Origin of the sequence: Aeromonas sp. SrichE-2G, from assembly GCF_017939565.1 — a bacterium.
Classification (GTDB): domain Bacteria; phylum Pseudomonadota; class Gammaproteobacteria; order Enterobacterales; family Aeromonadaceae; genus Aeromonas; species Aeromonas taiwanensis.
Map to the genome: position 1 here is coordinate 1,010,990 of NZ_JAGKRG010000004.1, position 56,823 is coordinate 1,067,812.

At 61.4% G+C, this 56,823-nt stretch carries 49 protein-coding genes (2 of these 49 only partly in view); 25 read left to right on the forward strand and 24 right to left on the reverse strand.

Annotation, left to right across the window (positions count from 1 at the left end):
- The 3 genes from J9885_RS06590 to dcuC all read right to left on the reverse strand — a co-directional run.
- Positions 1–36: the 5' end (the start) of a hypothetical protein gene (locus tag J9885_RS06590; RefSeq protein ID WP_210548509.1), read on the reverse strand. 1,608 nt of this gene lie to the left of the window's left edge; only the first 36 of its 1,644 coding nucleotides appear in the window; its start codon is at positions 34–36; its stop codon lies beyond the left edge, outside the window.
- Between the two features lie 214 nt (positions 37–250).
- Entirely contained in the window at positions 251–1,909 is a 1,659-nt protein-coding gene (locus tag J9885_RS06595) for a bifunctional metallophosphatase/5'-nucleotidase (protein ID WP_210548510.1), read from the reverse strand.
- Between the two features lie 126 nt (positions 1,910–2,035).
- Positions 2,036–3,388 (reverse strand): anaerobic C4-dicarboxylate transporter DcuC, encoded by a 1,353-nt coding sequence (gene dcuC, locus J9885_RS06600; protein WP_043761128.1) that lies wholly within the window; start codon positions 3,386–3,388, stop codon positions 2,036–2,038.
- Between the two features lie 319 nt (positions 3,389–3,707).
- Between dcuC and J9885_RS06605 the strand changes: the two genes are divergently transcribed.
- Positions 3,708–4,313: a DUF922 domain-containing protein gene (locus J9885_RS06605; RefSeq protein WP_043761126.1), complete on the forward strand. Its 606-nt coding sequence runs from the start codon at positions 3,708–3,710 to the stop codon at positions 4,311–4,313.
- A gap of 70 nt (positions 4,314–4,383) precedes the next feature.
- Here J9885_RS06605 and mnmC read toward each other — a convergent pair whose 3' ends face one another.
- Entirely contained in the window at positions 4,384–6,399 is a 2,016-nt protein-coding gene (gene mnmC, locus J9885_RS06610; RefSeq protein WP_210548511.1) for a bifunctional tRNA (5-methylaminomethyl-2-thiouridine)(34)-methyltransferase MnmD/FAD-dependent 5-carboxymethylaminomethyl-2-thiouridine(34) oxidoreductase MnmC, read from the reverse strand.
- A gap of 90 nt (positions 6,400–6,489) precedes the next feature.
- On the opposite strand from mnmC, the gene fabB reads away from it, so the two are divergent.
- The gene (fabB, locus tag J9885_RS06615; protein WP_043761092.1) at positions 6,490–7,701 is read left to right on the forward strand and encodes a beta-ketoacyl-ACP synthase I; all 1,212 of its coding nucleotides are present in this window, start codon (positions 6,490–6,492) and stop codon (positions 7,699–7,701) included.
- 64 nt (positions 7,702–7,765) lie between these two features.
- On the opposite strand, the gene J9885_RS06620 is transcribed toward fabB, so the two are convergent.
- The 3 genes from J9885_RS06620 to J9885_RS06630 form a co-directional block, all read right to left on the reverse strand.
- Positions 7,766–8,269, reverse strand: a complete 504-nt coding sequence (locus J9885_RS06620) for a GNAT family N-acetyltransferase (protein ID WP_210548512.1) — start codon at positions 8,267–8,269, stop codon at positions 7,766–7,768.
- Between the two features lie 53 nt (positions 8,270–8,322).
- Positions 8,323–8,646: a DUF4377 domain-containing protein gene (locus J9885_RS06625; protein WP_210548513.1), complete on the reverse strand. Its 324-nt coding sequence runs from the start codon at positions 8,644–8,646 to the stop codon at positions 8,323–8,325.
- Between the two features lie 95 nt (positions 8,647–8,741).
- A complete protein-coding gene (locus J9885_RS06630) occupies positions 8,742–10,028 on the reverse strand; it encodes a citrate synthase (protein ID WP_043761085.1) in 1,287 nt (428 codons plus the stop codon).
- 423 nt (positions 10,029–10,451) lie between these two features.
- Here J9885_RS06630 and sdhC point away from each other — a divergent pair, with 423 nt between their 5' ends.
- The 8 genes from sdhC to sucD all read left to right on the forward strand — a co-directional run bounded on the left by sdhC (position 10,452) and on the right by sucD (position 20,038).
- On the forward strand, positions 10,452–10,841 hold the full coding sequence (gene sdhC / locus J9885_RS06635; protein ID WP_043761083.1) for a succinate dehydrogenase cytochrome b556 subunit: 390 nt from the start codon (positions 10,452–10,454) through the stop codon (positions 10,839–10,841).
- Entirely contained in the window at positions 10,835–11,179 is a 345-nt protein-coding gene (gene sdhD / locus J9885_RS06640) for a succinate dehydrogenase, hydrophobic membrane anchor protein (protein ID WP_210548514.1), read from the forward strand. The genes sdhC and sdhD overlap by 7 nt, the downstream gene beginning before the upstream one ends.
- Before the next feature lies 1 nt (position 11,180).
- Positions 11,181–12,947, forward strand: a complete 1,767-nt coding sequence (gene sdhA / locus J9885_RS06645; protein ID WP_210548515.1) for a succinate dehydrogenase flavoprotein subunit — start codon at positions 11,181–11,183, stop codon at positions 12,945–12,947.
- A 17-nt stretch (positions 12,948–12,964) separates the two neighbouring features.
- Complete coding sequence (locus tag J9885_RS06650; RefSeq protein WP_043761077.1) at positions 12,965–13,681, forward strand: succinate dehydrogenase iron-sulfur subunit; 717 nt, start codon at positions 12,965–12,967, stop codon at positions 13,679–13,681.
- A 119-nt stretch (positions 13,682–13,800) separates the two neighbouring features.
- On the forward strand, positions 13,801–16,611 hold the full coding sequence (gene sucA, locus J9885_RS06655) for a 2-oxoglutarate dehydrogenase E1 component (RefSeq protein WP_210548516.1): 2,811 nt from the start codon (positions 13,801–13,803) through the stop codon (positions 16,609–16,611).
- 90 nt (positions 16,612–16,701) lie between these two features.
- Positions 16,702–17,895, forward strand: coding sequence for a 2-oxoglutarate dehydrogenase complex dihydrolipoyllysine-residue succinyltransferase (gene odhB, locus J9885_RS06660; protein WP_210548517.1), 1,194 nt, complete (start codon positions 16,702–16,704; stop codon positions 17,893–17,895).
- 104 nt (positions 17,896–17,999) lie between these two features.
- Positions 18,000–19,166: an ADP-forming succinate--CoA ligase subunit beta gene (gene sucC, locus J9885_RS06665; protein ID WP_043761071.1), complete on the forward strand. Its 1,167-nt coding sequence runs from the start codon at positions 18,000–18,002 to the stop codon at positions 19,164–19,166.
- Complete coding sequence (sucD, locus tag J9885_RS06670; protein ID WP_005300222.1) at positions 19,166–20,038, forward strand: succinate--CoA ligase subunit alpha; 873 nt, start codon at positions 19,166–19,168, stop codon at positions 20,036–20,038. The genes sucC and sucD overlap by 1 nt, the downstream gene beginning before the upstream one ends.
- A 76-nt stretch (positions 20,039–20,114) precedes the next feature.
- On the opposite strand, the gene J9885_RS06675 is transcribed toward sucD, so the two are convergent.
- Positions 20,115–21,062 (reverse strand): hypothetical protein, encoded by a 948-nt coding sequence (locus tag J9885_RS06675; protein WP_210548518.1) that lies wholly within the window; start codon positions 21,060–21,062, stop codon positions 20,115–20,117.
- Between the two features lie 342 nt (positions 21,063–21,404).
- On the opposite strand from J9885_RS06675, the gene J9885_RS06680 reads away from it, so the two are divergent.
- Positions 21,405–21,872, forward strand: coding sequence for a YcgN family cysteine cluster protein (locus J9885_RS06680; RefSeq protein ID WP_210548519.1), 468 nt, complete (start codon positions 21,405–21,407; stop codon positions 21,870–21,872).
- Positions 21,873–21,988: 116 nt separating this feature from the next.
- On the opposite strand, the gene J9885_RS06685 is transcribed toward J9885_RS06680, so the two are convergent.
- From J9885_RS06685 to phnR, 5 genes are all read right to left on the reverse strand, one after another.
- Positions 21,989–23,395 carry an FAD-dependent oxidoreductase gene (locus J9885_RS06685; protein WP_210548520.1) on the reverse strand — a complete coding sequence of 469 codons (1,407 nt, stop codon included), beginning with the start codon at positions 23,393–23,395 and terminating at the stop codon, positions 21,989–21,991.
- A gap of 18 nt (positions 23,396–23,413) precedes the next feature.
- On the reverse strand, positions 23,414–25,150 hold the full coding sequence (locus J9885_RS06690) for a putative 2-aminoethylphosphonate ABC transporter permease subunit (protein ID WP_210548521.1): 1,737 nt from the start codon (positions 25,148–25,150) through the stop codon (positions 23,414–23,416).
- On the reverse strand, positions 25,147–26,241 hold the full coding sequence (locus tag J9885_RS06695; protein WP_210548522.1) for a putative 2-aminoethylphosphonate ABC transporter ATP-binding protein: 1,095 nt from the start codon (positions 26,239–26,241) through the stop codon (positions 25,147–25,149). The genes J9885_RS06690 and J9885_RS06695 overlap by 4 nt, the downstream gene beginning before the upstream one ends.
- A gap of 271 nt (positions 26,242–26,512) precedes the next feature.
- Entirely contained in the window at positions 26,513–27,532 is a 1,020-nt protein-coding gene (locus J9885_RS06700; RefSeq protein ID WP_081843760.1) for a putative 2-aminoethylphosphonate ABC transporter substrate-binding protein, read from the reverse strand.
- 105 nt (positions 27,533–27,637) lie between these two features.
- Entirely contained in the window at positions 27,638–28,345 is a 708-nt protein-coding gene (gene phnR / locus J9885_RS06705; RefSeq protein ID WP_210548523.1) for a phosphonate utilization transcriptional regulator PhnR, read from the reverse strand.
- A 241-nt stretch (positions 28,346–28,586) separates the two neighbouring features.
- Between phnR and phnW the strand changes: the two genes are divergently transcribed.
- From phnW to phnX, 3 genes are read left to right on the forward strand one after another with little or no spacing between them, the layout of a single operon-like run.
- Complete coding sequence (phnW, locus tag J9885_RS06710) at positions 28,587–29,729, forward strand: 2-aminoethylphosphonate--pyruvate transaminase (RefSeq protein ID WP_210548524.1); 1,143 nt, start codon at positions 28,587–28,589, stop codon at positions 29,727–29,729.
- Complete coding sequence (locus J9885_RS06715; RefSeq protein WP_210548525.1) at positions 29,726–31,150, forward strand: aspartate aminotransferase family protein; 1,425 nt, start codon at positions 29,726–29,728, stop codon at positions 31,148–31,150. The genes phnW and J9885_RS06715 overlap by 4 nt, the downstream gene beginning before the upstream one ends.
- A complete protein-coding gene (gene phnX, locus J9885_RS06720; RefSeq protein WP_210548526.1) occupies positions 31,143–31,982 on the forward strand; it encodes a phosphonoacetaldehyde hydrolase in 840 nt (279 codons plus the stop codon). Before J9885_RS06715 ends, phnX begins: the two co-directional genes overlap by 8 nt.
- Before the next feature lie 121 nt (positions 31,983–32,103).
- Here phnX and pflB read toward each other — a convergent pair whose 3' ends face one another.
- The 3 genes from pflB to ycaO all read right to left on the reverse strand — a co-directional run bounded on the left by pflB (position 32,104) and on the right by ycaO (position 37,418).
- Positions 32,104–34,386 (reverse strand): formate C-acetyltransferase, encoded by a 2,283-nt coding sequence (gene pflB / locus J9885_RS06725; RefSeq protein WP_282598280.1) that lies wholly within the window; start codon positions 34,384–34,386, stop codon positions 32,104–32,106.
- Between the two features lie 41 nt (positions 34,387–34,427).
- Positions 34,428–35,276 (reverse strand): formate transporter FocA, encoded by an 849-nt coding sequence (gene focA / locus J9885_RS06730; RefSeq protein ID WP_134694987.1) that lies wholly within the window; start codon positions 35,274–35,276, stop codon positions 34,428–34,430.
- A 381-nt stretch (positions 35,277–35,657) separates the two neighbouring features.
- The gene (gene ycaO / locus J9885_RS06735) at positions 35,658–37,418 is read right to left on the reverse strand and encodes a 30S ribosomal protein S12 methylthiotransferase accessory factor YcaO (protein ID WP_210548528.1); all 1,761 of its coding nucleotides are present in this window, start codon (positions 37,416–37,418) and stop codon (positions 35,658–35,660) included.
- A gap of 355 nt (positions 37,419–37,773) precedes the next feature.
- Between ycaO and J9885_RS06740 the strand changes: the two genes are divergently transcribed.
- The gene (locus J9885_RS06740) at positions 37,774–38,463 is read left to right on the forward strand and encodes a B3/4 domain-containing protein (protein WP_210548529.1); all 690 of its coding nucleotides are present in this window, start codon (positions 37,774–37,776) and stop codon (positions 38,461–38,463) included.
- Positions 38,464–38,601: 138 nt separating this feature from the next.
- On the opposite strand, the gene sugE is transcribed toward J9885_RS06740, so the two are convergent.
- Positions 38,602–38,916 (reverse strand): quaternary ammonium compound efflux SMR transporter SugE, encoded by a 315-nt coding sequence (gene sugE / locus J9885_RS06745; RefSeq protein ID WP_210548530.1) that lies wholly within the window; start codon positions 38,914–38,916, stop codon positions 38,602–38,604.
- 335 nt (positions 38,917–39,251) lie between these two features.
- Between sugE and asd the strand changes: the two genes are divergently transcribed.
- A complete protein-coding gene (gene asd / locus J9885_RS06750) occupies positions 39,252–40,364 on the forward strand; it encodes an aspartate-semialdehyde dehydrogenase (RefSeq protein WP_043761043.1) in 1,113 nt (370 codons plus the stop codon).
- Positions 40,365–40,481: 117 nt separating this feature from the next.
- Here asd and cspD read toward each other — a convergent pair whose 3' ends face one another.
- Entirely contained in the window at positions 40,482–40,700 is a 219-nt protein-coding gene (cspD, locus tag J9885_RS06755; RefSeq protein ID WP_010674510.1) for a cold shock-like protein CspD, read from the reverse strand.
- Positions 40,701–40,928: 228 nt separating this feature from the next.
- On the opposite strand from cspD, the gene clpS reads away from it, so the two are divergent.
- Both clpS and clpA read left to right on the forward strand, forming a co-directional pair.
- Positions 40,929–41,246, forward strand: coding sequence for an ATP-dependent Clp protease adapter ClpS (gene clpS, locus J9885_RS06760; RefSeq protein ID WP_005325410.1), 318 nt, complete (start codon positions 40,929–40,931; stop codon positions 41,244–41,246).
- Between the two features lie 60 nt (positions 41,247–41,306).
- Positions 41,307–43,562, forward strand: coding sequence for an ATP-dependent Clp protease ATP-binding subunit ClpA (clpA, locus tag J9885_RS06765; protein ID WP_043761039.1), 2,256 nt, complete (start codon positions 41,307–41,309; stop codon positions 43,560–43,562).
- Positions 43,563–43,632: 70 nt separating this feature from the next.
- Here clpA and infA read toward each other — a convergent pair whose 3' ends face one another.
- From infA to aat, 3 genes are all read right to left on the reverse strand, one after another.
- On the reverse strand, positions 43,633–43,851 hold the full coding sequence (infA, locus tag J9885_RS06770) for a translation initiation factor IF-1 (RefSeq protein ID WP_005300033.1): 219 nt from the start codon (positions 43,849–43,851) through the stop codon (positions 43,633–43,635).
- A gap of 68 nt (positions 43,852–43,919) precedes the next feature.
- The gene (locus J9885_RS06775) at positions 43,920–44,636 is read right to left on the reverse strand and encodes an arginyltransferase (protein WP_043761037.1); all 717 of its coding nucleotides are present in this window, start codon (positions 44,634–44,636) and stop codon (positions 43,920–43,922) included.
- A complete protein-coding gene (aat, locus tag J9885_RS06780) occupies positions 44,633–45,340 on the reverse strand; it encodes a leucyl/phenylalanyl-tRNA--protein transferase (RefSeq protein WP_210548531.1) in 708 nt (235 codons plus the stop codon). Before aat ends, J9885_RS06775 begins: the two co-directional genes overlap by 4 nt.
- A 17-nt stretch (positions 45,341–45,357) precedes the next feature.
- On the opposite strand from aat, the gene J9885_RS06785 reads away from it, so the two are divergent.
- A complete protein-coding gene (locus J9885_RS06785; protein WP_210548532.1) occupies positions 45,358–45,828 on the forward strand; it encodes a glycine zipper 2TM domain-containing protein in 471 nt (156 codons plus the stop codon).
- A 98-nt stretch (positions 45,829–45,926) separates the two neighbouring features.
- Here J9885_RS06785 and J9885_RS06790 read toward each other — a convergent pair whose 3' ends face one another.
- The 3 genes from J9885_RS06790 to ald form a co-directional block, all read right to left on the reverse strand.
- Positions 45,927–47,168 carry a diguanylate cyclase gene (locus tag J9885_RS06790; RefSeq protein ID WP_043761033.1) on the reverse strand — a complete coding sequence of 414 codons (1,242 nt, stop codon included), beginning with the start codon at positions 47,166–47,168 and terminating at the stop codon, positions 45,927–45,929.
- A gap of 56 nt (positions 47,169–47,224) precedes the next feature.
- Complete coding sequence (gene trxB / locus J9885_RS06795) at positions 47,225–48,175, reverse strand: thioredoxin-disulfide reductase (protein ID WP_210548533.1); 951 nt, start codon at positions 48,173–48,175, stop codon at positions 47,225–47,227.
- A 184-nt stretch (positions 48,176–48,359) separates the two neighbouring features.
- Positions 48,360–49,475, reverse strand: a complete 1,116-nt coding sequence (ald, locus tag J9885_RS06800; protein WP_210548534.1) for an alanine dehydrogenase — start codon at positions 49,473–49,475, stop codon at positions 48,360–48,362.
- Between the two features lie 150 nt (positions 49,476–49,625).
- Between ald and lrp the strand changes: the two genes are divergently transcribed.
- The 6 genes from lrp to J9885_RS06830 all read left to right on the forward strand — a co-directional run.
- Positions 49,626–50,117 (forward strand): leucine-responsive transcriptional regulator Lrp, encoded by a 492-nt coding sequence (lrp, locus tag J9885_RS06805; RefSeq protein ID WP_005300047.1) that lies wholly within the window; start codon positions 49,626–49,628, stop codon positions 50,115–50,117.
- Positions 50,118–50,307: 190 nt separating this feature from the next.
- A complete protein-coding gene (locus tag J9885_RS06810; protein WP_210548535.1) occupies positions 50,308–52,812 on the forward strand; it encodes a DNA translocase FtsK 4TM domain-containing protein in 2,505 nt (834 codons plus the stop codon).
- Positions 52,813–52,883: 71 nt separating this feature from the next.
- The gene (gene lolA / locus J9885_RS06815) at positions 52,884–53,492 is read left to right on the forward strand and encodes an outer membrane lipoprotein chaperone LolA (RefSeq protein WP_210548536.1); all 609 of its coding nucleotides are present in this window, start codon (positions 52,884–52,886) and stop codon (positions 53,490–53,492) included.
- A 70-nt stretch (positions 53,493–53,562) separates the two neighbouring features.
- Positions 53,563–54,906 (forward strand): replication-associated recombination protein A, encoded by a 1,344-nt coding sequence (locus J9885_RS06820; protein WP_282598281.1) that lies wholly within the window; start codon positions 53,563–53,565, stop codon positions 54,904–54,906.
- Between the two features lie 341 nt (positions 54,907–55,247).
- The gene (gene serS / locus J9885_RS06825; protein WP_043761019.1) at positions 55,248–56,543 is read left to right on the forward strand and encodes a serine--tRNA ligase; all 1,296 of its coding nucleotides are present in this window, start codon (positions 55,248–55,250) and stop codon (positions 56,541–56,543) included.
- Positions 56,544–56,731: 188 nt separating this feature from the next.
- Positions 56,732–56,823, forward strand: the beginning of a protein-coding gene (locus tag J9885_RS06830) for a CvpA family protein (RefSeq protein WP_043761016.1). It continues 400 nt past the right edge of the window; 92 of the gene's 492 nt are visible here — the first part of the coding sequence; its start codon is at positions 56,732–56,734; the stop codon falls past the right edge of the window.

The window sequence follows — 56,823 nt, forward strand, 5'->3', positions numbered from 1 at the left end:
GTGGCGCTGCGGGGTAAAACGGATGGCGTGATTCATGGGTGACCTGTTCCTGCGGGAAAGACTGAAAAAGCGGGCTTATCTTGCCGACCCTGGCCCCATGATGCAATGGGGCAAGGGAAGGGGCTTGAAATAATTCGTAAAAGTAACGTTTTCAGACGCCTGGCACGCTGAAACAGCGGGGCCGGTTGCCGAGTCCCGGCCCGTGTTCTGACAAGAGAATGCCCGGTGCCGGTGCGGCCCCGGCCCCCCCTCAGTGGGCGGGCTGCCCCTGGTACTCCACCAGCGGCGGCTGGGGGGCGAGCTCGGGCAGGTGGCGGGCCCAGCGGATGAAGGCATCCGCCAGGGTGATGCCGAGCTCCTGGTTGTGCTGGGTCAGGGTGCGGGCCAGGGCCGTGTAGCCCTCCTTGCCGGAGGCAGTATAGGCGCTGGAGACGCCACGATAGATGGCCTCTGGCTCGACCGCTTGCCAGTGATCCGGGCTGGCCTCCCACTCCAGGCGGGTGATCCGGCTGCCCTTGGGCAGATCGGCGCGATAGCAGAAGCGCACCCCGGCTGTGTAGGGGAAGCTGCCGCTGCCATTGCCGACCACGCCGTTGTTGGTGGCGTTGTCGATGGCGCCCTCCAGCGCCTCGGCGAGCTCGTGGCCGTGCACCCGGTAGAGGGTGAGGGGGATGGCAAAGGGCAGCAGGCGCCCGGCGATGTCCGCTTCGCTCAGCGGCCCGGGTTCGAGGGAGCAGCGCACGCCGCCGGCGTTGTGCAGGGCGAAGTCCACCTGACCGACCTGTTCGCGGGCGGCGGCCAGCATGGCGCCGGCCACCAGGGGGGCGACCTGGCTGCCGGCGGGCAGGCTGGCATCGGGTAGTCGCTGGTGGTGCAGGGGGCCGCCAAGCTGGGTCACCACGCGCCGGGTCATGGTCTCGAGTTCGGGCCGGTAGCGCCTGGCCAGGTGCTGCTCCAGCTCGGGGGCCGGCTCGCAGAAGTGCAGGCCTGCAGGCGGCTGGGAGGCAAAAGGCCAGGGCTGCCAGGGCAGCCACTCCAGCTGGCCACGGCTGCGGGTGACCCGGCCGAGGGCGTCAAACTCCAGCTCGCACACCCCGAGACAGAGGGCACTGTGGGCGGCGTGCAGGATGGCGACGCCGTTCACCATCAGTGGGTACTCCCCCTCGCTCTCGAGTCCGAGGGGCGCCAGATCCCCCAGCAGGCTGTGGGTATGGCCGCCGACGATGAGGCTGATCTCGGGGAAGCGTGCGGCCAGCCGCTTGTCCTGCTCGAGCCCCAGGTGGCTGAGCAGGATGATGTGGTGGATCCCCGCAGCCTTGATCTCGGCGAGGGCGGCACCGAGGGTCTCCTCGATGCCGTGGAAACGGGTGTGGGGATCGGGGCTCGCGATGGCGGCCATCTGTGGCAGCGTGATGCCGAGCAGGGCGAAGGGGACGCCGTCGATGACGCGCCTGTGCCAGGGGCGGCTCGCGTCAAACAGCTGCGGCAGGCCCTGCAGCCGCAGCGGGGTATCGGCGGGCTCCAGGTGGCTGTCGATGTTGGCGGCCAGCACGGGAAAATCGAGCTGGCGCAGGAACTCCACCAGGGGACCGTTGCCCAGATCGAACTCGTGGTTGCCGATCACCATGGCATCGGGCTTGAGCAGACCGAGCAGATCGGCGTTGGCCCGCCCCTTGAAGCGGTTGAAGTAGAGGGACCCCTGGAAGGTGTCGCCGCCGTGCAAGAACAGACAGGTCTGGCCCGCCGCCCCGGCCTGCTGGCGCAGGGTGGTGAGCCGGCTCAGGATGCGCCCATAGCCGCCGCACTGGGTACGCCACTCGGATTCGCCGACGGGGGAGAAGCGCATGGGGGCGCCATCGAAATGGGAGTGGCAATCGCTGAAGTGGGCAAGTTGAACCGTGATACTCATTTCGGTCCTCCTTAGAGAAAAAGAGCACCGAGTCTACTGCATGGGGAGGGGGGGATGCCAGCCCGGTGAAGAGCGGGCTGGCTGGGGAGAAAGGATGGACGGGCACCCGGTCGGGTGCCCGTTGCCTCAGGCGGGCACCATGATCTGGGTGGCGAGGATCACCACCAGCAGGCCCACGGCGACCGGCAGTGAGGTGCGCTTGACCACCTCGAACGGGGAGAGGTTGCCCATGCCCGCACAGGCGACCACCACCCCGGAGACCGGCGAGATGGTCCGGCCCAGGTTCGAGGCCTGCAGCATGGGGATCACCAGGTAGGCGGGGTTGACGCCAAGGCTGGTGGCCAGGTGGGGGATGAGCTCCACAAAGGCGTAGAAGGGGGCGTTGCCCGAGCCCGTGGTGAAGGCTGCCAGGGTGGTGATGACCACCAGCATCAACATGATGACGATGCCGCCGGTGCCAAAGCTCTGGGCCAGATCCAGGAGGTTGGCGATGAAGCCGAGGCCCATCAGGCCCTGGGCGAATACCCCGGCCCCCACCAGCAGCATGACCACGCCGGCGAAGGCGTCGGCCATGCTGCGCCAGCACACCTGCAGTCCGTCCAGCAGCTCGCGGCCGTTGCGTTTGCGTACCAGCTCCAGCAGGGCTGCCAGCACCAGGCAGATGACGATGATGGTGACGATGTCGAGTTTGGGGCCCAGCTTGCCGTCAAACAGCAGCACGCCGATGATGGGGGTGAAGGGCAGGATGGCGTAGAAGCCGGGGGCATCGGTGACGAGATCGCTCGGGGCGACGGCAGCGTTGTGTTCACCTGATTTCCGATCCAGATAGCGCTGCCAGAAGAAGTGGGTCACCGCCATGGCGGCGATGGCAGTCAGCGAGATGGGCAGGGTCAGCTTGAAGGCAAACTCGATGAGTTCCATGTTGGCGGCCTGGGCGGCCATCACCACGTCCCCCGAGGTGGGGGAGAGGATGATGGCGGCCGGGGAGGCGCACACTGCGGCCGCGGCGCCACGGGAGATCCCCATATTGACCATCAGCGGGAACAGGGTCGCCATCAGCAGTACCCCGAGGCCGGTGGCGGAGCTGACCGCGAGCGACATGGCGCAGGCCACCAGGTAGGCGGCCACCAGCAGGATGTAGGGGGACTTGATGATGCCAAGGGGTTTGCTGGCGAGCTTCACCAGTATGGTGTTGGCTCCGATGTGGCTCATGTAGCCGGCGAAGCCGCACAGCACCATGATCAGCATGCCGAGGCCGCCGCCCCGATCCACCAGCAGGAAGCGCACGTATTCGAACACGTCGGTGGCAACGTGGCCGGTGGAGGTGACGCTGGCGGGCAGCACGGCCTTGCCCATCAGGGCGGTGATCGCCAGCAGCAGCAGACCGCCGCTGAGCAATACCCCGGTGGCCGAATAGCCCTTGAAGATGTAGCGACCCACGGCCAGGGTGACTAGGGTGCCAATAAGGAGTTCCATCATAAACAGGTTCCTGAGTGTGTAGTGACGATGGGCCTGCACGGGATAACCGGGGATTGCACTGGTTAGGTCGACATGCACCAACAAAAACGCCAGGATTATTACCTCATAAGGAGTATTTAACCACGACATCGATGGCTGCCTGTGATCTCGCCTGCAAATCCCGATGCGGCCCGTGTGATATTTCGCACGCTTGCCGCGCCCGGATACCGACAGCAGGTGACAGCGCCCGGGATCGCGGTTACTCTCCATTCTGACTATTAATTCATTGATTATTAATTGAAATTAAGCTGGGACTCACAAGGGGCAAGGCCACAAGCAGATGGGACTCTTTAGCAAGACAGGGGTGGTGGCGGCCCTCATGTATGCCGCCTCAATCGGGGCAGCGCCATCTCACTATAGCGGTATTCGGGTGGTGCCCGACATCAAGGTCGACTTTCAGTTTTATCGGGTCTCCGGGGCCGATGTGGCCGCCGTGATGCGCCAGATCACCGCTCTGTCCCCCGCCCAGGCGGACGGACACATCGGCAGGGCCAGCTACCAGCTCTCCTGGCAACTGCAGACCAGGCCGACACCGGCGCGTTGCGAGCTGGATCAGGCCGACGTGACGGTCCGCATCAAGGTCCGGGTGCCGAACTGGATGGACAAGGCCAGAGCGCCCGAGAAGGAGCGGCAGAAGTGGGACAAGCTGGTGGCGGCCATGTTCGACTACGAGAGCCGTCACAAGGATATCCTGCTGGAGAGCGTCAGCCAGCTCGGTATCCGGCTCGCCCAGATGCCGGTGACCACGAGCTGCGAGGCCTTGCAGCATCAGGGCTGGCAGGAGGGGCAGGCAGCCCTGGAGGCGACCCGGGAGCGCTTTGCCACCCTGGCAAAACAGACCGAGCAGGGGCGCAAGCTGGGAGTCATCTGGCCAATGCGTAGCTGATCCCCCCCTGGCTGACAACAAAAACGGGCTGCCCCTGTGGGCAGCCCGTTTTTGTTTGGGTCTGGCGAACCTAGTCGCGCAGGGGCTTGCCCTTGAGCAGCCTGCGCACCCAGTAGCGAGCCGGGTGGAGCGCCTCCAGCAGGTCGCTGGACAGGGGCAGCGGCTCCCCGCAGATCTCGCTGGCGATCAGCTCCCCGCACAGCGGCGCCGAGCATAGACCCCGGGAGCCGAGGGCGCCCAGCACATAGAGGCCGGGGTAGAGGGGCAGGGCGCTCTGCTGATCTGCGGGGGCGTTGACGTCGTGATCCGCCAGCGCCGCCAACCGGGCGATTGGCCCCGTCACCGGCAGGTGATCACGGCTCGCGCAGCGCACCCCGACGCGGGCCTGAGCGCCACTTACATCCACCTCGGCGGGCCAGGCCTGTGCTGGCAGGCAGGCTTGCAGCCGAGCCCGGTTCTGGGCCTGCTCCTCGGCATTGAATACCAGGCTGGTCTGGTTGCGGCCATAGCTGGCGCCGATGCAGTGCGCGCCATCGTGGGCCGGGGTGAGGTAGCCGTCGTAACAGAGCACGGTTTTCAGCTGGCTCAAACTGGTTGTGGTCGGCACATGGCTCACCTGGCCGCGCACCGGGTAGAGCGGCAGCTCGGCGAAGGGGAGGAGGGCGGGTAATCTGTGCCCGGCGGCCACCACCAGATTGGGGGCCTGCCAGTGGCGGCCGTCCTGACTCTCCACATGCCAGCCGTCGTCCTGCTCGGCAATGTGGGTCACAGAAGCATTGAACTCCACTTCCAGTCGCCCGCTGGCCTGGGCTTCCTTGATGGCGGCGCGGGTGAGATCCGCCGGACAGAGCCAGCCTCCCAGCGGATAGCTGACGCCCCCCACGCCGCAAGGCAGGCCGACCACCTGCTCGGCCTCGTCGGCACTCAGGGGGCGCATCAGGTCCGAGGGGAAGGGGCCCAGGCTCATCTTGGCGAGCTTGGCGGCGGACTTGTCGTCATACCCGAGCTGGGTGACGCCGCACAGCGAGAAGGCGACGGGATGGCGCTCGGCCAGGGCCAGCAGCCGGCTTCTGGCAAAGCCGAAGGCCAGCGCATAGAAGCGCGAGAGCGCGTCGTGTTCGCCGTTGAGCAGCGGATAGAGCGCCCCCTGGCGGTTGCCGGAGGCGCCGCCAGCCGGCTCGTCATCCTGGCACAAGAGGGTGACCTTGCGGCCCCGCTCCACCAGGGAGAGCGCCGTCATGGCCGAGGCGATGCCACCGCCGATGATGAGCACCTCACCCTCCCGCCCGGCGGGGCGGGCATACCAGGGGGCTATGGTCTGCTGCGGCAGCTTGTCTGCGCGCTCGCCTGCCAGCATCTCCCGCTTGCTGCCGTGGCCCTTCACCTTCTTCATGGCAAAGCCCGCGGCAATCAGCCCACGGCGCACGAAACCGGCGCAGGTAAAGGTGGAGAGGGTCGCACTGGGGCGGGCGAGGCGGGCGAGGCCGTCAAACAGATCCTGGGTCCACATCTCGGGATTCTTGGCCGGCGAGAAGCCATCCAGATACCAGGCGTCCACCAGACCGTCGGCCTGATGGGGCACTTGGGGCAGCATCTCCTTGATATCGCCAAACCAGAGGTCGAGGTGGATGCGACCGCCAGAAAACAGCAGGCGGTGGCAGCCGGAGACCGGCAGCGGCCATTGGTCGATGAGAGGCTGGCTCAAGGACGCGAGCTCGGGCCAGGCCGCGAGCGCCTTGCGCAGATCGGCCTGGGTGAGGGGGTATTTTTCGAAACTGATGAAGTGCAGCCGGGAGCCGTTGCCAGTGTGGGGCGCCTGTTCCAGAAAGGCGGCCATTGTCGCCAGAAAGTTAAGACCCGTGCCGAAACCTGTCTCACCTATCACGAAACTGTCACTATCGTGGTGTGAAAATCGCGCTGGCAGCCGATTTTGCTGCAAAAAGACGTAGCGGGTTTCACTTAGACCGTTATCATTGGAAAAGTACACATCCCCGAACTCACTGGAGACTGGAGTTCCCGCTTCATTCCAGTCCAATCGGGCATGATGTAAGGATGTTTGACTCACGTTTTCCTCGGCTCGCGTCACAAAATCGCGGGCATTCTACGTGAAAGCAGACCAGTTTGGCAGCCGAAAGCGGGTAGACTCGGTGCCAGTTTTTCCAGACGAGATGAATTAATGAGAAGAGCAGTGATCACCGGTATCGGCGTCATCTCCAGTATCGGCAACAACAAGGAAGAGGTGCTGGCCTCCCTGAAAGCAGGCAAATCCGGCATCACCTATTCCGAGCAGTTTGAACAGTACAACCTGCGCAGCCGTGTCTGGGGTAACATCAAACTCGATCCGTCTGAACTGATCGACCGTAAAGTCATGCGTTTCATGGGTGACGCTGCGGCCTATGCCTACCTCTCCATGCAGCAGGCCATCGAAGACGCCGGCCTGCCGGAAGATCAGGTCTCCAACGAGCGTACCGGCATCGTGACCGGTTCCGGCGGCGCCTCCGGCAAGAACACCTCCGAGTCCGCGGACATCGCCCGTGAGAAAGGGGTCAAGCGCGTGGGTCCCTACATGGTGCCGCGCACCATGTCCTCCACCACCTCCGCCTGCCTGGCCACCCCGTTCAAGATCAAGGGTGTCAACTACACCATCAGCTCCGCCTGCGCCACCTCTGCCCACTGCATCGGTCACGCACTGGAACTGATCCAGCTTGGCAAGCAGGACATCGTCTTCGCCGGCGGCGGCGAGGAGCTGGACTGGTCCTCCACCATCCAGTTTGACGCCATGGGCGCCCTGTCCACCAAGTACAACGACAACCCGGAAAAAGCCTCCCGCACCTATGACGCCGATCGCGACGGTTTCGTCATCTCCGGTGGCGGCGGCATCCTGGTGGTCGAGGAGCTGGAACATGCCCTGGCCCGTGGTGCCCACATCTATGCCGAGATCACCGGTTACGGTGCGACCTCCGATGGCTATGACATGGTGGCTCCGAGCGGTGAAGGCGCCGTGCGTTGCATGAAGATGGCGATGCAGGGTGTCGGCAAGGTGGACTACATCAACACCCACGGCACCTCCACCCCGGTCGGTGATACCAAGGAGCTGGAAGCCATCCAGACCCTGTTCGGTGCGGATGCGCCCAAGCTGTCTGCCACCAAGGCGATGACCGGTCACGCCCTGGGCGCAGCCGGCGTGCACGAGGCCGTCTACTCCCTGCTGATGATGGAACACGGCTTCATCGCCCCCAGCATCAACATCGAGAACCTGGACGAGAAGGCGGTGGGCCTGCCCATCGTGCGCGAGTACGAAGAGGCTGACCTCAATACCGTCATGTCCAACAGCTTCGGCTTCGGCGGCACCAACGCCTCCCTGGTGTTCAGCAAGTTCAAGGCCTGATGCCCTCGGGATAGACAAGCGAAATAAAAAAGGCGCCGCAAGGCGCCTTTTTTATTGGACTATGTCATTGAGCCTGAACGGGTTTGGCAAGAGGCAGGCGCATATAGACGGCGCCATCCCCATACTCCGCCAGCGACTTGCGGGTCTCCGCCACGAGGAATCCCTGCTTGCGCCAGAAGGCGGGGGCATCCTGCACCGCCACCAGACCGGCATGGCGATACCCCTCGCGACTCGCGAAATCCAGCGCCTTGGCCAGGAGCCGCCGACCCAGCCCGAGGCCCCGGGCCTCGCCAGAGACCGCGAGATCGTGCAGATAGAACTCGTCACGCCCGGCCAGTGCCTGCATGGGTACCGAGAGGGGTGGTGGCTGGTGGGCGCGCCAGGGGTGGCAGAGCAGATAGCCCAGCACCCGGCCCCGGCGTTCGGCCACCCAGCAGGAAGCCGGGGCCAGCTCGGACTTGTTCTGCATCACCTCGAGGGGCTCGGGCTCCAGCTGGTGATAACACTCGCGCTGGATGGCCATGATGGCGGGCCAGTCGGGGGCCCGGATGGTTCGGATCGTGATCATCGTGTTCAGGGGACTGGCCCCGGGTCAATCTGTGACAAAAACTGGCGCCATGCTCAGCGAGCGGCCTCTTTGCTGATCACCTTGAGCAGCTGGTAGCGCAGGGAGGGTGCATCCGCCGGCACATTGGTGAGCCGCTCCTTGCTGACTTCCAGCTGGTAGCGGAAACCGGGTTCGAAGGTGAAGCCTTCAATCTGCTGATAGAAGAGGCTCCAGCTCTCGCCTGGCTGGCTGCGCACCTGCATGCACTGCATGGGGCCAACGCCGACGCAGTGTACCAGCTGGCTGTTGACGTAGAGGGTCTCGCCCGCCGTGGGGGCCGGGGCGCTCTGGCAGGCGCTGAGCAGGAGGGCGGTGCTGAGGAGCAGGGGAGATTTCATGATGGGTGTCCTTGGCGTAAAGGGGCGCGATTAAACCCGCAAATGAAAAGGCGGTCAATGACCGCCTTTGTAACAAACCATGTCGACCCTTTCAATCAACGCTGGTCGAGGGGCGTGAATTCACGCTGCGCCTGACCGGTATAGAGCTGACGCGGGCGACCGATCTTCTGGTCAGGATCCGAGTGCATTTCGTTCCAGTGGGCGATCCAGCCGATGGTGCGGGAGATGGCAAAGATCACGGTGAACATGGACATGGGGATGCCGATGGCCTTCATGATGATGCCGGAGTAGAAGTCCACGTTCGGGTAGAGCTTCTTCTCGATGAAGTAGGGGTCGGACAGCGCGATGCGCTCCAGCTCCATGGCCACGTCCAGCAGCGGATCCTTGATCTGCAGCTCGGTCAGTACCTCGTGGCAGGTTTCGCGCATCACGGTGGCACGGGGATCGTGGTTCTTGTAGACCCGGTGACCGAAGCCCATCAGACGGAACGGATCGTTCTTGTCCTTGGCCTTGGCAATGTACTCGGGGATGCGATCAACGGAGCCGATCTCCTCGAGCATCTTGAGGCAGGCTTCGTTGGCACCGCCGTGGGCCGGACCCCACAGGGAGGCGATCCCCGCGGCGATACAGGCAAACGGGTTGGCACCGGAGGAGCCCGCCAGACGCACGGTGGAGGTGGAGGCATTCTGCTCGTGATCCGCATGCAGGGTGAAGATGCGGTCCATGGCGCGCTCGACGATGGGGTTGACCTTGTACTCTTCGGTCGGCACGCCAAACATCATGTGCAGGAAGTTGCCGGCATAGGAGAGGGCGTTGCGCGGCTGCATGAATGGCTGGCCGATGGAGTACTTGTAACACATGGCGGCCAGGGTCGGCATCTTGGAGAGCAGACGGAAGGCGCAGATCTCGCGGTGCTCCTCGTTGTTGATGTCGAGGGCATCGTGGTAGAAGGCAGACAGGGCGCTGACCACGCCGCACATGACGGCCATGGGGTGGGCGTCACGACGGAAGCCGCGGAAGAAGAAGGCGATCTGCTCGTGCACCATGGTGTGACGAGTCACCAGACGCTCGAACTCCGCGTATTGGGTCTTGGTCGGGGCTTCGCCGTACAACAGGATGTAACAGACTTCGAGGTAGCTGGCCTGGGTGGCCAACTGGGCGATGGGGTAACCGCGGTGCAGCAAGACACCCTGGTCGCCATCGATGTAGGTAATGGATGATTTGCAAGAACCGGTGGCCATAAAACCGGGGTCGAAGGTGAAATATCCTTGCGTGCCCAGCTTTCTGACATCGATCACGTCGGGTCCAACGGTACCGGAGAGGATCGGTAGTTCAACCGGCTCTTTTCCGGGCAGGTGTAGGGTGGCTATCTTATCAGCCATAGCACGTCTCCTTTGCTCTTTTATAATTTGGTTCCAGTCCTACTTTATTACGACTTTCATAACGCTGGCAAAGGTTCTTACCCGTACCACGGCGGCTGGAGCGCCCTATTTGAACCAGAGATTCACAGCTTTGTCAATTTTGCTGGATGATCATTAATGACTTGTTAAAGCTGTTGTGGGATCTGGTTTACGGTTTTGGGTTTTCTGTGTAGCTATTTGATTGTCATTGGTTAAGGCCGCCGATATACTGCGCCACGTGGGTGATGGTCGTCGGTGTTTGAAACGCTTTCGCAAAGCCAGATGTGACATCAAAAATGCTATTTTTGGCTTTCCCGAGTTGTTTTGGTAACAAAAACCTAACAAATGCCACTCCTAGCCCTCAAAGCGTGTGAAAACAATAACTAACGTGCTCAATGGAGCTGAGTGGGCAAAGCCGTGAAAAACAAACAGAGACCTGTAAACCTCGACCTACAGACGATCAGCTTTCCTGTCACCGCCATCGCTTCCATCTTGCATCGTGTCTCAGGGGTCATCACCTTTGTGGCATTGGCCATCTTGCTGTGGATGCTTGGTACTTCACTCGCCTCTCCCGAAGGATTTGAAACCGTGGTGTCCATCATGGACAACTTCCTGGTCAAATTCGTGCTGTGGGGGATCCTGACCGCGCTGGCTTACCACATTGTTGGCGGGCTGCGTCACCTGGTCATGGACATGGGCTATTGGGAAGAGCTGGAATCCGGTAATCAGAGCGCCCGCGTGGCCTTCGTGATCACTGCGGTTCTGGCGGTTTTGGCGGGGGTGCTGGTATGGTAACCAATTCTGCAACTTTCGGGCGCAGCGGCGTTCACGATTACATCCTGATCCGCGCCACCGCCCTCATCATGACGTGCTACGTCCTCTATCTTGTGGGCTTTGTCGCCTTCAATGACATCACCTACGAGGTGTGGACCGGCTTCTTCTCCAAAACCTTCACCAAGGTCTTTACCCTGCTGACGCTCGTGTGCGTCCTGATCCACGCCTGGATCGGTCTGTGGCAGGTGCTGACCGACTATATCAAGCCGGTCGGGCTGCGCGGTGCGCTGCAGTTCCTGCTGATCGTGGTGCTGTTTGTCTATGTGATGACTGGTTTCGTCGTGCTGTGGGGTGTGTAAGGTGACTATTCCAACTCGTGAATTTGATGCGGTCGTGATCGGTGCCGGTGGTGCCGGCATGCGCGCCGCGCTGCAGATTGCCCAGTCCGGCAAGAGCTGCGCCCTGTTATCCAAGGTTTTCCCGACTCGTTCCCATACCGTTTCCGCCCAGGGCGGGATCACGGTCGCCCTGGGCAATGCCCACGACGACAACTGGCAGTGGCACATGTATGACACCGTCAAGGGCTCCGATTACATCGGTGATCAGGAAGCCATCGAGTACATGTGCAAGACCGGCCCCGAGGCCATCTATGAACTGGAGAACATGGGCTTGCCCTTCTCCCGTTTTGAGAACGGTACCGTGTATCAGCGTCCGTTTGGCGGCCAGTCCAAGAACTTCGGTGGCGAGCAGGCTGCCCGTACCGCGGCGGCTGCCGACCGTACCGGCCACGCCCTGCTGCACACCCTGTACCAACAGAACGTCAAGAACCAGACCACCGTCTTCTCCGAGTGGTATGCGCTGGATCTGGTGAAGAACCAGGACGGCCACATCGTCGGTTGTACCGCCATCGACATGGAGAGCGGCGAGGTCGTCTACTTCAAGGCCAAGGCCACCGTGCTCGCCACCGGCGGCGCCGGTCGCATCTACCAGTCCACCACCAACGCCCACATCAACACCGGTGACGGCGTCGGCATGGCGCTGCGCGCCGGGGTCGGCGTGCAGGACATGGAGTTCTGGCAGTTCCACCCGACCGGCATCGCCGGGGCAGGGGTGCTGGTGACCGAGGGTTGCCGCGGTGAAGGCGGCTACCTGCTGAACAAGGACGGCGAGCGCTTCATGGAGCGTTATGCGCCGAATGCCAAGGACCTGGCCGGTCGCGACGTGGTGGCTCGCTCCATCATGATCGAGATCCGCGAAGGCCGTGGCTGTGACGGTCCCTGGGGCCCGCACATCAAGCTCAAGCTGGATCACCTGGGCAAAGAGGTCCTGGAATCCCGCCTGCCGGGCATCTGCGAGCTCTCTCGCACCTTCGCCCACGTGGATCCGGTCAAGGAACCCATTCCCATCATCCCGACCTGCCACTACATGATGGGCGGCGTGCCGACCAGCGTGAACGGCCAGTGTCTGACTCAGGACAAGGATGGCAACGACGTGCCGGTGGTCGGCCTGTTCGCGGTGGGCGAGATCGCCTGCGTCTCCGTGCACGGCGCCAACCGTCTGGGCGGCAACTCCCTGCTGGATCTGGTGGTGTTCGGTCGTGCCGCCGGCATGCACCTGGTGGAGACCCTTGGCTCGATGGAGCACGGCGTGGAAGCCACCGAAGCCGACATCGCCAAGGCGCTCGAGCGCTTCAACCGCTGGGAAAACAACCGTGACGGGGAAGACCCGGCCCAGATCCGCAAGGACCTGCAGCGCTGCATGCAGAACAACTTCTCCGTGTTCCGGGAAGGGGATGCCATGGCAGAAGGGCTGGCCGAGCTGAAACTCATCCGCGAGCGCCTCAAGAACGCCCGTCTGGATGACACCTCCAAGGAGTTCAACACCCAGCGCATCGAGTGCCTGGAGCTGGACAACCTGATGGAGACCGCCTATGCCACCGCGGTGGCGGCAAACTTCCGTACCGAGAGTCGTGGCGCCCACAGCCGCTTCGACTTCCCGGAGCGTGACGATGAGAGCTGGCTGTGCCACAGCCTCTATCATCCGGACACCGAGTCCATGACCCGTCGCGCTGTCAACATGTCACCCAAGACCCGTGAGGCGTTCCCGCCCAAGGTCCGGACTTACTGATTGCGGAGCCAAGCACAATGAACGTCACATTCTCTGTCTACAGATACAATCCGGACGTTGATAACGTCCCGTATATGAAGGATTATCGTCTTGATATTCCTGAAGGTTCCGACATGATGGTGCTCGATGCACTGATCCAGCTCAAGGAGCTGGATCCCACGCTCGCCTTCCGCCGCTCCTGCCGCGAAGGGGTCTGTGGATCCGACGGTCTCAACATGAATGGCAAGAACGGTCTGGCCTGCATCACCCCGCTCTCCGATCTGCTGAAGAAGGGCAGCAAGGTCGTCATTCGACCCTTGCCCGGTCTGCCGGTGATCCGGGATCTGGTGATCGACATGACCCAGTTCTACACCCAGTGGGAGAAGGTCAAACCCTTCCTCATCAACGAGGAAAAACTGCCGCCCGTGCGTGAGCACCTGCAATCCCCCGAAGAGCGCGCCAAGCTGGATGGCCTGTACGAGTGCATACTCTGTGCCTGCTGCTCCACCTCTTGCCCCTCCTTCTGGTGGAACCCGGACAAGTTCATCGGCCCTGCCGGCCTGCTCGCCGCCTACCGCTGGCTGGCGGACAGCCGCGACACCGCGGCTGCCGAACGCCTGGGTAACCTGGACGACGCCTTCAGCGTGTTCCGTTGCCACGGCATCATGAACTGCGTGAACGTCTGTCCCAAGGGCTTGAACCCGACCAAGGCCATCGGCCAGATCAAGTCGATGCTGCTCAACCGGGCTGTTTAGTATCAGGGCCAGGACGCCTCGCGCCGGGCCCGACCTCTGGATAGCCATCCCGTCTCTGGTGGGATGGCTATGACCCTACAAGCTGCACTGCAGCGAACAAGATGTACAAAGGGATAGAAATGCATAACGGCGTGATGAAGGCCTGGTTGGAGTCATCTCACCTGGCTGGTGCGAATGCAAGCTACATTGAGGATTTGTACGAATCCTTCCTGGAAAACCCCGAGTCCGTGGCCGACGAATGGCGCAATCTGTTCCAGTCGCTGCCCCAGGTCAATGGACATGCAGTAGAACAACCCCACTCCCAGGTTCGCGACTATTTCCGCCGCCTGGCCAAGGACCCCTCCCGTTACAGCGCCCCCGTTTCCGATCCCCAGGTGGATGCCAAGCAGGTTCGCGTACTGCAACTGATCAACGCCTTCCGCTTCCGTGGCCACCAGAATGCCAACCTCGACCCTCTGGGCCTGTGGCTGCGTGAACCGGTCGCCGAACTCGACCCCGCGTTTCACAATCTACAGGGAGCCGACATGGAAGCCACCTTCAACGTGGGCTCCTATGCCATCGGTCGCGAGACCATGGTGCTCTCCGATCTCTACACCTCCCTGAAGAAGACCTACTGCAGCAGCATAGGTGCCGACTACATGCACCTCACCTCCACCGAGGAGAAGCGCTGGCTGCAAGACAGGCTCGAATCCATCGAAGGAAAGGGGACCTACAGCCTCGAAGAGAAGACCCGCTTCCTCGAGAGCCTGACCGCCGCCGAAGGGCTGGAAAAATACCTGGGTGCCAAGTTCCCGGGGGCCAAGCGTTTCTCCCTGGAAGGGGGCGATGCCATGGTGCCCATGCTCAAAGAATTGATCCGCCGCGCCGGTGAGCAGGGCTGCAAGGAGGCCGTCATCGGGATGGCCCACCGCGGTCGCCTGAACGTGCTCATCAACGTGCTGGGCAAACGCGCCCAGGACCTGTTCGACGAGTTTGCCGGCAAGCACGGCGAGTCCTGGGGCACGGGTGACGTGAAGTACCACATGGGCTTCTCCTCCGACTTCGCCACCCCGGGCGGCAACGTCCACCTGGCGCTCGCCTTCAACCCGTCTCACCTCGAGATCGTCAACCCCGTGGTCATCGGCTCCGTGCGTGCCCGTATGGACCGTCGTGGCGACAAGGACGGCTCCAGCGTCCTGCCCATCACCATCCACGGTGACTCCGCCATCGCGGGGCAGGGGGTCGTTGCCGAGACCTTCAACATGTCCCAGACCCGTGCCTATGGCGTGGGCGGGACGGTGCGTATCGTCATCAACAACCAGGTCGGTTTCACCACCTCCTACATCCGTGACCTGCGCTCCACCGAATATTGCACCGACATCGCCAAGGCGGTGCAGGCGCCCGTGCTGCACGTCAACGGGGACGACCCGGAAGCCGTGGTGCTGGTAACCCAGATTGCCCTGGATTACCGCAACACCTTCAAGCGCGACGTGGTGATCGAACTGGTCTGCTACCGTCGTCACGGCCACAACGAGGCCGACGAGCCGAGCGCCACCCAGCCGCTGATGTACCAAAAGATCAAGCAGCACCCGACCCCGCGCAAGATCTACGCCGATCAGCTGATCGCCGAAGGTACCATCACGCCGGAGCTGGCCACCACGCTAGTCAACGACTACCGCGACACCCTGGATCGGGGCGAGCGCGTGAGCAAGGAGTGGCGCCCGATGGAGCTGCACTCCGTGGACTGGACCCCGTATCTGGGCCACGACTGGGCCATGCCCTATGACAGCACAGTGCCGATGGATCACCTGAAGGCCCTGGGCGAGCGGGTGAGCCAGTACCCGGCTACCCACGTGCTGCAGCGCCAGGTCGAGAAGATCTACGAAGACCGCCGCCTGATGGCCGCCGGCGAGAAGCTGGTGGACTGGGGCTTTGCCGAGACCCTGGCCTACGCCACCCTGGTGGACAAGGGTTCCCGCATCCGCTTCACCGGGGAAGACTCCGGCCGTGGCACCTTCTTCCACCGCCACGCCGTGCTGCACAACCAGAGCGATGCCAGCACCTACACCCCGCTGTGCAACCTGCACGACGAGCAAGGTCCGTTTGAAGTCTACGACTCCGTGCTGACCGAGAACGCGGTACTGGCGTTTGAATACGGCTACGCCACCGCAGAGCCTGCCGGTCTCACCATCTGGGAAGCCCAGTTCGGCGACTTCGCCAACTGCGCCCAGGTCGTGGTCGACCAGTTCCTCTCCTCCGGCGAGCAGAAGTGGGGCCGGATGTGCGGCCTGACCATGCTGCTGCCTCACGGTTACGAGGGGCAGGGTCCGGAGCACTCCTCCGCCCGTCTGGAGCGTTATCTGCAGATGTGCGCCCAGCACAACATGCAGGTGTGCGTGCCTTCCACTCCGGCCCAGGTGTTCCACATGCTGCGCCGTCAGGTGGTGCGCCCGATGCGCCGTCCGCTCATCGTGATGACGCCCAAGTCCCTGCTGCGCCACCCGCTGGCGGTGAGCAAGCTCGAAGAGCTGGCGGAAGGCACCTTCCAGAACGCCATCGGCGAGATCGATGCACTGGATCCGAAGGGCGTCAAGCGCGTGGTCTTCTGCTCCGGCAAGGTCTACTACGACCTGCTCGATGCCCGCCGCAAGGCGGAGCAGCAGGACGTGGCCCTGGTGCGGATCGAGCAGCTCTATCCCTTCCCGGAAGAGGAAGTGCGCGCCATCCTGGCCGATTACAGCCATGTCACCGACTTCGTCTGGTGTCAGGAAGAGCCGCAGAACCAGGGCGCCTGGTACAGCACCCGTCACCACTATGACAGCGTGCTGCCGAGCCATGCCCGCCTGCGTTATGCCGGCCGTCCGGCCTCGGCCTCACCCGCCGTCGGTTACATGTCCGTCCACACCAAGCAGCAAAAAGCCCTGGTGGAAGACGCGCTTACCCTGGAATAAACGAGTTGTGGATGAGAGGGGCGCCGGATGGCGGGCCCTCTCTGACCTGGAACCAGCCCGCTGGCCAAGAAGTAACAAGGAACTGATTACATGACTATCGAGATCAAGGTACCGGACCTGCCGGAATCCGTGGCGGACGCCACCATCGCGACCTGGCACAAGAAACCGGGTGATCTGGTTGCCCGTGACGAAGTACTGGTTGACATCGAAACCGATAAAGTCGTGCTGGAAGTGCCGGCGCCGGAAGCCGGCGTGCTTGGCGACATCCTGCAAAGCGAAGGGGCCACCGTGCTCTCCCGTCAGCTGATCGCCATGCTCAAGCCGGCTCCGGTGGCCGGTGAAGCGACCAGCGAGAAGCCGGCAGAGGTCGTTGCCGATGACGCGACCGAGGGCCTGAGCCCCTCCGTGCGCCGCCTGGTGGCCGAGCACGACATCGACGTCGCCAAGCTGACCGGCACCGGCAAGGGTGGTCGCGTCACCAAGGAAGACGTGGATGCCTTCATCAAGAACCTGGGCAAGGCCCCCGTGGCTGCGCCGGCTGCCGCCGCCCCTGTGGCTGCCGTGCCCGTGGCGACCCTGGCCGGTCGCACCGACAAGCGCGTGCCCATGACCCGTCTGCGCAAGCGCATCGCCGAGCGTCTGCTGGAGGCCAAGAACACCACCGCCATGCTGACTACCTTCAACGAGATCAACATGGCGCCCATCATGAAGCTGCGCAAGCAGTACGGCGAGATCTTCGAGAAGAAGCACGGCATCAAGCTCGGCTTCATGTCCTTCTACGTGAAGGCCGTTGTCGAATCCCTCAAGCGCTACCCGGAAGTGAACGCGGCGCTGGATGGTGACGACATCGTCTACCACAACTACTTCGACGTCAGCATCGCCGTCTCCACCCCCCGTGGTCTGGTGACCCCGGTCCTGCGCGACTGCGACAGCATGAGCCTGGCGGACATCGAGAAGGCCATCAAGGATCTGGCCGGCAAGGGCCGTGACGGCAAGCTGACCGTGGACGAACTGACCGGCGGCAACTTCACCATCACCAACGGTGGCGTGTTCGGCTCCCTGATGTCCACCCCCATCATCAACCCGCCCCAGAGCGCCATTCTGGGCATGCACAAGATCCAGGACCGCCCCATGGCCGTCGACGGCAAGGTCGAGATCCTGCCGATGATGTACCTGGCGCTCTCCTACGATCACCGCATCATCGACGGCCGCGAGTCCGTGGGCTTCCTGGTTTCCGTCAAGGAGCTGCTGGAAGACCCGACCCGTCTGCTGCTGGATGTCTGAGCAACTGACTGAAAGATAACGAGGGGCCGCCCAGGCCCCCATTCACAGGGGATTGAGAAACACGAGCCCCGGACGGAAATACCTACAACACGGATAGAGCATCTATGAATCTGCATGAATATCAGGCAAAACAGCTGTTTGCCGAGTATGGCCTGCCGGTCTCCGAAGGTTATGCCTGCGCCACTCCGCAGGAAGCGGCCGAAGCGGCCGACAAGATTGGCGGCAACACCTGGGTCGTCAAGTGCCAGGTCCACGCCGGTGGCCGTGGCAAGGCGGGCGGCGTCAAGCTGGCCAAGAGCAAGGACGAGATCCGCGCCTTTGCCCAGCAGTGGCTCGGCAAGAACCTGGTAACCTACCAGACTGACGCCAACGGTCAGCCTGTCACCAAGATCCTGGTGGAATCCTGCACCGACATCGCCAAGGAGCTCTACCTGGGCGCCGTCGTGGACCGAGGCAGCCGTCGCGTGGTCTTCATGGCCTCTACCGAAGGTGGCGTGGAGATCGAGAAAGTCGCCCACGAGACCCCGGAACTCATTCACAAGGCCGCTATCGATCCCCTGGTGGGTCCGCAGCCCTACCAGGCGCGCGAGCTGGCCTTCAAGCTGGGTCTGGTCGGCGATCAGATCAAGCAGTTCACCAAGATCTTCATGGGTCTGGGCCAGATGTTCCTGGACTGCGACTTCGCCCTGCTGGAGATCAACCCCCTGGTCATCACCGACAAGGGCAACCTGCACTGCCTGGACGGCAAGATCAACATCGACGCCAACGCCCTGTATCGCCAGCCGAAGCTGCGCGAGATGCACGACCCGTCCCAGGATGACCCCCGTGAAGCGCACGCCGCCCAGTGGGAGCTGAACTATGTGGCGCTGGATGGCAACATCGGCTGCATGGTCAACGGCGCCGGTCTGGCCATGGGTACCATGGACATCGTTAACCTGCACGGCGGCTCACCGGCCAACTTCCTGGACGTCGGCGGCGGCGCTACCAAGGAGCGCGTGACCGAGGCCTTCAAGATCATCCTGTCCGACAGCAAGGTACAAGCCGTGCTGGTCAACATCTTCGGTGGCATCGTGCGCTGCGACATGATCGCGGAAGGCATCATAGGTGCCGTGAAGGAAGTCGGGGTGAAAGTGCCCGTGGTGGTGCGTCTGGAAGGCAACAATGCCGAACTGGGTGCCCGTAAACTGGCCGACAGCGGCCTCAATATCATCGCCGCAACGAGTCTGACTGACGCAGCTCAGCAAGTGGTAAAAGCAGCGGAGGCCAAATAATGAGCGTTCTGATCAACAAAGACACCAAGGTGATCTGCCAGGGCTTTACCGGCGGTCAGGGTACCTTCCACTCCGAACAGGCGATTGCCTACGGTACCCAGATGGTCGGCGGCGTCTCCCCGGGCAAGGGTGGCACCACCCACCTGGGCCTGCCGGTGTTCAACACCGTCCGTGACGCCGTAGAAGCCACCGGCGCCACCGCCTCCGTCATCTATGTCCCGGCCCCGTTCTGCAAGGACGCCATCCTGGAAGCCATCGATGCCGGCATCAAGCTCATCGTCACCATCACCGAAGGCATCCCGACCCTGGACATGCTGGACGTCAAGGTGAAGCTGCAGGAAACCGGCGTGCGTATGATCGGCCCGAACTGCCCGGGCGTCATCACCCCGGGTGAGTGCAAGATCGGCATCATGCCAGGCCACATCCATAAGCCGGGCAAGGTGGGCATCGTCTCCCGCTCCGGCACCCTGACCTATGAAGCGGTCAAGCAGACCACGGACGAGGGCTTCGGCCAGTCCACCTGCGTCGGTATCGGTGGCGACCCCATCCCGGGCTCCAACTTCATCGACATCCTGGAGATGTTCCAGAACGACCCGCAGACCGAAGCCATCGTGATGATCGGCGAGATCGGCGGCAACGCCGAGGAAGACGCGGCGGCCTACATCAAGGCCCACGTCACCAAGCCGGTGGTCTCCTATATCGCTGGCGTCACCGCTCCGGCTGGCAAGCGCATGGGTCATGCGGGCGCCATCATCGCCGGTGGTAAAGGCACCGCGGCCGAGAAATTTGCCGCTCTGGAAGATGCCGGCGTGAAAACCGTGCGCTCCCTGGCCGATATCGGCAAGGCCCTGCGTGAAGTGACCGGCTGGTAAGTTAGCCTGTTATCTCAGATAACAAAATGCCGCCCTTGGGCGGCATTTTTATTAAGCTGGTTATCTTTTTTCTTATTTATAGTTTATTCCGATAATGCTCAGTAATAGAAGAAACTGGTTCAGGTAAAACTCTTTGGGCCCAGTATTCATCGCTGGTAAGGTCAAGAATCGATCTTGCTACACCATTTAATCTCCACTTTGGTATGTTTTCTCCGGGATACTCATCTTGTTCCATACTGGTGATAATGGGTAGGCATCTATTAATTCGTTGTTCGAAGTCTGCTAGACTCCCTGAGTATTTTCTGACTTCTGACAAAATTGAGCTCATGTCATTTTCAGCAATCTCCCGATTGGGAAAATATCTATTCATAAGCGCTAAAAAGCTATCAATATTAAGACTTGTTGTCTCGTCAACAATAACTTGGCTTTGGTATTCAAGCTTCATGTTTTTTATGTCATCAAATTGCTCATCAGCTAATTCTATTAAAGCGCTAAGGCGATTCAATTTTCTTTTTAACTCTTTCGGAACATCATCATTCTTCTTGTAGAGTAATTTATGACTTATGGCAGCCCATGAGTGCATCAAGATTGTCCTAACTTGAATCTCGACCTTAAGTTCTTCTAGACCACGATAATTTGGAGCTTGCAACCACTCTTCTTTTAGTCGAATCACATAGTGATTAGAGGCATAGCCAAACTGGTTATCACTTAACTCATTAGATTTATTTGAGTAAGAAAGAACAATAAACTGTTCTTTTATTATTTCATCAATTGAAGACAAATCTTCATTGTAATAACAAATCACTCTTACACCAGCGATGTCTTCAACCTGTTCAAATGGGTCGCTATATGACTTTCTTTCTACTTTATCTATAAATGATTGTTCGTCTTTTACTCTATTCTCGACATCGAAGGATGATATTTTTTTCTCATCAAGAAACTGAATTAAAGCTTGCTTCACATTGTTCGCAAGTCTTTCATATCTTGGTTTTACTTCTCTAAATAATTGTACCAACTCTGGCATTTTTACGATCCCCATGAAGCACATGGATTAGCATAGGTTCACAGATTATATTATTTCAGTATGGTTTTTTTGTCAAAAAAGCATTGTTTATAATTTCAATTTTTTATAAGGTGATGTCGCCTTGAACCATATATCTTCTCTGTGGCACTTATCTCTAAGCCGCTTTCTAGGTGCATGGCACCGTTATGGCTAATAGCGTATGATAACTAACTAGGCCTGAGGCGAGGTCTTGGGAAATATACAAATCTGCCAACATTTACCAGAACAGTCTCCAACCTTGAAAAATCGGGCCATAGGGCGTATAACCACGCGCTTGTCAGTGTATTGAGTGAGCCTATCTTCATGCAGCAAAACGCGCAGCAAACAGAACCCGTGCAGAACGCCCCCTTTTGGCAGGCGAAGAGCCTGCAGCAGATGACCACGGCCGAGTGGGAGTCCCTGTGCGACGGCTGCGGCAAGTGCTGCCTGAACAAGCTGATCGACGAGGACACCGAGGAGCTGGTGTTCACCAACGTGGCCTGCAACCTGCTCAATACCAAGACCTGCCAGTGTTCCGACTACGGCAACCGCTTTAAGAAAGAGCCGGACTGCCTGCAGATCACCCACGACAAGATTGCCGAGTTCAACTGGCTGCCCTCCACTTGCGCCTACCGCCTGCTGGCGGAAGGGCAGAGCCTGCCGGCCTGGCATCCCCTTATTACCGGCAGCCGCAGCGCCATGCACCAGGCGGGCCAGTCGGTGCGCGGCAAGGTGATCCACGAGGTACATGCCGGCGATTGGGCCGACCATATCATCACCTGGGCCAGCTAACGTCAGACCCGTCTATCGGGCCAGCCGCGAGCCGTATCAACTGCGAAGGGGCAGGGGAGTCATCACTCTCCTGCCCCTTCGGCTTTCTGGCTTTATCCTAAGCGCTGCGAAGGCGCCTATTTGTCTGCCTTGCCCGCCGCATCCGCCAACCGGGCCAGCTGTTTGTCATACCAGGCCACCGGGCGGTTCTCATCCTCTGCCCGCTCCTTGCGCCGGATGGCGGTGCGCACCGCCATGGCACCCAGCCAGCGAAACGGCTCAGGCGGAAAGTAGCCGCGCGGTCCGCTGACCAGGGCGCAGTCGCGCCACGGCTTGTCCTCCTCCCGCACTTCATCGCGCACCAACGCTGCCAGGATCTGGCCGCCCATCCAGCTCTGCGCCACCCCGTTGCCGGAGTAGCCGAGGCCGTAGACCACGTTGGGCTGCGCTTGCCAGTGGCCGAAGAAGGGGAGGCCATCCACCGAGCGGTCGGAGGCGCCGCACCAGCTGGCGGCGATGGGCACATCCTTGAGTGCCGGAAAGAAGCTGCGCAGGGTGCGGGTGAGGGGGGCAAGATAGCGGCTCGGTTCGTCGAACGCGGCCAGATGGCGGTTGGCAAAGGCGAAGGTGTTGCCCCCCTTGCCCAGCATCAGCCGCCCTTGCGGAGTGGATCGGTAGTAGTGCACAAAGGTGCGGCCATCCACCACGGGGCGGCCGTGCTCAAGCTGCTGGGCGGCCAGCGCCTGTGGCGCAGGGTCGGTGATCACCATATCGGAAGAAACCAGCACGATACTGCGTCGAAACTCGCGAAAGTGCTGCACCATGGCGCTGTTGAGGGCCAGCACCACCTTGCGGGCACGCACCTCGCCCTGCGGCGTCTGCACCCGCGCAGGCTGGCCCCCTTCGAGGCGCTGCATCGGCGAGCCCTCATAAACCTCGATCCCCAGTTCCCGCGCCACCCGCAGCAGGCCGCGCACCAACAACGCCGGTTGCACCGAACCGGCGTGGGGGCTGTAGAGCCCCTCCAGATGAACGTGGGAGCCGCTCTGTCTTGCCAGTTCACCCTCCGCAATTGCCTGCCACTGGTTAAGACCGGCTCGTTTGAGTTCCTGCAATACCGGATCCATCAGGCCGCGCTGGGCCTCGCTGGTGGCGGTGTAGCAGGTGCCCTCGACCCTCAGCTGCGCCTCTATCTTGTGCTTTTCGCAGAAACGGGCGATCTCGTGCACCGCCTGCTCGGAGCTTCGCACCAGCCAGGCGGCCTGCTTTTCGCCAAAGAGGCGCTTTAACGTCAGATATTTGGCCGACCAGGTGAGCAGGCAGCCGCCGTTGCGCCCGGAGGCGCCGCTGCCGCAGCGATCTTTCTCCAGCACCGTGATGCGCAAGTGTGGTTCGGCCTGTTTAAGGGCGATGGCACTCCAGAGCCCGGTAAAGCCGCCGCCGACGATGCAGATATCGACCTCGTGGTGGCCGACTAGGGGCGTGGGCGGCGCGGGTTTTTCGGCGGCGAGCGCTTCGGCCAGCCAGAAGGGGAGAGTGGACATGATGACTCCTCGATAAGGTTATGGGTGGCGCCAGCGCTGGGTGCGATCCAGCAGGGCGCGGCTCAAAAAGAGCTGGAGCAGCTTGACGGTGGCGGCGGCCAGCAGGATCAGGGTGGCCATGGCGGCAGCCGCGGCGGTATCGCCGGAATCCTCCATATTGAGCACGGCGATGGAGGCGAGCACGCTGTCGCTCGAGTAGAGGAAGATCACCGCCGAGGTGGTGGTCATGGCGTTGACGAACAGATAGATGAAGATCTCCAAGAGAGCTGGCAGGGAGGCGGGCAGGGTGACGCGCCAGAACGCCTTCCAGAGCGGAATGCGCAATGAGATGGCCACCAGCTCCAGCTCCTTGGGCAGTTGTTTCAGGCTGGTCAGCGCCGTCATATGGCCCACTGTGTAGTAGTGGATGACGCAGGAGAGCACCATCAGCGGCAGAGTGCCATAGAGAGTGCCAAAGAGCGGATTGCCGTTGAAAAAGAAGATGTAACCCAGCCCCAGCACCATGCCGGGGACCGCCAGGGACAGCATGGCGAGCAGGTGCAGCAGCTGGCGAAGCCATGCAAAGTGGCGCCCCTTCTCCTGCGCCCAGGCCAGCACCATCACCAGCACGGTGCCGATAAGCGCGGTATAGAGGCCAAGTTGCAAGGTGTTGGTAAAGGGCTGCCAGCCGTAGACGCTGTTGCTGTCAAAGGCGTAGTGATCCAGTGTCAGCCCAAGGTTATAGGGCCAGAACTGCACCAGGGAGCCGTAGACCGCCATCCCTACCAGCGCCAGAAACAGCAGGGCCCAGAGTGTGCACCAGCCGAGGGCCAGCAGATCCCGCAGCCGGTGGGGTTTGGGGCGATAGGGCACCGCCTTGGTGCTGCTCTGCTCCTGCATCTTGCTGCGCACCCTGTGCTCCAGCGCAAAGCTGAGCAGCGCCGGCAGCAGCAGGGTGACGCTGGCGACGGCCCCGAGGGAAAAGTTCTGCATCCCGATCACCTGCCGGTAGATATCGGTGGCCAGCACGCTGTACTGGCCGCCAATCACCTTGGCCACCCCGAAGTCGCAGATGGTGAGGGTAAAGACGGCGATGGCGGCGCTGAGCAGACCATAGCGGGCGGTGGGCAGGGTGACGGTGACAAAGGTGCGCCAGCCGCTGCTGCCCAGCACCCGGGAGGCTTCATAGAGGCGGGCATCGCTCTGACCGAGCGCCGTGATAAGGATCATCAGGGCGTGGGGGAAGCACCAGAAGCCCAGACCAATGACGATGCCGATGGGGCCGTAGATGCTCTCGCCGCCGAGCAGCCCCTTGGCAACTCCCTGATTGCCGAACCAGTAGACCAGACTGATGGCGGGCAGCAGGGAGGGCATCAGGAGCGGAATAAGGCCGATGAGGCGAAACAGGGGCTTGCCCGGCATGCAGGTACGGGTGAGGGCGTAGGCGTAGCCGAAGGCGATGGTCACCACCAGCGCGGTGATCAGCACCCCGAGCCAGAGAGTGTTGCCGATGGTGCGCCCCAGATGAGGGGAGTCGAAGTAGGCTTTGACGTTGGCAAGGCCCACCCAGAGGCCGTTCTCATCCTGCAGGCTCTTTTGCAGCATGGTGAGCAGCGGCAGCAAGAGGCCCCCCACCAGCAGGGCGATGCCGAGCACCAGCAGGATCAGTTGCAGCAGCTGATCCCGGCTCCAGCCGAAACAGAGGCGCTGCCAGCGGGCGTCTTGCCGGGTTGTCGTTGGCGGCAACAGGGAGGAGGTCGCAAGGGGGGCAGTCATGGGCGCTCTCCTTCAAACAGCTGCATCGCTGCGGCGGGCCAGTGCAGCGAGCAGCGCATGCCGCTGCGCCAGCCACCCTGCTCGTGTTTGGGCAGCTCGTGGGTGGGGCGCTCCACCAGAATTTGCTGCGGGCCCAGATAGGTGTCGGCGATGCAGATAAGGCGCTGGGCGGCGCCGAGAAACTCCACCTGATCGATGGTTGCTTCAACGCCATGTTGCCCAAGACAGGGCTCGCTCGGCGTACCCAGAGTGATCGCCTCGGGGCGGATCGCCACCTGCAATTTGCTGCCAGGGTTGGCCTGGTTGGCGAGCGGCAGGGGGTGTTCATTGAGGCGCACCTGGGTGGGGCTCAGCACCAGGGTCTCGAGGAAGTTCATGGTGCCGACAAAGCTTGCCACGAAGCGGCTCGAAGGCCTGTGGTAGATCTCCTGCGGGGTGCCCACCTGGACGATGCGACCGCCCTCCATCACCACGATGCGGTCGGCCATGGTCAGCGCCTCTTCCTGATCGTGGGTCACCATGATGGTGGTGATGCCAAGGCGCTGCTGCAGGGCGCGGATCTCGCTGCGAAGGTGGGTGCGCACCAGCGCATCCAGCGCGCTGAGGGGTTCGTCCAGCAACAACAGACCGGGGGAGAGGGCGAGCGCGCGGGCCAGCGCCACCCGCTGCTGCTGGCCGCCGGAGATCTGGCTCGGGTACTTGTGGGACTGGGCCGTGAGACCCACCAGAGCGAGCCAGTGATCGACCCGCTCCTTGATGAGATCCCGCGCCAGCCTCTGATTCTGGAGGCCGAAGGCGATGTTCTGGGCCACCGTCAGGTTGGGGAAGAGGGCGTAGGACTGGAACACGATGCCAAAATCGCGCTGCTGGGGCGGCAGTTGGGAGATATTGCGCCCCCCTTGCCAGATCTCGCCGCTGTCCGGCAGATCCAGCCCGGCGATGGCTCTGAGCAGGGTGGTCTTGCCGCAGCCGGAGGGGCCGAGAAAACAGATAAACTCTCCCGGCTCAATGGTCAGGGAGATCCCCTTGAGGGCCTGAAAAGCGCCGAACTGCTTGTTGAGGTGTTGGATGTCCAGATAGGGCTGGGTCATGGTGCGACTCGCTACTGATTTGGTATATACCAGTTTGCGGGTGAAGTGTGACGGTCAGGTGATCGGGGGATGACGGCTTGATGACAGTCAGATGACATCGGGTCGCCAGCAGCTAGCTTGGTCGCTTGTGGATGAGTTAGGTGCCACCCATTGAGGACGATACAAACAAGTGAGGCGATGCCAAAAAGAGAAGGCCAACCTGGGTTGGCCTTCGGCAGTTTGTTTATCGCCCTGGGTGCATTGGCATTGCTCAAACCAGCCCCCAGCGGGATTACTGCTTGGCTTCGGTCTTGCCGTCGAAGCTGGCGCTCCACTGGGCCAGGATGGCGTTGCGCTCGCGGGCAGCCCAGCCAAAGTCGTTGTCGATCATCTGGCTGTTGATGTCCACCGGATAGCCGGCTCTGGGCTTGGCCATCTCCGGGATGGCGACCACGGCGAACGACTTGTTGTAGAGAGCGTTGGCCTGTTCGGTGGCGGCAAAGTCGAGCAGCTGTTTGGCGGCCTCCAGCTTGGGGGTGCCCTTGATGATGGCGGCGGCTTCCATGTCCCAGCCCGAACCCTCTTTCGGGAACACCACCTCGATGGGGGCACCCTTGGCCTTGAGGCTGGTGGCCGGGAAGTCAAAGGAGATACCGATCACCGTCTCGCCGCTGGCGGCCAGCTTGCAGGGGGCCGAACCCGAGTGGGTGTAGCGGTCGATGTTCTGGTGCAGACCGTTCATAAATTGCCAGCCCTGCTGCTCGCCCATGGTCTGCAGCCAGCCGGCGACGCTCAGGTAGCCGGTGCCGGAGGAGCTGGGGTTGGGCATGATCACCTTGCCCTTGTAGACGGGCTTGGTGAGATCGGCCCAGCTAGTCGGCGCCGGGATCCCCTGTTTCTCCGCCTCTACCTTGTTGAAGCAAATGGCGCTGAAGAAAGCGTCCAGACCGATCCAGTGGGGCTCGGCCTTGCTGTCGCGAAAGCGGCTGTCGAGCCTCTCCAGCCCTTTGGGAGCGTAACCGGTCAACATCTGCTGCTGATCGAGCTGCATCAGGCTGGTGGCGGCCAGACCCCACACCACGTCCGCTTTGGGCTGGGCTTTTTCCGCCAGCAAGCGGGCGGTGACCACGCCGGTGGAGTCGCGCACCCACTTGATGTTGATGTCCGGATGCTGGCGCTCGAACGCGGTTTTCAGCTCGCCGAGCTGCTCCGGTTCGAAGGCGGTGTAGACGGTGAGATCGGTGGCGGCCAGTGCCGGGGCTGTCATGGCGGTCAGCACGGCGGCGGCCAGCAGATGGGTTCCCTGTTTCATCCTCTTCTCCATGTCGGTTGGATTGGTATAAACCAGATTGGTCGAGAGAGAGGCTAGGGGAGCTTTATTACGATCCTGTGACGGCCCCGTGACGTTTTGCCTACGTCACTCCTGGGTATCCACCTCGATCTCCAGGCTGTCGTGGCGCCAGTACTCCAGATCGAAGTCGAGTACCCGGCCGTGTTGATCGAAGTTGAGTCGCTCCAGGCGCAGGGCGGGCAGACCCGCGGTGGCCCCCAGTGCCTTGGCCACCTCGTCCGGCAGGGCGGTGGGGAAGAAGCGCACCTGCATGCGGGCGTAGTGCAGATCGTAATGGGCCTGATAGATCTCGGTCAGGCTGCCGTTGAGATCCAGCTCCAGCAGGCCAGGTACGCGCTCTGGCAGGCAATGGTTCTCGCAATAGCAGATGGCGCGCCCGTTGGCGTAGCGCAGCCGCTTGAGCAGAAACAGGCTGTCGAATGGCTTGAGCTGCAGCCGTACCATCAGCGCCGGCGGCACCGCCTGGCGGCTTTTTTCCAGGAGCTCGGTGCGTGGCTCACCCCCTTGCTCGCGCACTATCTGGTGAAAGTTGGAGGTGCGTCTGGGATTGAGGCGAAAGCGCGGCGGCGTGACGAACCAGCCGCGGCGATCCTCCCGATAGATAAGGCCGTTGGCCTCCAGCTGTACCAGCGCCTCGCGGATGGTGACCCGGGTGGTGCCGTAGAGTTCCCCCAGCAGCCGCTCGGAGGGGAGCTTGTCGTTGGGGGCCAGGCCCCCCGCCAGGATCTGGTTGGCGAGGGCATCCTTGATCTGCAGGTATTGGGGTTTGCTCATGAAAGTCCCTGGTTGTGCAATGGGTTGGGCACAGGTCTGGTCGTCGATCCGGTCGCTAAACAGAGGTGTCAAAGTACATTGGTAAAGACCAGTGTTGCCCCTGTGGTTCTGGCTTCCTAGATTATCGCGATCACGGCGCCGAAAATGAATTTTTTGTTGCACGTAAGGGCACCCCTTTGACCTTGGCGGGGCTGTTACCCACAATGCGCTCATTCTGGTATATACCAAAGGGAGCGAAGTCATGACCCATATTCCTGCGGCCCCTGCCGCCGTCGATTACCTGCTGCTGACCCCGGGCCCCCTCTCGACCACAGCCACGGTGCGCGCTGCCATGCTGCAAGACAGCTGCACCTGGGATGCGGACTACAACCAGGGCGTGGTGGAGCCCATCCGTCGCGAGCTGGTGCGCTTGGCCACTGGCCCTGAATATGAGAGCGACTACAGCGCCGTGCTGCTGCAGGGGAGCGGCAGCTATGTGGTGGAGAGCGTGCTGGGCTCGGCGATAGGCGTCGATGAGTGCCTGCTGATCATCAACAATGGTGCCTACGGCGCCCGCATGGGGGAGATGGCCCGCTGTCTTGGCCTGCGCCACCATGAGCTCGACTGCGGCGAGACCACCCGCCCGGAACCCGCCGCCATCGAGGCGATGCTGGCGCGCCACCCCGAGATCACCCACTTGGTCATGGTGCACTGCGAGACCACCACCGGCATGCTCAACCCCCTTGAGGAGGTGGCTGCGCTCTGCCAGCGCCGCGGCATCCGCCTGATCGTCGATGCCATGAGCAGCTTTGGTGGCATCCCCATCGACATGGGGCGCCTTGGCATCGAGTTTCTCATCAGCTCCGCCAACAAGTGCATTCAGGGGGTGCCGGGCTTTGGCTTCGTCATCGCCCGCCGCGCCGCGCTCACGGCCTGCGCCGGTCGTGCCCGCTCGGTCTCCCTCGACCTGCACGCCCAGTGGCAGACCATGGAGCAGCAGGGGGGCAAGTGGCGCTTTACCTCGCCCACCCATACCGTGCTCGCCTTTGCCCAGGCTCTGCGCGAGCTGGAAGAGGAGGGCGGGATCGACGCCCGCCATCAGCGTTACAGCGAGAATCAGCGCACCCTGGTGGATGGCATGACCGCCCTCGGTTTTGCGCCGCTGCTGCCAGAGGAGTGGCAATCCCCCATCATCACCGCCTTCTACTCCCCGGCCCACCCGGATTACCGCTTCGCCGATTTCTACCAGCGGCTCAAGGCGCAGGGCTTTGTCATCTATCCGGGCAAGGTCTCCCAGGCCGACTGCTTCCGTATCGGCAATATCGGCGACGTAACCCCTGAGCGGGTGCGCTGCTTGCTCGCCGCCATGGCCCGCGCCTGCTACTGGCAGGGGGAAGCACGATGACGAGCCAGGCGCTTCACGGTCGCGATCTGCGTGACGACAGTCTGCATGGCAGCGGCCGGGCCGACAGTGAAGGGGACATCAATTTGGGGGAGGGGCGCGCACGCTGGTGGGCAGGCCAGAGCGATGCGGTGCAGGGGGGATTGGCACAAGATAGTCGCTACTTTCTCCATCAGGCCCTCTCCACCCCTTGTCTGGACTTGCTTGAGGGAGCGCAGGGGAGCTGGCTGACCAGCGTATCGGGCAAGCGTTACCTCGATTTTCACGGCAACAGTGTCCATCAGCTGGGTCACGGCCACCCCAAGGTGGTGGCCGCGGTGCAGCAACAACTCGCCGATCTGCCGTTTGCGCCCCGCCGCTACACCCATCGGGTCGCCATCGACTGCGCCCGCACCTTGGCCGAGCTGGCCCCAGGCGATCTCAACCGGGTGCTGTTCGCCCCCGGCGGCAGCGAGGTGGTGGGGATTGCCTTGAAACTCGCCCGCTTTATCACCGGCAACAGCAAGGTGGTGTCCCTGTGGGATGCCTTTCACGGCGCTTCCCTTGATGCCATCTCGGTCGGTGGCGAGGCCTGTTTTCGCGCCGGCATGGGCCCCTTGATGGCCGGGGTGGAGCGTATTCCGCCGCCCACCCGCTATCGCGGTGTCTGGTATCGCGGCGAGGGGGATGACCTGCACTACGCCGATTATCTGGAGTACGTCATCGAGAAGGAGGGGGGAATAGGCGCCTTTATCGCCGAGCCCATCCGAAACACCGACGTGCAGGTGCCCTCAAGGGCCTACTGGCAGCGGGTGCGGGAGATCTGCGATCGCCATAATGTGCTGCTGATAGTCGACGAGATCCCCAATGCCCTGGGCCGCACCGGCCACTGGTTCAGCTTTGAAGAGTTCGGCATCGAACCCGACATCATCTGCCTTGGCAAGGGGTTGGGGGGCGGGGTGGTGCCGTTTGCCGCGCTCATCACTCGCGATCGTTTCAATCAGGCGGCGGCCATCTCGCTCGGTCACTACACCCACGAGAAGAGCCCTATCGGCTGTGCGGCGGCCCTCGCCACCATTGCCACCATCCGTGAAGAGGGGCTGCTCGATAAAGCGCGGGAGGATGGCCGCTTTATGGCGCGCGAGCTCGCGGCGCTTGCCGAGCGCCACCCGCTGATCGGCCAGGTGCGCGGTATCGGTTTGCTCTGGGCGCTCGATCTGGTGGTCGATCATCAGAGTCGAGCTCGAAACAGCCAGGCTGCCGAGCGGCTGCTCTACCGCTGTCTGGAACTGGGGCTCAGCTTCAAGGTCTCCCAGGGCAACGTTATCCAGCTCTCGCCACCGCTCAATATCGCCCGCGCCGATCTGGTGCGGGCCATCGCCATTCTCGATCGCGCCTTGGGCGAGATCGCGCTTTCACCGAAACAGGAAGATCACCATGACTGACTTGCAGACTGCCATCGACCCGACCACCGACGTGGAGGCGCTGATCCTCGACTGGGCCGGCACCGTCGTCGATTTCGGCTCCTTCGCCCCCACCTCCATCTTCGTCGAGGCCTTCGCCCGCGCCTATGACTTCCCCGTTACTCTGGATGAGGCGCGCCAGCCCATGGGGTTGGGCAAGTGGGATCATATCGCCGCGCTGGGCCGTCTGCCTTCGGTGGATGCGCGCTGGCAGGCTCGCTTTGGCCACCCCATGAGCCACGCCGAGGTGGACCACCTCTATCACACCTTTATGCCGCTGCAGATTGCCGCCGTGACCCGCTTCGCCGCCCCCATCCCGGGTGTGCTGCCGGTGCTGGAGGCTCTGCGAGCTCAAGGGCTGCGGATCGGCTCCTGCTCCGGTTACCCCCGTCCGGTGATGGAGGCGCTGGTACCGGCGGCGGCCGAGCATGGCTATCGGCCGGATCACTGGGTCGCCACCGATGACCTCAAGGCGGGTGGCCGCCCCGGCCCCTGGATGGCACAGGCTAATGTGATTGAGCTCGGAATCAGCGCGGTGCATCGCTGCATCAAGGTGGATGATGCCGTGCCCGGCATCAGCGAAGGGTTGAACGCGGGCATGTGGACCGTGGGATTGTCGGTTTCCGGCAACGAATTTGGCGCCACCTGGGAGGAGTTCGCCGCCATGAGCGAAGCCGAAATCGCCGAGAGGCGCGCACCAGCGGAGGCCAAACTGCGGGCGGCGGGAGCGCATTACGTCATCGACACCCTGGCCGACATCGCCCCGGTCATCGCCGATATCAACCGCCGTCTGGCGGCTGGTGAGCGACCCTGAACAAGGCGGGTGAGAGGAGGGGAGTGCCGGCCTTGCCTGCAGGTTTTCAGGCCATGCTCCCTGTCTATCAGGCATAAAAAAACCGGCGCCCAGGCGCCGGTTTTTGTTCACCGAGACTCTATTACAGAGAGGCGGTGAAGGTACGGGTGATGACGTCTTGCTGTTGTTCTTTAGTCAAAGAGTTGAAGCGAACGGCATAACCGGATACGCGGATGGTCAACTGCGGATATTTCTCCGGGTTTTCCATGGCGTCCAGCAGCATTTCACGGTTCATCACGTTGACGTTCAGGTGCTGACCACCTTCCAGGTTGGCTTCGTGGTGGAAGTAACCATCCATCAGGCCGGCCAGGTTGGCTTTCTGGGCTTCCATGTCTTTGCCCAGGGCGTTCGGCACGATGGAGAAGGTATAGGAGATACCATCTTTGGCGTAGGCGAACGGCAGCTTGGCAACGGACGTCAGGGAAGCAACGGCACCCTTCTGGTCACGACCGTGCATCGGGTTGGCACCCGGGCCGAACGGCGCACCGGCGCGACGACCATCCGGGGTGTTACCGGTCTTCTTGCCGTACACCACGTTGGAGGTGATGGTCAGCACGGACTGGGTAGCCACGGCGCCGCGGTAGGTGTTGAGCTTCTGGATCTTCTTCATGAAGCGCTCGACCAAGTCGCAGGCGATGTCATCGACGCGAGCGTCGTTGTTACCGAACTGCGGGTACTCGCCTTCGATCTCGAAGTCGATGGAGACGCCATCGGCATCACGTACCGGCTTGACCTTGGCGTACTTGATGGCAGACAGGGAGTCAGCCGCAACGGACAGACCGGCGATGCCGCAAGCCATGGTGCGATAGACGTCACGGTCGTGCAGCGCCATCAGGGAGGCTTCGTAGCTGTACTTGTCGTGCATGTAGTGGATGATGTTCAGGGCGGCGACGTACTGCTTGGCCAGCCAGTCCATGAAGTGATCCAGTCTGTCCATCACGTCGTTGTAGTCGAGGTACTCGGAGGTGACCATTTCGGTTTTCGGACCGACCTGGATCTTGAGCTTCTCGTCCATACCGCCGTTGATGGCGTACAGCATGGTCTTGGCCAGGTTGGCACGGGCACCGAAGAACTGCATCTGTTTGCCGACGATCATCGGGGACACACAGCAAGCGATGGCGTAGTCATCGTTGTTGAAGTCCGGACGCATCAGGTCGTCGTTCTCGTACTGAACGGAGGAGGTCTCGATGGATACCTTGGCACAGTACTTCTTGAAACCGACCGGCAGCTTCTCGGACCACAGGATGGTCAGGTTCGGCTCAGGGGACGGGCCCATGGTGTACAGGGTGTTCAGCATACGGAAGCTGTTCTTGGTGACCAGGGTACGGCCGTCAACGCCCATACCAGCCAGGGTCTCGGTAGCCCACATCGGGTCGCCGGAGAACAGTGAATCGTATTCCGGGGTACGCAGGAAGCGAACCATGCGCAGCTTCATGACCATGTGGTCCATCAGCTCCTGGGCTTCTTGCTCGGTGATCAGGCCTTTTTGCAGGTCACGCTCGATGTAGATGTCCAGGAAGCTGGAGGTACGACCGAAGGACATGGCCGCGCCGTTCTGGGACTTGACCGCCGCCAGGTAGGCGAAGTAGGTCCACTGTACGGCTTCTTTCGCGGTCTTGGCCGGAACGGAGATGTCGCAGCCATATTTGGCAGCCATCACCTTCATCTGGGCCAGGGCACGGTGCTGCTCGGAGATCTCTTCGCGCAGACGGATGGTGGCTTCCAGGTTGACACCGTTTTCCAGGTCAGCCTGCAGGGACTTGAACTGGGCCAGTTTGTCGGCCATCAGGAAGTCGATACCGTACAGGGCAACACGGCGGTAGTCACCGATGATGCGGCCACGGCCGTAGGCATCCGGCAGACCGGTGATGACGCCGGACTTGCGGCAGTTCAGGATGTCTTTGGTGTAGACGTCGAACACGCCCTGGTTGTGAGTCTTGCGGTACTCGGTGAAGATCTTCTCGACCATGGGATCGAGCTGGCGACCGTACACTTCGCAAGAGGTCTTGACCATCTTGATACCGCCATTGGCGATGATGGCGCGCTTGAGCGGCTTGTCAGTCTGCAGACCGACGATTTGCTCCAGGCTCTGGTCGATATAGCCGGCATCGTGAGCGGTAATGGTGGAGGGCAGGTCGGTATCAAAATCGACTGGCGCGTGAGTGCGGTTTTCGATCTTGATGCCTTCCATGACCTTGTCCCACAGCTTGGTGGTGGCTTCGGTCGCGCCAGCCAGGAAGGACTCGTCACCTTCATACGGGGTGTAGTTCTTCTGGATGAAGTCACGGGTGTTGACAGAGGTCTGCCATTCACCGGCTGCGAAGCCTTCCCATGCTTGTTGGAACTGTTCGTTAAGTTCTGCCATTTTCATTACCTCTCAAGGTATTTATGTGTCTGCCGCCATCCTTAATGATGGCGACGGAAGATAAACCAGTAAGTCAGTCCTACCATGACGCCACCACCAATGATATTGCCAATGGTGACAGGGATCAGGTTGTGCAAGACGAAATTGGATACGGTCAGGTCGGCAAAGGTCGCCGGGTCCTGGCCGATGGCCTGCCAGAATTCCGGGCCTGCGACGCTGTGAATGGCGATACCGACCGGGATCATAAACATGTTTGCGATGCTGTGCTCGAAGCCGGAGGCGACGAACATGGCGACGGGGAGCAGCATCACCATCACCTTGTCGGTGGCACTGCGGGCGCCGAAGGCCATCCACACGGCGAGACACACCATGAGGTTACAGAGGATGCCAAGGGCCACGGCTTCGAAGAAGGTGTGATGGATCTTGTGCTGGGCCACTTTCATGGCGTTCAGTCCCCACTGGCCATCCGCTGCCGTGTATTCCGCCGACATGATGATGAGGCCGACGATGATGAGCCCGCCGATGAGGTTGCCGAAGTAGACGAGTCCCCAGTTCTTGAGCAGCTGGGCCCAGCTGATTCGATTGGCCGCCTTGGCCACCAGGGTCAGGGTGGTGGAGGTGAACAGCTCGGCGCCGAGCAGCACACAGAGGATGAGGCCGAGGGAGAAGCAGAGACCACCGACCAGCTTGGCCATGCCCCAGGACATGCCGCTCGAGCCGGTAGTGACGGTGATGTAGAAGACGAAGGCGATGGCGATGAAGGCGCCTGCCGTGATGGCCAGAGGGATAGTCTTGTATGCGGGCTTGGTGGCCTTGGCATAGGTAATGTCTTCGGCCAGTGCGGCGATGGCTTCGGGCTTCAGACAATCAAAGGGAGATTCTGCTTTCAATTCTCGTTACCTGCATATTTTGCCTGTGGAAATCATAACAAAGGGGCAGATCCCCAAAATTGACACCGATCAAGAATTACAGATTGTGAATGTAATTTTACTACAGGATTTTTTGCTATCCGGAAGCGTTTCTTTACACCAGGTTTCAGGTGAAACATAAATAGGTCTGTTATTAATTTCATGATTTTTAAGAACTTATAAAGAGCGTCCCTAAAAAAGTACCGGCAAGGCATCTTTGCGGCGGCGCTGCACCATGAGTGCCAAATTAACAACCCCCTAAGAGGTATTTTTTGTCTTTTATTTCATCTTTGTGGCTTGGCCAGCCAAAGCGTAGACCATAAAACAGAAGGGGCCCTAAGGCCCCTTCGTCACACTAGCATATCAGTTCCAGGTATGGATTCGTTTGGCTTTTTGTAGCTTTTCGTAGGCCGCCAGCAGTTTTTGGTGCAGCGGGAACTGCTCGAGCGACAGATCAGCCGCCTCCAGACCGTGGAAGCGCGCCTCGCCGCGGGCGTTGGCCCAGGCCTGTGCCAGGGTCTCCTCCCCGAACATGCGGGCGAACACCGGACGGTATTGCTCTGGGTCGCGATCCTCGTCCAGGAAGAGCTCGACGCAGGCGCGCAGGGCGCGGTAGTAGGCAGCGCGATCGGCCGGGAACACCGACTGGTTGAACTCCATGGTCCAGTCGATGAGATCAAGCGCGCTCTCCAGCTCGCCTGCGGCCAGGGCCAGCATGGCTTTGAGCTCACCGACCCGCAGGGTGTGCAGGGCGCTGCCCTTGGCGGCGGCGATGCCGAGCAGCTCGCGCACCCGGGTCCGCTCGTCGTGACCCTCTTCATCCAGCTGGTCGAACAGCGCCATGTACTGCTCTGCGTCCCACTCCAGGGATGGCAGCGCCAGTATGGTCTCCCGCAGGTGGGCCCCCATGGTGTTGTTGGCCAGCAGCAGATCTTCCACCGGGTAGATGTCGGACATGCCGGGTACCAGGATTCGGCAGGCGTAGACGCCCAGGTGCTCGTAATCGGCGATGTAGACCGGCTGCTCCAGCTCGTGGAAGATGCCGATCAGGTGGTCGAACTCTTCTTGCGAGGTGCCGCGGAAGTCCCAGTCGGCAAATTCGAAGTCGGACTCCTGCTTGAACAGATCCCAGCTGATGAGGCCGGAGGAGTCGATGAAGTGGGTCTCCAGGTTGTGGTGATCCGCCACCTGCTCGTTGTCAAACGACGGCGGCACGAAGACGTCCAGATCCTTGAGGCTGCGGCCTTGCAGCAGCTCGGTGACGGTACGCTCGAAGGCCACTTCGAAGCGCGGGTGGGCGCCGAAGGAGGCAAAGCAGGTGCCGTTGCTCGGGTTGAGCAGCACCACGCAGATGACCGGATAACGGCCGCCGAGCGACGCATCGAAGCTGTAGATGGGGAAGCCTTCGGCCTCCAGCGCATCGATGGAGGCCTTGATGCCGGGGTAGCGGGCGATGACCTCCGCCGGGATCTCCGGCAGGCTGATGGCCTCGGCAATGATCTTGTTCTTCACGTGGCGCTCGAACACCTCGGACAGGCCCTGGGTGCGGGCTTCGGTCTTGGTGTTGCCGGCGCTCATGCCGTTGGAGACGTAGAGGTTGCCGACGATGTTCATCGGGATATAGACGGTCTGGTGGTCGGACTGACGCTCGAAGGGCAGGGCGACGATGCCGCGCTCCTCGTTGCCGGATTGCAGATCCACCAGCATGTCGGCGGTCACTTCACCGTCCGGGTTGTAGAACTTGCGGGTGAAGGAGTCGAGCAGACCGGCCGGCAGTTGATCCCCCTCGATGGGGAACCACTTCTCGTTCGGGTAGTGCACGAAGTCGCCGTTTGCTACCTGCTCGCCCAGATAGAAGTCGGCGAAGAAGTAGTTGGTGGAGAGACGCTCGAAATATTCGCCAAGAGCGGAGGCGAGCGCCGCCTTCTTGCTGGCACCCTTGCCGTTGGTAAAGCAGAGGGCGCAATCCTTGTCCCGGATGTGCACGGACCAGACGTTCGGTACGGGGTTGAGCCAGGAGGCCTCTTCGATATCAAACCCCAGGGCTTGCAGCTTGGTCTGGAAGCGTTCGATGGAGTCTTCCAGCGCCGCGTCCTTGCCGGGAATAAAGGTGTGGTCGGTCATCACAATGTCCTGATTTTAATGGGCTCATGTTTGGTCGCAGATAATAGCATGAGTGACGGGGAAAGCGGCCAGGGCAATGCGGCGGCGCAGGTATTTGAACAGATCCGGGGCCGGGATTCGGTCTGTGCAAAGAGAGGGACATTTTGGGCAACTGGCGACGCGGGCAAGCAGGGCTGGGTATCAGTTTTGCTTAACCCCCTTAAGAGAATGTCGATGTCATTGTGCCAAGGCTTCTTCCATCATGGCCCCTGCTCGATGAAGAGCGCGTGCCCAAGCCGGCTGCACGGCCTTTATCTGGCCTCTTCACCCCTCCTTATTACTGACATTGGTCATCCCTGGCTGACCGGGAGTTGTTATGCCCTTCATGATCCCCCGTATTGACCCCGACATCGCCACTCTGGCTCCCGGTTTCAGAGCCCTCAGCATTCTGGTGGCGGCGGCCCCCGTGACGAACCCGCATGTGGGCGCCGAAGCGCTGGTACGAGCGTGCGACACCGAGCCTGCGCCCTGGGCTCATGCCCATCTGGCCGCGTGGGGCGAGGTGTTCAAACGCTTTGGCGCCAAGCCACAGCGCACCCCCTGCTCGGCAGAGGCCCTGCGTAAACGGGTGCTGCGCGATGGCACCATGCCCAGCATCGACCCCGTGGTCGATCTCTACAATGCCGTCAGCATTGAGTACGCTATTCCCGTGGGTGGGGAAAATCTGACGGCCTATGAGGGCGCGCCACGCCTGGTGATCGCCGATGGCAGCGAGCTTTTTGACACCATAAAGGAAGGGGAGCCGGCCCACGAGGCGCCTGAACCCGGGGAAGTGGTGTGGCGGGATGACAGGGGGGTGACCTGCCGCCGCTGGAACTGGCGTCAGGGGATCCGGACCCGGCTCAGCGTGGAGTGCACCCAGATGTGGTTCATTCTGGAGAGCTTGCCTCCCATGCCGCTGGCGGCGCTGCACGAGGCTGGCGATCGGCTGGTGGCGGGTCTGTTGCAGATGATGCCGGAGGCCCGGATTGAGACGACCCTGATAGGGGCGTCTGACGGGGCATGACGACATGCACGCTTGCCGCTGGCGTGCAAGAGCGAAGGATTGGAAAGCCGCGAGCGATCTTAAGGGATTTTCACGTCTTATTGGTTGTTTTGTCACTTGCCAGTCAGCAGGTCGTGGGCCGACCACTCAAGGAAGTGGCTAACCTATTACTTTCAACCCCAGGATGCCGCCGATGATCAGCAGCAGGCAGAGCACCCGGGCCAGGGTGGCCGGTTCGTTGAACAGCCAGATCCCCATCAACACGGTGCCTACCGCACCGATACCGGTCCAGACTGCGTAGGCGGTGCCAAGGGGCAGTTGCTTGACTGCCATGGCGAGCAGCAGCACGCTCACGGCCATGGCACTCAGGGTAAGCAGGGTGGGGAGGGGACGGCTGAAACCGTTGGTGTACTTGAGGCCGATGGCCCAGGCGACCTCGAACAGACCGGCCAGAAGCAGGAGTAACCAGGACATAGAGAAGGTTCCGCAGGAAGCAGGGTCGTCCCTGCACATCGGGAGTCCTTGAGGTCGTCCCCAAGGGGCAGAGGGCTGCCGAGTGGTCTCAATGATGCCCCAAGCCGATACGGGATGCCAGCCGCTTGCTCGGCCACACGCCAGGCTGGCGGATATTGCAACGAATGGCACAGAATATTGCGCAATTCGACTTGCACCGGCCGCCACAATCCGTAATGTGGACAGACACATTCTTCGCAACCCACATATTGTGAACCCCTTGTAAATGGCGGCTGCCGGACAGGGGGGCGGGTGCAACACACGGTTTCTATAGCAGCTATCCAGGGTAGGACATTATGAAAAAAGTAGGTTTGGTCGGTTGGCGTGGCATGGTGGGTTCGGTCCTGATGAGCCGGATGCAGGAAGAGAAGGATTTCGCCCATATTCAACCCACCTTCTTCACCACCTCCCAGGCCGGTGAGGCCGCCCCCAACTTCGGCGTCGATGCCGGCACCCTGCAGGATGCCTTCGACATCGAGGCGCTGGCCGCACAGGAGATCATCATCACCGCCCAGGGCGGCGATTACACCAAAGATGTCTATCCGCGCCTGAAAGCCACTGGCTGGCAGGGTTACTGGATAGATGCGGCCTCCTCCCTGCGCATGGAGAAGGACGCGGTCATCATCCTGGATCCGGTCAACGGTGACGTCATCGAGCGGGCACTGAATGACGGCATCAAAACCTTCGTCGGCGGCAACTGCACCGTCAGCCTGATGTTGCTGGCTCTGGGCGGCCTGTTCAAGGCCGATCTGGTGGAGTGGGTGAGCGTGGCCACCTATCAGGCAGCGTCCGGTGGCGGTGCGCGCCATATGCGCGAGCTGGTCACCCAGATGGGCATACTGCGCGATGAAGTGGCGGTGGAGCTGGCGGATCCCGCCTCTGCCATTCTCGACATCGAGCGCAAGATAACCGAGAAGACCCGCTCCGGCACTCTGCCGGTGGATAACTTCGGCGTGCCCCTGGCCGGTGGCCTGATCCCCTGGATCGACACCAAACTCGACAATGGCCAGAGCCGTGAAGAGTGGAAGGGTCAGGCCGAGACCAACAAGATCCTTGGGCTAGAAAGCGCCGCCATTCCGGTGGATGGTCTGTGTGTGCGCATCGGTGCCCTGCGCTGCCACAGCCAGGCCTTCACCATCAAGCTGAAAAAAGACGTGCCGCTCCCCGAAATCGAGGCCCTGCTGGCTGCCCACAATGACTGGGTGAAAGTGATCCCCAACGATCGCGACATCACCGCCCGCGAGCTGACCCCGGCGGCCGTCACCGGCACTCTCAGCATCCCGGTGGGTCGTCTGCGCAAGCTCAACATGGGTCCGGAGTACCTGGCCGCCTTCACCGTGGGCGATCAGCTGTTGTGGGGCGCCGCCGAGCCGCTGCGCCGCATGCTAAACATCCTGCTGGCCCGCTGAGCGCATATTGCGAAAGAACAGGGAAGGTCTGACCTTCCCTGTTCTGCGGGGCTGCAAACCCAATAAAAAAACGGCATCCCTGCAGGATGCCGTTTTTTAATTTATCCAGTCTGACTCTTAGATGTTCTGTGCTTCGTTTGGCACGATGACAGAGGCATGATTTCCTTTCGGCCCCTGTTGCAGTTCAAAATTGACTGCCTGACCTGCTTTCAAGGTCTTGTAACCTTCCATTTGAATCGTGGAGTAGTGAGCGAAGATATCTTCACCACCGCCTTCCGGACAGATAAACCCAAATCCTTTTGCGTTGTTGAACCACTTGACTGTTCCGGTTGCCATACATCTACATCCTTTTATTGATTACCCTGAAGTCGTTGAGTAACCTGCGCCGGCCTTATATAACTAGGGCATGACCCCATAGCAGACGGGCGCCGATTAGCAAGTAACCAATCTAGTCCAACTTTTAAGCGAGTCAAGAAGTTGTTAACAACCGATGTGATCTGGTTAACAAGTCTATTGACAATCGAGAACGAGACGGTAGTAATCTAGAGGTACCAAAGCGCAATTATGAGCAAGCAGAAAGAACTCTTTGCTAATGAAGAGATTGCAGAAGCAGAGAAAACGAAGCTGCAACCGCCACCCATGTACAAGGTCGTCCTGAACAACGACGACTACACACCGATGGAGTTCGTGGTGGAGGTGCTGCAAAGGTTCTTTGGTATGGATCTGGAGAAGGCCACTCAGGTGATGCTGAGCGTGCATTATAGTGGTAAGGGAGTCTGTGGCACATTCACCGCCGAGATTGCCGAAACCAAGGTGGTCCAGGTCAACACCTATTCACGTAACAACGAACATCCACTGCTATGTACCATGGAAAAGGCTTGAAGCTGATGACTTGATGGCGATAACGACACCGCATTGTTGCTGTACTGAGGGGAGGTGCCTATGTTGAACAAAGATCTAGAAAAGACGCTGAACGAGGCTTTCAAGCTGGCCCGTGACGAGCGCCACGAATTCATGACCGTCGAGCACCTGTTGTTAGCCCTGTTGGATAACAGCTCAGCCCATGAGGCGCTGAGTTCGTGTGGTGCGGATGTGGAGCAGATGCGCAAGGAGATCCGCGCATTCATCGATCAAACAACCCCGCTGATCCCCCGTGATGACGAAGATAGAGAGACCCAGCCGACCCTTGGTTTCCAGCGCGTGCTGCAACGCGCCGTGTTCCATGTCCAGTCGTCGGGCAATACCGAGGTCAGCGGTGCCAACGTCCTGGTCGCCATCTTCAGCGAGCAGGAGTCCCAGGCCGCCTACTTCCTGAAAAAGGCGGAAGTCAGCCGGCTGGACGTGGTGAATTTCCTCTCCCACGGGGTACGCAAAGACAGCAAACCCGAGAGTGGCGGCGGCAATAACGCCGAGTCCGATGATGAGGTCTCTTCCGCCCAGATCGAGAGCTTTGCCACCAACCTCAACCAGCTGGTGCTGGAGGGGCGAATCGACCCGCTCATCGGGCGCGATCAGGAGCTGAGCCGTACCATCCAGGTACTGTGCCGCCGCCGCAAGAACAACCCGCTGCTGGTGGGGGAGGCGGGGGTCGGCAAGACCGCCATCGCCGAGGGGCTGGCCTATCGCATCGTCAAGGGGGATGTGCCCGAGGTGATCGCTAACAGCACCATCTACTCCCTCGACATGGGCTCCCTGTTGGCGGGGACCAAATATCGTGGCGACTTCGAGAAACGCCTCAAGGTGCTGCTCAAGCAGATCGAGCGTCAGGAGGGGGCCATCCTCTTCATCGACGAGATCCACACCATCATCGGGGCGGGGGCCGCGTCCGGTGGCCAGCTCGATGCCGCAAACCTCATCAAGCCACTGCTTTCCAACGGCTTGCTGCGCTGCGTCGGCTCCACGACCTATCAGGAATATTCCCAGATCTTTGAAAAAGACCGGGCCCTGGCCCGCCGCTTCCAGAAGATCGACATCGTCGAGCCGAGTGTGGATGACACGACGCGTATTCTGATGGGGCTCAAGAGCCGCTATGAGTCTCACCATGGTGTGCGCTACACCGTCAAGGCCATTCGTGCCGCGGTGGAGCTCTCAGCCAAATACATCAACGATCGCCACCTGCCGGACAAGGCCATCGACGTGATCGACGAGGCGGGGGCAGGGCAGCGGTTGTTGCCGGCCAGCAAACGCAAGAAAGTGATCAATGTGCCGGAAATCGAGGCCATTGTAGCCAAGATCGCCCGCATCCCGGAGAAATCCGTCTCCTCCTCCGACAAGGAGGTGCTGAAGAACCTGGAGCGCAATCTCAAGATGGTGGTGTTCGGTCAGGACAAAGCTATCACTGTGCTCACGGATGCCATTAGGCTGTCACGCTCTGGCCTTGGCAACGAGCGTCGCCCCGTCGGGTGCTTCCTGTTCGCCGGTCCGACCGGGGTGGGCAAGACAGAAGTTACCCAGCAACTGGGCAAGGCGCTTGGGGTGGAAGTTCTGCGCTTTGACATGTCCGAATACATGGAGCGTCACACCGTCTCCCGCCTGATTGGGGCTCCTCCCGGCTATGTGGGGTTCGAGCAGGGCGGGCTGCTGACCGATTCCGTCCTCAAGCATCCGCACTCCGTGGTGCTGCTCGACGAGATCGAGAAGGCGCACCCGGATGTCTTCAACCTGCTGCTGCAGGTGATGGACAACGGCACCCTAACCGACAACAACGGGCGCAAGGCCGATTTTCGCAATGTGATCCTGGTGATGACCACCAACGCGGGGGTACAGGAGACACAGCGCAAGTCCATCGGCTTCCAGCAACAGGACATGAGCCACGATGCCATGGCGGTGATCAACAAGACCTTCAGCCCGGAGTTTCGCAACCGGCTGGATCACATCATCTGGTTCAACCACCTGGACATGGCGATCATCCATCAGGTCGTCGACAAGTTCATCGTCGAGCTGCAGGTACAGCTGGATGCGAAAGGGGTATCGCTCGAAGTCTCCGAAGAGGCGCGCCATTGGCTGGCCGAGAAGGGGTATGACAGGGCGATGGGGGCCAGACCCATGGGTCGGGTCATTCAGGAGCAGCTCAAGAAGCCGCTGGCCAACGAGATCCTGTTTGGTTCACTGGTCGATGGTGGCGTGGTGCGGGTCGAGCTGGTGAATAACAGCCTCAGCTTTGATTTTCAGGTCAACGTTGAAGCTGTCTCCCACTGATGGGTCATGAATGCCAGCAATGACAAAAAACCCCAACCGAGAGGCTGGGGTTTTTTGCTGAATTCCTGGCTTAGCGAGAGCGGAAAACAATACGTCCCTTGGAGAGATCGTACGGAGTCAGAGCCACCGTTACTTTGTCTCCAGTCAGGATACGGATGTAGTTTTTGCGCATCTTGCCGGAAATATGAGCGATAACCACGTGACCATTTTCCAGTTCCACACGGAACATGGTATTGGGCAAGGTTTCGAGAATGGTACCCTGCATCTCAATACTGTCTTCTTTAGCCATTGAATCCTCTTGATAAGCCACAACAAAAAACCGCTGGATCATGCCGGATTTAAGGCTATGTGTAAAGTTTACTCGGGCCTGGCGTCGAATTTTTTCCATTCTCCCTGCACCAGCAGCTCGTGGGGCAGGTATTGGCGTTTGTAATTCATCTTGCGGCACTCCTCCACCAGATACCCCAGATAGAGCCACTGGCGACCGGTGCGCCGGGCAAGTTCCAACTGGCTCAAAATGGCAAAGGTGCCGAGGGAGCGGTCGGCGTGGTCCGGGTCGAAGAAGGTGTACATGGCGCTCATCGAGTGGGGAAGCAGGTCCGTGGTCGCGACCCCGATGAGGCGTCCCTCCTTGCGTATCTCCAAGTAGAGGGGCGGCATCCAGTCGCAGTGCAGGAATCCCTTGTACTGGGTACGGCTCGGTGGATACATGCTGCCATCCCGGTGGCGCTCGCGGATATAGCGCTCATAGAGCTGGTAGTACTCCGGCTTGTCGTCGTAGCTCAGCACCAGCTCGAGATCGCGGTTGAGATGGCGAATGCGCTTCTGGCTGCGGCTCGGTACGAACCGCTCGCTGTGGATGCGCAGGGACTGGCAGGCGCTGCAGGCGGGGCAGTGGGGACGATAGATGTCGTTGCCGCTGCGGCGAAATCCGGCGGTCAGCAGCCGCTCATACCCTGCGGCATTGAGCAGATCATGATCCATCAGTACCAGCAACTGCTCCTGCTCGTGGCCAAGATAGCTGCACGGGTGCCTGGGGGTCAGCCCCACCTTGAGGATCACTTCTTCGCTCATGGGCTGATCCTCCTCGCCTGCCAGCAGCCATCCAGCAGGGGTTGCCGACTCAGGGTGGTCAATGCACTCAGGAATTGCTTTCTCGGCCACTCCTGGACACCCAGGGTCGCCAGAAAGGGGTTTTGCATCTGGCAGTCGATGAGGGCGCCACCATGGCGGGCGAAATGGCGACAGAGCGCCACCATGGCCAGCTTGGTGCCGTTGTCGATGCGACTGAACATGGACTCGCCGCAGAAGACGCGGCCGAGGGAGAGGCCGTAGAGACCGGCCTGCAGCTGGTCATCCTGCCAGATTTCGACGGAGTGCGCGTGGCCAAGGCGATGCAGCTGCCGGTAAGCGTCGATCATGGGGGCGCTGATCCAGGTTCCGCTGGCACTGCGACGAGGGGCGGCGCAGGCCGCAATCACCTCATCGAAGGCGCGATTGATGAACACCTCGACGGGAGTGCGGCGGATGACCTTCTGCAGGCTGCGACCAATATGGAGTTCGTCGGGCACGATGACCCCCCTGGGATCCGGTGACCACCACAGTAGCGGCTGGTGTGGCTCATTCCATGGAAAGATCCCGCTGTGATAAGCTGCCAGCAGTCGAGCGGGGGAGAGATCCCCCCCTATCGCCAGCAGTCCGTTGGGTTCTTCCAGCGCATGGCTGGGGGAGGGAAACCAGCACAGCTCATCATCCAGTTCGGTAAGATAGCGAGACATAAGGCAGAGGTTCATAGATGAAGGCCATTATCCTGATAGTATCCAGCTTGCTTGGCTTTGTCACGGCACCCGCCTGGGGCGCCGTGTATGAGCGCAACACGGCGCGCCCCGTGGAGCAGGTGGTCTTTGGTCAGGTCGACACGGTGCGCAACATCACCCAGAGCCAGATGGTGGAGTCCGAGCAGAGCGGCTGGAAGACGCTGGGAGGCGCCGTGCTCGGCGGGTTGCTCGGCAACCAGTTTGGCGGCGGTCACGGGCGGGAAATCGCCACGGCCGTGGGCGCGCTGGCGGGGGCGGCCGCGGTGCAGCATTACCAGTCCGGGGGCAGCGTGGTGGAAAGCAAATTGGTGGAGCTCTTGATCAGGAGCGACCAGGACAAGCTCATCAACGTGATCCAGGATTTCGATCCGACCATGGTGTTCGCGCAGGGCGACAAGGTGCGCATCCTCTATTTCAACGATGGCGTGCGGGTCGACAAAACGTACTGAGACCGGCGGGCAGAGGGGCTGGAGAAAGGAAAGTGACCCGGCGCTCACCCAAGGTGGCGCCGGGCGGTACTACACGGAGTGTCTTGTGCGAGACTCGGTCAGGCGCCCTGGGCGACGATTTTGTCGCGTCCGGTGTTCTTGGCCTGATAAAGCTGGCGATCTGCCTCGCAGAGCGCTTCGTCCATGGAGAGCCGCCCGACGTTGATGACGCCAAAACTGGCGCGCACAAACAGCGGTATCTCCCGTGACAAGGGCTGCTGGCGTAGCTGCTGGCGCAGCCCTTCCAGTCGCTTGAGCAGCACGGGGACGGGGCAATGGGCCACCATCAGGGCAAACTCTTCCCCACCGAAGCGGGCTATCATGGCATCCGGGAAAAACTGGGTAAGCAGCCGTGTCAGGTGGCAGAGCAGCTGATCGCCGATGGCATGACCCCAGTGATCGTTGACCTGCTTGAAATGATCCACGTCGAGCACGCAGAGGGAGAGCGGCGCCTGCTGGCGCTGGTGCTCCTCGAACCACTTCTGTCCCTCGTTGAACCAGTAGCGCCGGTTGTAGAGTCCGGTCAGGTAGTCCCGGTTGGCCGACTCCTGGATGCTGTTGAACTGTTCCAGCGCTTCCAGGTTGTGGCTGACCCGGCACTGCAGCTCCTCGGGTTCAAAGGGCTGGTTGAGGAAGTCGTTCGCCCCTTGCTTGAGGTAGCGGGCCGAGAGGCCGTGCTTGTCCGACACCGAGATGCCGATGATGGCGAGCTGCTGCTTGCTGTAGCGCTCCCGCAGCATCCGCACCAGACTGATGCCGTCGATCTCCGGCATGTAGTAGTCCACCAGCATGAGTCGGATGGCGGGGTGCTGCTCGAGCAGGGCCAGGGCATCGCGGGCACAGGCGGCCTCGTGTACCTGCAGCAGCTGCTTGCGTAGCTGGGCCGCAGTGCGGTGGCGAGAGGTGCGCGAATCATCGACCACCAGCACTTCGATGGCCTGGTTCAAATAGAGGCGGTGCACCAGGCTGACGGCATATTGCAGGGAGTGACGTGAGTCCTTCATCACGTAGTCCAGCACCCCTGCATCCAGCCAGGCTTCCCGTTTCTCCTCGCTGATGTCGGCGGTGAGGATCACCACAGGCAAGCCGCGCTCCATCAGCACATTGACGGCCTCTCCAGAGGGGGCATCCGGCAGGGTGAGATCCACCAGGGCGACCACATACTCCTCACCCTGGCAGTCGCGCGCAGCGTCAAGGCTATCAAAGGCATCGATTTCCAGTCCGGTCTGCTGCGCAATGGCCTGGGTCAGCATGCGACGAACCGTCAGGCTGTCTTCCACAATCATGATTTTCCGTTTCATTCTTCTCCTCAAAAGAAAAGGGCATGCCGATTGGCATGCCCTTTATATCCTCAGGGTTACTGGGCGTCCAGATATCGCTCGGCATCGAGGGCCGCCATGCAGCCGGTACCGGCGGAGGTGATCGCCTGACGATAGACGTGGTCTGCCACGTCACCGGCGGCAAACACGCCCGGGATACTGGTCTGGGTCGCGAACCCTTCCAGGCCGCCGCGCACCTTGAGATAGCCGTTTTCCATCGCCAGCTGACCCTCGAAGATCTGGGTGTTGGGCTGGTGACCGATGGCGATGAAGACCCCCATCAGCGGCAGTTCGGAGGTGGACTGGTCCAGGGTGCTGCGCAGGCGCACGCCGGTCACGCCCATGTCGTCCCCCAGCACTTCGTCCAGGGTCTGATGGGTGTGCAGCACTATGTTGCCGCTCTCGATCTTGTCGTGCAGGCGCTTGATCAGGATCTTCTCGGCACGGAACTCGTCGCGGCGATGGATGAGGTGTACCTTCTTGGCGATGTTGGCCAGATAGAGCGCCTCTTCAACGGCGGTGTTGCCGCCGCCGACCACGGCCACTTCCTGATTGCGGTAGAAGAAGCCGTCACAGGTAGCGCAGGCGGAGACGCCGCGGCCCTTGAAGGCCTCTTCGGAGGGCAGGCCCAGGTATTTGGCGGAAGCACCGGTGGCGAGGATCAGCGCGTCGCAGGTGTATTCCCCGTTGTCGCCCTTGAGGCGGAAGGGGCGCTCGGTCAGCGTCACTTCATTGATGTGATCGAAGAGGATGCGGGTATCGAACTTCTCCGCATGCTCTTTCATGCGCTCCATCAGGGCCGGACCGGTCAGTCCTTCCGCATCGCCAGGCCAGTTTTCCACTTCGGTGGTGGTGGTCAGCTGGCCACCTTGCTGCATGCCGGTGATGAGCAGGGGATTGAGGTTGGCGCGGGCGGCATAGACGGCCGCGGTGTAGCCTGCGGGGCCGGATCCCAGGATCAGCAGTTTGCTGTGAGTAACTTGGCTCATGATGTGATTTCCGAGACGTGATGAGTTTGCGCGATTGTAGGTAATTCGTGATCCGCGGTCAAAGGCCAGCGCCTCGATTGTCACAATCGCCGCAGGCGGGGGCGGGAGCCCCGAAGGCGGGATAAAAAAAAACCGCCCATCGCGGGCGGATTTTCACTCATCTGCACCCCTTGCGGGGGAGCGATCAGTTCAGCAGGGTCAGGGGATCCGTGTAGGCCAGGTTGTGGGCCACGGCGACCTCCTTGCAGGTGATCTTGCCCTCCATCACGTTCAGGCCGTGCAACAGGTGAGGGTCGCTCAGCAGTGCCTTGCGATAGCCCTGCTCCGCCAGCTTGACGATGAAGGGGAGGGTGGCGTTGTTGAGGGCCACGGTGGAGGTGCGGGCCACGGCGCCGGGCATGTTGGCCACACAGTAGTGCACCACGTCATCGACGATGAAGGTGGGATCCTCGTGGGTGGTCGCATGGGAGGTCTCGACACAGCCGCCCTGATCGATGGCCACGTCCACGATGGCCGAACCCGGCTTCATGCGGGCAATGTGGTCACGGCTGACAAGTTTTGGCGCAGTGGCGCCGGGCACCAGCACGCCGCCGATGACCAGATCCGCTGCCAGCAGGTGGCGCTCCAGGGTCTCGCGATTGGAGTAGACCACCTTGGCCGCGCCCTGGAACTCGCTGTCGAGACGACGCAGGGTATCGATGTTGTTGTCGAGGATGGTGACGTCGGCGCGCAGGCCGATGGCCATGCGGGCTGCATTGGAACCCACCACGCCGCCACCGATGATCACCACCTTGGCCGGTTCCACACCCGGAACACCGCCGAGCAGCACGCCGCTACCACCGCGGGACTTCTCCAGCGCCTGGGCACCCGCCTGAATAGACATGCGTCCAGCCACTTCCGACATGGGGGCCAGCAGGGGCAGGCCGCCACGACCGTCGGTGACGGTTTCGTAGGCGATGCAGATGGCGCCGCTGTCCACCAGTTCCCGGGTCTGGGCCAGGTCTGGCGCCAGGTGCAGGTAGGTAAAGAGGGTCTGGCCCGGGCGCAGCATGGCGCGTTCGACCGCCTGCGGCTCCTTGACCTTGACGATCATCTCCGCCTTGGCGAAAACGTCTGCCGCAGAGGCCAGGATCTCGGCTCCGGCAGCCAGATAATCTGCATCACTGAAGCCAATGCCATTTCCTGCGCCGCTTTGAACGAAAACAGTATGGTTTCGTGCTGTCAGTTCACGTACACTGGCCGGAACCATGCCTACGCGATATTCATGGTTTTTTATTTCCTTAGGTACACCGATAATCATGCTATCCCTCGTCTATCGATTGGTGGTTTATGTTGCCTAATTGTTAAGCGACATATGCGCCTAGTATATTCAGGTATTGACAGGATTTGTGACCATTATTATAAAATGACTGGTGATTCTTACCAAAAAATAGCCAAAGGATGGAATTAAATGATGGAAGCTAAGAGTCGGCTAAAGGATTTGGACAGGATTGACCGCAACATTCTTAATGAACTGCAAAAGGATGGCAGGATTTCGAACGTTGAGTTGTCCAAACGAGTTGGCCTGAGTCCCACACCGTGTCTGGAACGGGTTCGTCGCCTGGAGCGACAAGGGTATATCGAAGGGTATGCCGCCATTCTGAATCCTCATTATCTTGACGCGTCTCTGCTGGTATTCGTGGAAATTACCCTCAATCGTGGCGCACCCGACGTGTTCGAGCAGTTCAACAAGGCTGTTCAGGTACTCGAAGAGATCCAGGAGTGCCATCTGGTATCCGGTGATTTCGACTATCTGCTCAAGACCCGCGTCAGCGACATGTCCGCCTACCGCCGCCTGCTGGGTGAAACCCTGCTGCGTCTGCCGGGCGTTAATGACACCCGCACCTACGTGGTGATGGAAGAGGTCAAACAGAGCAGTCGTCTGGTGATCAGCACCCGATAAGCGGGGTTGTGCTGTGACTTGCAAGTACCATGACGAGTCACGATAGTCAGAAACGAGCGGCCGGTCCGCTCGTTTCTTCTTATTTGCTGTTTCATGGCCCGCCTTCAGGCACTGGCTGACAATCGGTGGGCTTTTCAGGGATACTAGGCCCCCTATCCCCGCATTCATGTTTTCAGAAAGGAGCCGGAGTTTGGCCGATAAAAAGCTGTTTACTCCTTTATCAGGTACACAACGGATCTTCGAGGCCGTCTTGATCGCCATCACCCTGATGGCTGCCTATCTCTTGCTTGCCCTCTTGACCTATCACCCCGCCGATCCCGGCTGGTCCCAGACCTCCTGGCAGGGAGAGGTTAAGAACCTCGCTGGCAGCGCGGGGGCCTGGCTCGCGGACATCACCATGTTTACCTTCGGGGCCTTCTCCTACCTGGTGCCCCCCCTGGTGGTCCTGCTCGGCTGGAGCCTGTTCTGGCGCCCGAGCAAGCTGCTGGAAGTGGACTATCTCACCCTGTCGGTTCGGATCATCGGTTTCATCCTCACCGTGCTCGGCATGTCCGCCATCGCCAGCATGAACTTCAACGATCTGCAGAACTTCTCCGCCGGTGGCCTGGTCGGAGACGTGATCGCCTCCGCCGTGGTGCCCCTGTTTGGTGGCGTTGGGGCCAACCTGATGCTGCTCTGCTTCGTGGCGACCGGCATCACCCTGTTTACTGGCTGGTCCTGGCTCACCATCGTCGAGCGTATCGGTGCCGCCTGCACCGGCAGCATCAGCGCCATCTACCATTTCCCCACCACCCTGGGTCGCTGGCTGACCGGCGGCTGGCGCCAGCCCCGCTACGAGGGGCCGGATCCCCTGCTGGAAGGTGGGGTGGGCAGCTTCGACCAGGAGGAGGACGAAGACGAGCCCCACAGCAGCTGGACACGCAATCCCAAGGCTAAAAATCGGGCTCAGAAGACAAAATCTGACGAATGGCTGCCGGAGCTTGACGAAGACACCTTCCAGTTCGATCCGCAGTTTGACGATGAGGATGACGACGCCCCGGCGCCTGCCGCCAAGGGCAAGCGCGTGGCCAATGGCCGTCAGCGCCCCGTGGTGAGCCAGGAAGAGGACGATCTCGATCTGCCCTGGGCGGAAGGGGAGGAGGCTCCCGAGGCCCCGGTCGCCCCGGCGCCGGTCAAGGCGAAGCGCCGTCCCCAGGCCGATCTGGCCCCCCTGCCGAGCATCGAACTGCTGGACAGGCCGCCCGCCAAGACCCAGATGATGAGCAAGGACGAGCTGGAGCGCATGGGCCGGCTGGTGGAGGCGAAACTCGCCGACTACAACGTGCAGGCCAAGGTGGTCGGCGTCTATCCGGGCCCCGTCATCACCCGTTTCGAGCTGGATCTGGCACCGGGCATGAAGGCGAGCAAGATCACCAACCTGTCGCGGGATCTCGCCCGTTCCCTCTCCGCCAGCAGCGTGCGGGTGGTGGAAGTGATCCCCGGCAAGACCTATGTCGGCATCGAGCTGCCCAACCGGGTGCGCCAGACCGTCTACCTGCGTGAGACCCTGGACTGCGAGGCGTTCCGTGATAGCCGCAATCCGCTGACCATGGGGCTGGGCCAGGACATCGCCGGCGAACCCGTGGTGGTGAACCTCGCCAAGATGCCCCACCTGCTGGTGGCCGGTACCACGGGCTCGGGCAAGTCGGTGGGGGTGAACACCATGATCATCTCCATGCTCTACAAGTCCTCGCCCGAAGACCTGCGCTTCATCATGATTGACCCCAAGATGCTGGAGCTCTCGGTCTACGAAGGCATTCCGCACCTGTTGACCGAGGTGGTCACCGACATGAAGGACGCAGCCAACGCCCTGCGCTGGTGCGTGGGCGAGATGGAGCGCCGCTACAAGCTGATGTCCGCAGTCGGGGTGCGCAACCTCAAGGGGTATAACGACAAGGTATTGGCCGCCATCGAGGCCGGTGATCCCCTGCTGGATCCCCTGTGGCGCCCGGGCGACTCCATGGATCAGATGCCGCCGGAGCTCGAGAAGCTGCCCCACATCGTGGTGGTGGTGGACGAGTTCGCCGACATGATGATGATCGTCGGCAAGAAGGTGGAAGAGCTCATTGCCCGTATCGCCCAGAAGGCGCGGGCGGCCGGTATTCACCTCATTCTCGCGACCCAGCGTCCGTCGGTGGATGTGATCACCGGCCTCATCAAGGCCAACATCCCGACCCGGATCTCCTTCCAGGTGTCGAGCAAGATCGATTCCCGCACCATCCTGGATCAGGGGGGCGCCGAATCCCTGCTCGGCATGGGGGACATGCTCTACATGCCGGCCGGTACCTCCAACCCGACCCGGGTCCACGGCGCCTTCGTCGATGACCACGAGGTGCATAAGGTGGTGGCGGACTGGAAACTGCGCGGCGAGCCGGATTACATCGAGGAGATCCTCTCCGGCGAGTCGGACGGCGAGGGGAGCGGCGGCGAATACGGCGGCGGTGGCGACGAGGAGCTCGACCCCCTGTTCGACGAGGCGGTCGCCTTCGTGGTGGAATCCCGCCGCGGCTCCACCTCCAGCGTGCAGCGCAAGTTCAAGATCGGTTACAACCGGGCGGCCCGTCTCATCGAGCAGATGGAAAACCAGGGCATCGTCAGCTCCCCGGGTGGCAACGGCCAGCGCGACGTGCTGGCACCGCCACCGGTGCGTGACTGAGCCTCACATCATCCTGGCCATGCCCTCTGTGGGCGTGGCCTTTTATCGAGAACCTCCCTATGAAGAGCCTGATGAAAAAACAACTGTTGATGGGTTCCATTCTGCTGGTCGCCAGCAGCCAGGTGTGGGCCGATGCGGCCAGCGATCTCAAGGACAAGCTGGCTGCCGTGAACGTCTTCTCCGCCAAGTTTGCCCAGACCGTCTATGACAGCAAGGGCAAGGAGCTGCAGAAGGCGAGCGGCTCCCTGGTGGTGCAGCGACCGAATCGTTTCAACTGGCACACCACCTCCCCAGACGAGAGCCTGATCGTGGCCGACGGCAAGGATGTCTGGGTCTACGACCCCTTCGTCGAGCAGGTCACCGCCCTCAAGATGAAGGATGCGGTGCTCAACACCCCCTTCGTGCTCATCGCCGGCAATGACAACAGCCTCTGGAAGAACTACGACGTGACCCAGGAAGGGGACGTCTATACCGTCACCAGTCGCAACAAGGACGAGCTCATCGCCTCCTTCCGCATCACCTTCGACAGGCAGAACAACATCAGCCGCTTCGACGTCAAAGAGGCGCAGGGGCAGTGGAGCGAGTTCACTCTGGGCAGCTTCAACCGCAAGCCGGTGCTCAAGGGCAACGAATTCGTGTTCAAGATCCCGAAGGGGGTCGAGCTGGACGATCAGCGCTGATGCCCGGGCAGGCGCTGACCTTGTTGGCGGGTCGCCCGGCAACGGCTGCCCGCACCCTTCCTGACGGTCAATGCAGATGAGCAATTTATCGCTGGATTTCTCGTCGGACTTTCGTCCGCTGGCGGCCCGGATGCGACCGCAAACCCTCGACCAGTACATCGGTCAGCAGCATATCCTTGGGCCCGACAAGCCCCTTCGCAAGGCTATTCTGGCCGGCCACTGCCACTCCATGATCCTGTGGGGGCCACCCGGTACCGGCAAGACCACGCTCGCAGAACTGGTGGCCCACTACTGCCAGGCGGAGGTGGAGCGGGTCTCCGCCGTCACCTCCGGCATCAAGGAGATCCGCGCCGCCATCGACAAGGCGAAGGAGAACAGCTGGCGCGGGGTACGCACCATCCTCTTCGTGGACGAGGTGCACCGCTTCAACAAGAGCCAGCAGGATGTCTTCCTGCCCCACATCGAAGATGGCACCATCACCTTCATCGGCGCCACCACCGAAAACCCCTCGTTCGAACTCAACAACGCGCTGCTCTCCCGGGCCCGGGTCTATCTGCTCAAACGGCTGGAAGAGAGCGACATCCTCGCCATGATCGATCAGGCGATGACGGACGCCCGCGGTCTCAATGACCCGGCCCTCGCCTTTGTCCCCGGGGTCAAGGAGGCGCTGGCAAAAGCCGTGGACGGGGACGGGCGCAAGTCCCTCAACTACCTGGAGCTCCTGGCCGACATGGCCCAGCTCGACGGCAGCGGCCACAAGCAGATCGACAGCGCCCTGCTCGCCGCCGTGGTGGGGGAGCACGTGGCGCGCTTCGACAAGGGGGGCGATCACTTCTACGACCTCATCTCGGCGGTGCACAAGTCCATTCGCGGCTCTGCGCCGGATGCGGCCCTCTACTGGTATGCCCGCATGGTGAGCGCCGGTTGCGATCCCCTCTACATCGCCCGCCGGTTGCTGGCCATCGCCTCGGAAGACGTGGGCAACGCCGACCCGCGCGCCATGCAGGTGGCCCTGTCGGCCTGGGACTGCTTCCACCGGGTCGGCCCGGCGGAAGGGGAGCGGGCCATCGCCCAGGCCATCGTCTACCTCGCCTGCGCCCCCAAGAGCAATGCGGTCTACACCGCCTGGAAGGCGGCGCTGGCGGACGCCAAGAACCTGCCGGATTTCGAGGTGCCGCCGCACCTTCGCAACGCCCCGACCAGGCTCATGAGCGAGCTCGGCTACGGCGCCGAGTACCGCTACGCCCACGACGAGCCGGGGGCCTATGCCGCAGGGGAGGAGTATTTCCCGCCGGAGCTGACTGGCAAGCAGTACTATCAGCCCACCGATCGCGGCCTTGAGAAGCAGATTGGCCAGAAGCTCGACTACCTGCGCGAACTGGACAGACAGAGCCCGCGCCGGCGGGACAAGTAGTCGGCTTGGGCAGGGGAGTGCCATGGCGCCCCCCTACCAGACCAATCCGGGCCGATTGCGCGTTAATTGGCCAGCGGATTTGATCCAGGTCGTCACCGCCCGGAAAACAGGGCAAAACGGGCGCATTACGCCCTGTTCGGGCGGGGGGGCGGTCTGCTACACTGCCCGTCTGACCCCGCTCGTCTAGGCTTTGCGCCATCTTCTTGATTTCGAAGGCTCGATCTTGTCGGCCCGATGCAAAAGAGGGCTGGGGTGTGCCAACCGATGTTAACTTCCGGATCTGTTCTTCAGCCCTGTCACGATGACTCGGGCCCAGATCCCATTAAAAAAGTAGGTAAACCATGCTGGATCCCAAATATCTGCGCAGCGACATCGACGATGCCGCCGCTCGTCTGGCGACACGTGGCTACGTTCTGGACGTAGCGGCTGTCAACGCTCTGGAAGAGAAACGCAAGGATCTGCAGTCCCGTACCCAGGAGCTGCAGGCCGAGCGTAATGCCCGCTCCAAGTCCATCGGTGAGGCGGCCCGCCGCGGTGAAGATGTGGCCCCCCTCAAGGCACAAGTGACCAAGATCAACGAGGAGCTGGAGACCAGCAAGGTCGAGCTGGAGGCCCTGCTGGCCGAGCTCAAGACCATCGCCGACATGATCCCCAACCTGCCGAGCGACTCCACCCCGGTGGGCCGCGACGAGAACGACAACGTGGAAGTGCGCCGCTGGGGCACCCCGCGCGAGTTCGACTTCCAGGTGCGCGATCACATCGATCTGGGTGAAGCGGCCAAGGGCATCGACTTCAAGAACGGCGTCAAGCTCTCCGGTTCCCGCTTCGTGGTGATGAAGGGCCAGATTGCCCGCCTGCACCGCGCCCTGGCCCAGTTCATGCTAGACCTGCACACCCTGCAGCACGGCTACACCGAGTGCTACGTGCCCTATCTGGTGAACCCGGACAGCCTGTACGGCACCGGCCAGCTGCCCAAGTTCTCCCAGGATCTCTTCAACACCGGTATCGAAGGGGAAGGGGAAGAAGAGGGCAAGGTACGCAAGTTCTCCCTGATCCCGACCTCCGAAGTGCCGCTCACCAACATGGCCCGGGACGAGATCTTCGACGAGCAGGACCTGCCCATCAAGATGACCGCCCACAGCCCCTGCTTCCGCTCCGAGGCGGGCTCCTACGGTCGTGACACCCGCGGTCTCATCCGCATGCACCAGTTCGACAAGGTCGAGATGGTCCAGCTGGTACACCCGGAGAAATCCTGGGACGCCCTGGAAGAGATGGTCGGTCACGCCGAGAAGGTGCTGCAGCTGCTGGAGCTGCCGTACCGCGTGATGGCGCTCTCTACCGGTGACATGGGCTTCTGCGCCGCCAAGACCTACGATCTGGAAGTGTGGCTGCCGGCCCAGAACACCTACCGCGAGATCTCCTCCGTCTCCAACTGCACCGACTTCCAGGCGCGCCGCATGCAGGCTCGCGTGCGGGTCGACGGCAAGCCGCAGCTGCTGCACACCCTGAACGGCTCCGGCCTGGCGGTGGGTCGCACCCTGGTGGCCGTGCTGGAGAACTACCAGCAGGCAGACGGCCGCATCGCCATCCCGGCGGCGCTGCAATCCTACATGGGCGGACTGACCCACATCGGGTAAGCCTTTGTTGCAGACGACAACGCCATGGCATGCCATGGCGTTGTGCATTCTGGCGCCGGTCACGGGGTGACAAGGAGGGCAGAATCGCCTCCCTCGGCACGCCGGTTCCGCGTTTAACACAATTTTATCAAGCATTGCGCAATCGTTTTTGTTAGACTGCGCCGCAATTTCGCAGGACATCTTTTTCTATGGTCTGGATTGATTACGCCATCATGGGCATCGTTGGTTTTTCCGCCCTCATCAGCCTGGTGCGCGGCTTCCTCAAGGAAGCCATGTCACT

What these genes read in the sequence shown, in the direction of transcription:
- J9885_RS06595 (WP_210548510.1), bottom strand. Translation starts at nt 1,909, where the DNA reads ATGAGTATCACGGTTCAACTTGCCCACTTCAGCGATTGCCACTCCCAT.
- dcuC (WP_043761128.1), bottom strand. Translation starts at nt 3,388, where the DNA reads ATGATGGAACTCCTTATTGGCACCCTAGTCACCCTGGCCGTGGGTCGC.
- J9885_RS06605 (WP_043761126.1), top strand. Translation starts at nt 3,708, where the DNA reads ATGGGACTCTTTAGCAAGACAGGGGTGGTGGCGGCCCTCATGTATGCC.
- fabB (WP_043761092.1), top strand. Translation starts at nt 6,490, where the DNA reads ATGAGAAGAGCAGTGATCACCGGTATCGGCGTCATCTCCAGTATCGGC.
- J9885_RS06620 (WP_210548512.1), bottom strand. Translation starts at nt 8,269, where the DNA reads ATGATCACGATCCGAACCATCCGGGCCCCCGACTGGCCCGCCATCATG.
- J9885_RS06625 (WP_210548513.1), bottom strand. Translation starts at nt 8,646, where the DNA reads ATGAAATCTCCCCTGCTCCTCAGCACCGCCCTCCTGCTCAGCGCCTGC.
- J9885_RS06630 (WP_043761085.1), bottom strand. Translation starts at nt 10,028, where the DNA reads ATGGCTGATAAGATAGCCACCCTACACCTGCCCGGAAAAGAGCCGGTT.
- sdhD (WP_210548514.1), top strand. Translation starts at nt 10,835, where the DNA reads ATGGTAACCAATTCTGCAACTTTCGGGCGCAGCGGCGTTCACGATTAC.
- J9885_RS06650 (WP_043761077.1), top strand. Translation starts at nt 12,965, where the DNA reads ATGAACGTCACATTCTCTGTCTACAGATACAATCCGGACGTTGATAAC.
- sucA (WP_210548516.1), top strand. Translation starts at nt 13,801, where the DNA reads ATGCATAACGGCGTGATGAAGGCCTGGTTGGAGTCATCTCACCTGGCT.
- odhB (WP_210548517.1), top strand. Translation starts at nt 16,702, where the DNA reads ATGACTATCGAGATCAAGGTACCGGACCTGCCGGAATCCGTGGCGGAC.
- sucC (WP_043761071.1), top strand. Translation starts at nt 18,000, where the DNA reads ATGAATCTGCATGAATATCAGGCAAAACAGCTGTTTGCCGAGTATGGC.
- sucD (WP_005300222.1), top strand. Translation starts at nt 19,166, where the DNA reads ATGAGCGTTCTGATCAACAAAGACACCAAGGTGATCTGCCAGGGCTTT.
- J9885_RS06675 (WP_210548518.1), bottom strand. Translation starts at nt 21,062, where the DNA reads ATGCCAGAGTTGGTACAATTATTTAGAGAAGTAAAACCAAGATATGAA.
- J9885_RS06680 (WP_210548519.1), top strand. Translation starts at nt 21,405, where the DNA reads ATGCAGCAAAACGCGCAGCAAACAGAACCCGTGCAGAACGCCCCCTTT.
- J9885_RS06685 (WP_210548520.1), bottom strand. Translation starts at nt 23,395, where the DNA reads ATGTCCACTCTCCCCTTCTGGCTGGCCGAAGCGCTCGCCGCCGAAAAA.
- J9885_RS06690 (WP_210548521.1), bottom strand. Translation starts at nt 25,150, where the DNA reads ATGACTGCCCCCCTTGCGACCTCCTCCCTGTTGCCGCCAACGACAACC.
- J9885_RS06695 (WP_210548522.1), bottom strand. Translation starts at nt 26,241, where the DNA reads ATGACCCAGCCCTATCTGGACATCCAACACCTCAACAAGCAGTTCGGC.
- J9885_RS06700 (WP_081843760.1), bottom strand. Translation starts at nt 27,532, where the DNA reads ATGAAACAGGGAACCCATCTGCTGGCCGCCGCCGTGCTGACCGCCATG.
- phnR (WP_210548523.1), bottom strand. Translation starts at nt 28,345, where the DNA reads ATGAGCAAACCCCAATACCTGCAGATCAAGGATGCCCTCGCCAACCAG.
- phnW (WP_210548524.1), top strand. Translation starts at nt 28,587, where the DNA reads ATGACCCATATTCCTGCGGCCCCTGCCGCCGTCGATTACCTGCTGCTG.
- J9885_RS06715 (WP_210548525.1), top strand. Translation starts at nt 29,726, where the DNA reads ATGACGAGCCAGGCGCTTCACGGTCGCGATCTGCGTGACGACAGTCTG.
- phnX (WP_210548526.1), top strand. Translation starts at nt 31,143, where the DNA reads ATGACTGACTTGCAGACTGCCATCGACCCGACCACCGACGTGGAGGCG.
- pflB (WP_282598280.1), bottom strand. Translation starts at nt 34,386, where the DNA reads ATGGCAGAACTTAACGAACAGTTCCAACAAGCATGGGAAGGCTTCGCA.
- ycaO (WP_210548528.1), bottom strand. Translation starts at nt 37,418, where the DNA reads ATGACCGACCACACCTTTATTCCCGGCAAGGACGCGGCGCTGGAAGAC.
- J9885_RS06740 (WP_210548529.1), top strand. Translation starts at nt 37,774, where the DNA reads ATGCCCTTCATGATCCCCCGTATTGACCCCGACATCGCCACTCTGGCT.
- sugE (WP_210548530.1), bottom strand. Translation starts at nt 38,916, where the DNA reads ATGTCCTGGTTACTCCTGCTTCTGGCCGGTCTGTTCGAGGTCGCCTGG.
- asd (WP_043761043.1), top strand. Translation starts at nt 39,252, where the DNA reads ATGAAAAAAGTAGGTTTGGTCGGTTGGCGTGGCATGGTGGGTTCGGTC.
- cspD (WP_010674510.1), bottom strand. Translation starts at nt 40,700, where the DNA reads ATGGCAACCGGAACAGTCAAGTGGTTCAACAACGCAAAAGGATTTGGG.
- clpS (WP_005325410.1), top strand. Translation starts at nt 40,929, where the DNA reads ATGAGCAAGCAGAAAGAACTCTTTGCTAATGAAGAGATTGCAGAAGCA.
- clpA (WP_043761039.1), top strand. Translation starts at nt 41,307, where the DNA reads ATGTTGAACAAAGATCTAGAAAAGACGCTGAACGAGGCTTTCAAGCTG.
- infA (WP_005300033.1), bottom strand. Translation starts at nt 43,851, where the DNA reads ATGGCTAAAGAAGACAGTATTGAGATGCAGGGTACCATTCTCGAAACC.
- J9885_RS06775 (WP_043761037.1), bottom strand. Translation starts at nt 44,636, where the DNA reads ATGAGCGAAGAAGTGATCCTCAAGGTGGGGCTGACCCCCAGGCACCCG.
- aat (WP_210548531.1), bottom strand. Translation starts at nt 45,340, where the DNA reads ATGTCTCGCTATCTTACCGAACTGGATGATGAGCTGTGCTGGTTTCCC.
- J9885_RS06785 (WP_210548532.1), top strand. Translation starts at nt 45,358, where the DNA reads ATGAAGGCCATTATCCTGATAGTATCCAGCTTGCTTGGCTTTGTCACG.
- J9885_RS06790 (WP_043761033.1), bottom strand. Translation starts at nt 47,168, where the DNA reads ATGAAACGGAAAATCATGATTGTGGAAGACAGCCTGACGGTTCGTCGC.
- trxB (WP_210548533.1), bottom strand. Translation starts at nt 48,175, where the DNA reads ATGAGCCAAGTTACTCACAGCAAACTGCTGATCCTGGGATCCGGCCCC.
- ald (WP_210548534.1), bottom strand. Translation starts at nt 49,475, where the DNA reads ATGATTATCGGTGTACCTAAGGAAATAAAAAACCATGAATATCGCGTA.
- lrp (WP_005300047.1), top strand. Translation starts at nt 49,626, where the DNA reads ATGATGGAAGCTAAGAGTCGGCTAAAGGATTTGGACAGGATTGACCGC.
- lolA (WP_210548536.1), top strand. Translation starts at nt 52,884, where the DNA reads ATGAAAAAACAACTGTTGATGGGTTCCATTCTGCTGGTCGCCAGCAGC.
- J9885_RS06820 (WP_282598281.1), top strand. Translation starts at nt 53,563, where the DNA reads ATGCAGATGAGCAATTTATCGCTGGATTTCTCGTCGGACTTTCGTCCG.
- serS (WP_043761019.1), top strand. Translation starts at nt 55,248, where the DNA reads ATGCTGGATCCCAAATATCTGCGCAGCGACATCGACGATGCCGCCGCT.